Raw genomic sequence first — 42,546 nt, 5'->3', positions numbered from 1 at the left:
TTAAGTTGCAAACCATCCTTGAGGGTTACGACATTGCCAGGTCTCTGGAGGCTGACTTGTGATCAAGAGACAGCCCACCGGGGTGGCTTTTTCATTCTACGCGTGCACGGTGTTTATCGGTGTATCGATACAGTGGTAGGTTCAATGACTATCGCCCTGCCCTGTCACCGCCTCTGTGTGCAGTTATTTACAATTACTAACGATTACCCGCGATCGAGTACTCGCAAATCCCGAACGGCGATGGCAGACTGATTGCCTTATACCGTTTCATTGACAGGAAGTTCTGGTTTTTATGACTACATGGGGTCTGATTCGCAAAGTGATGCTGAAATACTTTGCCGAGTCGCGATGGTACACCATTATCGGTGTGACATTGTTTTATGCGCTAAGCAGTTGGATGATGCTATGGGCTGCCGGAGAAGACGCATTAACCGCGCAAATTGACTATATCTACTGGCTGGCCGTAACTGCATCCACAGTGGGGTACGGCGATCTCTCGCCTGTCACTCAGGCAGGAAAACTGATTGTCGCGCTGTATGTCATTCCACTTGGACTCAGTATTTTTGCAATGGTAGTAGGCCGTATCGCGGCATGGGTGAGTGACAGATGGCAGAAGGGATTAATGGGCATGAATCAACTTGACGTAAAAGACCATATTCTTGTTATTGGCTGGAATGAGCATCGTACTTTGTTGCTACTGGACCTGCTGCTGCAGGAGCGTGAGGCCGTTCCCGGGCGCCCGGACATTGTACTATGTGTAAAAGCAGACATTGCCAACCCAATGCCCGGACAGGTTGAGTTTGTGCATGTTGAGTCGTTTAATAAAGACGAGGATATGGATAAAGCCTGCGTAGCGAAAGCCAGCACCATTCTTATCGATAATCCCCAAGACGATGTAACCATGACAACCGCGCTGTACTGCAGCAAACGCAATCCCGAGGCCCATCAGGTAGCCTACTTCACCGATGACTCGCTGGTTGGCCTGCTCCAGCAGCACTGTCCAAAGGTCGAGTGCACGCCGTCAGTGGCGGTAGAGATGCTGGCGAAAGCGGCTTTTGATCCCGGTTCCAGTATGCTTCACCACGATTTGCTGAGCGTAGACGAAGGACAGGCGCAGTTCTCTGTGCAGGTACCAGAGTCAGCCACACCGTTTCGCGTGGAAACGCTGTTTATCAATTTAAAGCGACATCATGATGCAATCTTTATTGGCTACGCCCCTGGCGGCTCCTATAAGGACATGGTAGTGAATCCGGACGTGTCGGCGGTGGTGAACCCCGGCGACAAGCTTTTCTATATCGCTGACAGGCGTATCAGCGATATTAACTGGCAGGCGATGGGAGAATAAACATGTTCAGTAAACTTTTCGGGAAGAAAGCGCCGGAAAAACCCAAAGCCCCCGAAATGATGGGCTTATACCTGGGCGGCTCATTCGAACTCGATGATCTGAAGCTGTCTTTGCTGGAGAAAGAACTGACCATCGACGGCGCAGCTCGCTCCCAGCTTATTCAGGCTGTAGGCAAAGCCCCGCTGGACAGCGGTGGTGAACTGCTGCGCTTCTACACCGACGATGATGCTTTTTTACAAGTGGTGCTGGACGGCGGCAATACCGAAAATCATATTTCCGATGTAAAACTCTGGCATTTTTATGATACCCGGACCATCGGTTCTGACGCACAGTGGCGCGACTGTCTGGACAATCAGATTTCTCAACCCACCTATTCGCTCAACGGGCACACTTACACGCGTGTCTGGGATGCTGTTGGAGAGGTGTCTCCTCCGGTAGCAGTGACAGAAACAACCTACGAGGAAGACGGCGACGTTAGCACGACAGATCAGTTTATGATGCTGTACGAGCGCCCACTGGAGAACGACCGCACCGAATCATTACTGATTGTCGGTGAAGAAAAAATTATTGGTAACAACGCCGATCGCTGTCTGGTAATCAGCACCGGCTTTGACATTCAACCTGCGGATATCCGCATCAACGGATAGAGGATAACAATACAATGGAAACCATTATGAACTCACTGGCCGGACTGGATAACTTCGCGGTCTACTTCGGTATCTCAATTGTCTTTTTGTTTGTTTTCAAAATCATCTATGCGCTGGTGACACCGCATGATGAATGGAAACTGGTGAAAGAAGAAAAGAACGTTGCCGCCGCTGTTGGCTTTGGCGGGGCTCTTGTCGGCTTTGCCATTGCATTGGGCGGCGCCGCCTCTAATTCAATCGCGCTGATTGATTTTGCCATCTGGGGCTTCGTCGCCATTATTGCCCAGTCTCTGGCATTTGCGCTGCTGCGCTTTACCTTCATGCCAAAAATTGCCGAGCGGATAAACAATAACGAAGTCTCTGCAGGCGTCATGCTTGCGAGCATGTCCATTGCCGTCGGTCTTCTGAACGCAGCTTGCATGACCTACTAAGGAGGACAGCATGACGCAACAGAAACGCACGAAACATATTAACCTTCGCCAGATGCGCAAAGCGTTCGCGCTGAAGCCACTGGCTGTAGGTATCGCCGGGGTATTTGCAACAGCCTGCGCTGATGATCGTCAGGATGCCCGTGTTTATACGTCGCTGGATGAATGTAGTCGCGATTTCCCGGACGCCATCGCGCGCTGTGAAGCAGCATATGAAACTGCCGTTGAAGAGGCCGCACGTACATCACCGCGGTTTGGCAGCGAATATGACTGTGAATACGAGTTTGGACCAAACCAGTGTCGTCGGGTCGAAACAAACAATGGCAGCTTCTTTATGCCCTTCATGGCTGGCTTCATGGTAAGTCAGCTACTCTCACCCAACCGCTATTATTCACAGCCTTTGTATACCTCTTATTCGCCCTATTCGTCATTCCGCTCACGGTGGGTCACTGCCGACGGCTATGTGTTCGACGGCGATATTCGTAAGCGTAATTATCGAGTCAGGCCTGATGTGTATAAGCCCAAGCCAACGGTCACCCGCACCATGAGTCGCGGTGGCTTTGGCAGCAGCGTACGCGCCAAGTCGAGCTGGGGCAGCAGCTCCCGCTCGGGTGGCTGGGGCGGCTAACGGTGTTTCGCACACGCTGTCAGCCTCGCCCGGGCTGGCAGCAACTGGCTGCCGAGTTCGGGTTTCATTTTCACACCATGTATGGCGAACCCTATTGGGATGAATCCGCCTACTATCAGTTTACCCTGCGGCAAATCGAAGATGATCTTGAAGATCCTACCGGAGAGCTTCACCAGATGTGTCTTCACGTTGTCGATAAGGTAGTACAGGACGACGCGTTGATGCGTCGGTTCGCCATTCCCGAAAGGCACTGGGATAAAGTCAGACGCAGCTGGATGCAGCGCGATCCGTCATTATATTCACGACTGGATTTAGTGTACGGCGGTAACGGGCCAGCCAAGCTGCTTGAAAACAATGCAGATACGCCAACAAGCTTGTACGAGTCAGGGTTCTGGCAATGGCTTTGGCTGGAAAATCTGGTTGATAACAGTATGTTGCCGCGTCAGGCTGACCAGTTTAACAGCCTGCAGGAGAAACTGATAAACCGGTTTGGCGATATCGCAGCACACTATCAGATCCAGCAGATGCATTTTGCCTGCTGTAAAGACACCGATGAGGATCGCGGCACCGTGCAGTATTTGCAGGATTGCGCGCAGTCTGCCGGTGTACAGTCTGATTTTGTGTTTATTGAAGATATCGGCTTATCCGACAATGGCTTTTTTACCGACCTGGAGAATCGTCCCATTACCGACTGCTTTAAACTTTATCCATGGGAGTTTATGTTGCGTGAAGAGTTTGCTGATGCATTGGATGGCGCTGAGGCAAACTGGGTAGAGCCACTGTGGAAATCGATAGTATCGAACAAAGCGTTACTGCCGCTGTTGTGGCAGTACTTTCCTGAACACCCCAATTTACTGCCGTCTTATTTTGCTGATGATAAACCGTCATCACTGGACGGAAAATGGATAAAGAAACCCCTTTTCTCCCGTGAAGGCGCTAATATTTCGCTGCTGGAAAACGGCAATGAAACCATGTTGAGTGAAGGGCCGTATGGAGAAGAAGGTTTTATTATTCAGGCATGGCATCCGCTGCCAAAGTTCGAAGACAACTACACTCTGATAGGAAGCTGGCTGGTAGATGATCAGCCTGCCGGCATCTCGGTCAGAGAAGATACCTCATCGGTTACTCAGGATTTATCGCGGTACCTCCCGCACATTATTGTATGAGCCAAATTCCACTGCTTAAAAAACAGCTTCGCTTTCTGGCCATTGTCGCCGCATTACTTATTATTCTTGAAGCCATTAACGTTGTTACCGCAAACAGCCTGAACCAGTTCGGGCTGGTTCCCCGCTCTTTGCCTCATCTGGGTTACATTTTTACGGCGCCCTTCCTCCATGGCAGCCCGACGCACCTGATGACGAATCTGATCCCATTGCTGTTGTTTATGTGGCTTTCTTTGCAGTGGGGCACAAGAACATTCACGCTTACCACACTGACCATCTTTGTGCTTGCGGGTATTGCTGTATGGCTGTTCGGCCGGCAGGCTTATCACATCGGTGCCAGTGGCATCGTTTATGGCTATTTTGGTTTCTTGGTACTGGGCGGATTTATCAGCAAGAAAATTCCCTACATTATCATTTCAGTGCTGGTTGCCATCCTGTACGGTGGCATGCTGGTTGGCGTATTGCCGTCGAAAAGCTTTATTTCTTTTGAATACCATTTATTTGGCTTTATAAGCGGTTTAATTGCGGCGTGGGCTTGGGCGCGTTAACGCGATCCCTTATACTGAGGTCTCATTACAAGAGAAGTATACTTATGACCGAATCCACCCGACAACAACCGCAAAACCAGGGCTTCTTCGGAAACCTGGCCTTCAATATCATCATCCCAGTTGTCATCATGAGTTATGCCAGTTCAGAAGATTATCTGGGCCCTGCATGGAGTATAGTTGCGGCGTTGAGCTTCCCTATCGGCTACGGCCTGTGGGACTTGAAAGAAAGCGGCAAAGTGAATGGTTTTTCTATTCTGGGGATCGTCTCAGTGCTGCTTACCGGGGGGATCAGCCTGCTGAAGCTTCCTGCCGAATATATCGCGATTAAAGAGGCTGCTATCCCGGCGCTCATTGGTATTGCCGTGTTAGTGACTCAGTTTACCGAAAAGCCGTTAGTTAAGATGCTGATCCTGAACGATCAAATCATTAACTGGCCACATCTTAACGACGTGCTGGATAAGCAGAACAAGCGCAAGTTGTTTGATAAAAAGGTAGCGGTGAGCTCTTACATTGTAGCCAGCTCTTTCTTTTTGTCTTCCGCATTAAACTATATCCTCGCGAAAGTCATACTGGTCAGTGAACCTGGTACCACTGCATACACAGAAGAATTAGGCCGGATGACGGCGCTAAGTTACCCGGTCATCGTTATTCCCAGCATGATCCTGCTGGTTGGCGCACTGTGGTACCTGTTTGCACAAATTAAGAAGATAACCGGCGAAGAACTGGATAACTTTATTAATCAGTAACAGCTGAATTTGTCTTTGTAGCGCGAATTTTTTACAGCCTAAGCGCATGTTGAGCACACTCTGATAATTGTGATTTAGTATGCCTACATGAGCCACGAGCGGCGCAAATGCGCGTATTCGCAACATCCCTGAAGCCAGGATTAAAACGAAGAGAAATCATGCTATCCCTTACCCATGTATCCCGGCAATTCGAGCGTGCGTCATCACCTGTCATCGATGATTTATCGCTAAACATTACAAACGGCGCCAGCGTCAGTGTTCGCGGGGCATCAGGATGCGGAAAATCCACCTTGCTTGCGCTTATGGCGGGTCTGGACGCGCCTGACAGCGGCGACATTACTGTTGGCAACGCTACCCTTACCCGTCTTCCCCCCACTGCGCTGGATGATTTCCGTAAAAATCAGCTTGGCATGATTTATCAGCAATTTAACCTGCTCGACTGCTTTAATGTGTGGGACAACATAGCCTTTACCGCCCGCCTGAAAGGCAATTATGTCAGTTCGCGACAGCAATCACTCATGCGTAAGATGGGTATCGAGCATCTCGCCGATGCGCCGTTAGGACAGCTCTCCGGCGGCGAACAGCAACGCGTTGCGATATGCCGGGCGCTGAATCACGAGCCTGCACTCGTACTGGCTGACGAGCCAACCGGAAATCTGGATGAGGCCACCAGTGATAAGGTTGCCAGCGCCCTCTTTGACATCTGCCAGAACACCAGCACAACACTGGTTGTTGTAACCCACAGCGCCGACGTCGCCCGACTGGCTGATGCAGAATATCAGCTGCACAACGGCAAACTGCACCCAGTACAGGATGATGGTCAGTAATGACGGCTCGCACGCTGTGGCTTAGCACGCAGGCACTGCTGGCGATGGCCGGCAAACGGCCGTGGGAGCCGCTACTGGTAGCGCTTTCCATTATGCTGGCTGCAGGCGGATTAACCGCAGTTACGCTAATCAATGAAGGTGCGCTTCAGGGCGAACTGGCTCAGGCTGATTCACGGCTGTCAGCCACAGACACGATTGTTGCCGTCACAGACAAGGCTCCTCCAACGCAGAGCGATTATGCCAGGTTACGACGCCTCGGGTTCACCGGTATCATCGCGTCAGCCACGCATCCCATGACGGTGCAATGTGCGTCGGCCAACAGTAAAAATACAGTGTTTGTGACCGCCGTTGACTCTATCCCATTACTCGGACACGAAACGTCGAAAACGCCATCTCCCGTCAATAATACCGCTGCAACATTTGGTGCCGCTCTGGCACAGGCGACCCCGGCGACAATCGCCAAACTCAATTGTCCGGATAATCGCGTCACGCTAGTAGATACCACCAGCACGTTTCAATTACATGCCACGTCAGCAGCGCCCAAAAACCGTATTGTCATCGATATAGCTGCCTTTTATCGGGCACCGGTCACTCCCGAAACCCATCCGCTGACAGCCTTGCTACTCACTTCTGCGCTGACCTCTTTTGAACGTAACCGCCTTGAACAGCAATTACCGGCGCACCTGAAACTACAAACCACGCAACAATCGACTGACGTTGGCACACTCTCAGCCAGTTTCAGACTCAACCTGTGGGCAATGGGGATGTTGATGGCGGTAGTTTGCGCGTTTGTTATCGTTAATGCGCTTCATCTGATGTACCGGGCCCGGCTTGCAAACCTTATCAGGCTTCGCCAGCTGGGCGTGGGCTTGTCTGCTCTGTCACTGGCTCTGATGACAGAAATGCTGATTTACGGCGCTGTCGCCAGTACCGCCGGGGTACTGGGAGGTGCCTGGTTAACCCGTGAATTAACCCCGACACTGGCAGTGACGTTTTCGTCGCTGTTTAACTTAAATTACAGCAGCCTTGATCCCCAGCTCTGGTCACTTCTGGCTACCAGTAATCTAATCACTTTCGGCGGAATTTTGCTTACTATGGCGGCGCCGCTCTGGCGACTTCGTTCACAATTGCAGATAAAACCGGCTGACAGCGCGCCACTCTCCCTCGCAGCCAAGCTACTAATCACACTCGCTATTGTCCTGGCTTGTATGCTGGCGATTTACGTGACAGCAACTCAGACACAGGCGCTGATTGCCGTGGTTATCATTTTGCTCGGAGGCTGTGGCGTGGTACTGCTCTGGTTGCCACCTCTGCTTTACAGCCTGCGAAAACTGCTACCAGCGTCGCTGGCGCTTACGCAGTGGAGCATCGCCAGTGCCTGCCAGCTGTCCGGACGGACCAGGCTGGCGGTGTGTGCCTTTTTCATTGCGCTGACGGCGAATACCGGCATGAACGTTATGGTAGACAGCTTTCGACTGGCAACGGAAAGCTGGATCTCCCAGCGGCTGACCGCGTCTTACTATATTTATTCAGGCGATACCATTGATGCCATGAGCGCACCGGACGATGTTCAGCTTTTTCCGGGCCGCCAGCAAGACACCATGGTGAACGGGCAGCCAGTCAGCGCAAGAGTATATTACCCACGCTCACCGTTTACTGACGCGTTACAATTTGATGTGCTTGCTGACAATGCCTGGCAGCGCTATGAGTCGGGCACCGGCGTATTCATTAATCAGCAGCTTGCCTTTCGTCAGTCACTGCAGGTAGAAGATGCACTGACGCTGGATAACAGCAACCTCAATGCGCCCTCCTCCCTTACCGTTGTTGGGATTTATCCCGATTATGGTAATCCGGACAGCCAGCTTTTTTTGCCACCCGCCGCGTTCACACCGCAGCAGTTCGCTAATGTGTATGCGGTGCTTAGTACTCAGAGCCTTCCTGTAATACGAGACTGGCTTAGCCAGCAAGCCCCGGATGCACAGATTTACGCCAGAGACGCGTTGATAACCGGCTCGATGGAGACCTTTGACAATACCTTTATTGTGACCGATGCGCTTAACCTGGCAACCTTACTTGTGGCCGGGATATCGTTTTTGTTGTCGGTAAGCCTGGTTGTGCTGGATATGCGTCAGTCGCTGTCACTGCTTCGTAGTCTTGGTGTGAAAACACCTAAGCTCAAATTTTCGCTTGCATGTCAGTACTTACTGCTGTGTGCCGGTACGGTGGTACTGGCGTTGCCATTTGGCGTGCTGCTGGCGTGGGTATTCGTTAATCAGGTAAATCGCTTCGCGTTTTCCTGGGTATATCCGCTGCAGATTAACCCGGAGGTGTTGCTGGGAAGCGCGCTGGCGAGCATGTTTGTCGTCTCCCTCTTTTTGCTAATTCCCATTGGCAAAGTGCAGGCCCGGCTGGATTTACGCAACGAGGTGGCGCTGTGAAAAAGTGGCTGGCAGTAATGGTGCTATTGTTAGTCGGGTGCGTGGATAATACGCCCATCGCGCCCACGCAAAGTCTGTTTGCGAACAACGACAGTGAGGGCGCCGCAGTAACAAAAGGGATGGCGTTGCAGTTTCCACAAGACCATGGTGCGCACGAGGCGTGTCAACTTGAGTGGTGGTACCTGACCTTTGTGCTGGAGGATGAGAACAATACGCCCTACGCCGCACAGTTTACGCTGTTTCGTTTTTTAGATAGTGGCGACCCCTCAACCTGGTCATCCGCGCAGCTTTATATGGCCCATGGTGCATTACACTCTCAAGATCACCATGCTTTCTCCGAGCGTTTTGCCAGAGGCGAAGTGGGCAATGCAGGTGTCACCATGTCACCATTTTCCGCCTTTTTAGACGACTGGGTCTGGCAAAGTCAAAGCGCGGAGTTGTTTCCATCTACCTTAACGATGAAGCTGAATAACACCGCGTCGCTGTCGCTTAGTATGGAGAGCAACGGGCCTCTGATCCGCCATGGCGATAGTGGCTACAGCGTAAAATCGGCAGACGGACGGTTTCGCTCTTATTATTACAGCCAGCCTTTTATCCGCGTCACCGGTGAACTTACCTTGAATAACAAACGCCTGACCGTATCGGGTAACGGCTGGTTTGATCATGAGTGGACGAGTGAACTGGCCAATGACAGTGCGCTAGGTTGGGACTGGTTTTCGCTTCATCTGGATAACGGCGATAAAGTGATGGCATTTCGGATGCACGTCGATGACCAGCCCCCCCACATTACCGGCACCTATATCTCAAAGGAAGGAAAATCCCGAACCCTTCCTGCCAGTGCCTTTACGCTGGCGCCAGTGTCATCAACACAACTGGGTGACAAAACGCTGCCGCTGCACTGGCGTATGACCATACCGGAAGAAGGCATCGATATATTGCTACGCCCTTTTAAAACCGACCAGTTAAACCGGGGCCGCTTTACCTATTACGAGGGCCGGATCGAAATAAGTGGCAGCCATTCCGGCGCAGGGTTTATGGAACTTACAGGTTACTGATAAAAGCGCATATTCACTGATTTCAAAGGCGTTTTATCTGAGCCAAAGCCCCAACGGTAATTACCGCCAATCACGCCAGTGCAATAGTTGAGGAACTCATCGATCACTGAGGAAACCGCGTATTCATTTTTACGAGAGACGTTAGCACGTGAATGAAGGCCACAGAAAAAAATACCGGCAGACACCAGTGCAGTGTATATGTAACTTACAGTTTTACTAAGCTAACACCGAATACAGGGGCTGGCTTTTCGTTAATTCTCTCGTTCAGAAAAAAGCTGTTAAGACTGCATTTTCCCGGCTTCGGCAAGGCAATACGTCTCTCAGTATACTGACCAGTTAATGTGACGTGTAAGGGATTCAAGCGCGGCAACCCCGGCCAGCGAATTGCCCATTTTGTTAAGCGCCGGAGACCACACACAAAGCGAAAAGCGACCGGGCACGACAGCGATGATGCCACCACCAACCCCACTTTTGCCGGGAAGACCAACCCTGAGTGCGAAACTGCCAGCCTCATCGTAAAGGCCGCTTGTCGCCAGAATGGCATTGAACTGCCGTGTATGATCCTGGCTAAGCACCGCCTCTTTAGTCAGGGAACAAAAGCCTCTGTTAGCCAGAAATTGTGTCGACCTGGCCAGATCGACACAACTCATTTCCAGCGCACAGTTATGAAAATAGTTGTGCAACACCTCTTCAACGTCGTTCTGAAAATTGCCAAAAGCTTTCATCAGGTAAGCCATCGCGGCGTTACGTGCACGGTGCTCGAACTCTGACTCTGCAACATCAATATTCGCAAGCACATTATCATTGCCTGAGAGTTTACGTACCAGGTCACGCATGGCCACATGAGGCGAAATCAGTCTCGATTGCACCATATCGCTTATTACCAGCGCACCAGCATTAATAAAGGGATTTCTCGGGATCCCGTTCTCATACTCCAGCTGCACCAGAGAATTAAACGGTAAGCCGGAAGGCTCACAGCCCACGCGTTGCCAGAGCGACTCACCGTAATATGTGACAGCGAGCACCAGGTTAAATACTTTAGAAATACTCTGAATAGAAAACGGCGTGGTAGCCTGACCCGCTGTCGTCACCTTACCGTCGGTGTCGCACACCGCAATACCAAACTGATTAGGATCGACCTTTGCCAATGCCGGTATATAGTTCGCCACCTGCCCCTGACCGATTAGCGGCTGTACTTCCGTCAATATGTCATTCAGCAATGACTGCATAGGTTCTCCTGATATGGCTGTAATTACCGCCTGGCTTTATGTTCTTTGGTCTCATTGATTTTCGACTATGAGCAGTGGTCAGCGTCGCTTTCAGTGTTAATTGCACAAACTCAGGTCATGTCATAGCGACGAAAAAAGCGCCCGCAGCTTGGCTGAAGGCGCTTTTATGTATATTCGAGCTGCGACAATCAGATCACATACAGCGCCAGTCTTCTTTAAAGTCACAACCTTCACCGTCGGTGCCGATATTCGACTCGTCACGCTTTTCATCAGCGTCAACCGGCGAGGTCGCAAGCGAGGCCGGGCGCTTTTCCACAAAGGCCATCAACCGCTTCGCGATATCAGTGTTATCCAGTTGACCACGCAGCGCATCAGCGCCAGAACCAAACGCAAATACTTCTACGTCAACGCCGGTGTGGCCGCTGGTTGTCCAGCCGGTATTGGTTTTTCCGTCAAGAAACGCTTTTAATGCCTTCACACGCTCTGCATCATCTAACGTAGCAACGTCATCAAAATGTGCAACTTCATCGTCTGCCAGCGAAAAGCCCAGTTGGTCGGCCACAAATGCACCCGGCGCATCTTCTTCTGTCATCGCCATCGCAATGGCTGACACTGACGCTTTCATATTTTTCAGAAATTCAGGACTCCAGCGATAATCCCCTTTCGCGCCAATAGTTAAACCGCCGGTGCTGTGATCCGCAGTCAGTACGACTAACGTGTCAGGGTTCGCCTTCACATACGACTTGAGGTAGTCCATGGTTAGTGCCAGATCATGCATTTCCGCCATTGCTGAGGCGATATCGTTTGAATGCCCCGCCCAGTCTACCTGACTGGCCTCTACCAGAAGAAAAAAGCCATTGTCATTTTCCAGGTGCTTAATAGCATGCTCGGTAAGATACGCCAGACGGTTCTTGCGTTTGTCATCCAGTGCTGGCGGCAACCCTACCGGTGCGAACAAACCTAACACCTGCTCGCCTCTGGGAACCGCTGCCAGGCTATTATAGCTATCGGCATACTGGAATCCGGCGTCAATAAATTCGGCAACGATATCTCTGTCTTCCCGCTCAAAATATTTCGTGCCGCCACCTAACATGACGTCGACAACAAAGCCGTTGTTTATCCTGTCATCAAAAAAGCTTTCAGCCAGAGCGTCATAGTTTTTACGGCTTTCGTTATGCGCCACATAGGACGCTGGTGTGGCATGAACGATTTGAGAGGTTACTGCCAGTCCGGTTCGCATGCCCCGTTCTTTTGCAAGATGCAGTACAGACTTTACCGGCTGCCTGTTACTGTCCACGCCAATAGCGCCGTTGTAAGATTTTACGCCGCTGGCCAGAGCGGTAGCCGACGCCGCGGAATCGGTCACATAGCCAGACTCCTGCGCCGGATAGGTAGACGCATTGCCGACTAAAATATCGTCAAACACCACGGGCTCGACCATGGCCGTGTCCGGATTATCCTGATAATTCCGGTAGGCCGTGGTGTAAGCCGGGCCCATACCATCGGCAACCACCATAATGATATTTTTAGGTGCGGTTGGTGAAGTCGCTTCTGTCGAACTCGTCGTGGACGATACCTGGGCACAGCCGCCCAATAAGGCTGCGCTCAGGATGGCGAATAAGGTAGATTGTCGAAACATGTCAGCTTCCCTGATTAAAATACGGTGGTAGTGTATCGGCTTCTTTTCCCATGCTCAAAATGCTTTTGGGCGAGCCGTGCTTTTTCAAAGACTAAATGAAAAATGTTACCTACGGAAGTTGCAGATAAGTCTGTGCTCGCTCACACAGAAAGCTGACCTGACAGCCTTGCGTGCAGAACAGCTATGCCGAAACAAAACGCTGACCAATCTTCAACTCGATACCGCTTCGGTAAGAGTTCAACCATTATGCTTGCGGCTTTTCGGCCAGATATTCGCGCATTCGCTGTTGAACAACATCCACCAGCATGTCGGGCTGAAATTTTGAGATAAACCGGTTGCAGCCAACTTTATCTACCATCGCCTGATTGAAGCTGCCGCTTAACGAGGTATTTAACGCAATAAATAAGTTGCTCATGCGTGGATCATTGCGTACTTCTGCTGTTAACCGGTATCCGTCCATCTCCGGCATTTCCGCATCGGTGAACATAAGCAGGATCTTATCTTCCGGCCGCTCACCATTGTCAGCCCAGGATTTCAATAGTAACAGCGCCTCTGCCCCGTTATTTCGCTCGATGATAGACAGGCCCAGTTGAGAGAGTGTGTCACGAATCTGTTTTCTGGCAGTACCGGAATCATCCACAACCAGTACGTGATGTGATGAGAAATGCGGTAACAGATCACTGTCGAGTACCTCTTCAGAGATAGCAGCATCATATTCCACAATCTCTGCCAACACTTTTTCCACATCAATGATTTCCACCAGGCGCGTTTCACCGTGAATATCAATCTGCGTGATGGCGGTAATATAGTTTGATTTACCAATTGAGCGTGGCGGCGGCTGAATGGTGTCCCATGACGTGTTCACAATGTTCAGCACATCGCCAATGAGAAAGCCCTGAACACTGCGGTTATATTCGGTAATTATTACGTTTTTAGCGGCGGTATCCCCGGCCCCTCCACGCGCCTTTATGGCTTGTCTCAGGTCAATAATAGGCACAGTCTGGCCCCGGTACTGAGTGACGCCCTTCAGGTTACCGTGCGAGCCAGGCATCTGGTTGAGCCTGGGAACGTGGATCACCTCTTTGACTTTAAATACATTAATAGCGAACACATGACGTGTTCCTAACTGGAACATCAACAGCTCCAGTCGATTTTCACCAACCAGCTGCGTTCGCTGATCCACAGAGGCTAATATACCGCTCATTACATGGTCCCGGTTTATGCCATTCTGCATACAGCAAGACTGCTACAGAACGTCAAAATAAATTAGTACAGCAGGTTAACCGCGCAAAAAAGCCATCGCGGCATGGTTTAGGACAGATGCGTTTAAGTCTGCGGTCGCTGAGCGACTATAAGCTTATACACATCCTCCCTAATTTCTTATTTCCAGTTAACACTGTGCCAATGTGCACATCCGCGAGGCGCTACGTCAACAAACCTTTACCCACTCGCCTCGCATACTGTTTCGTTGAGTATAGTAATTAATTTCTTTTCCACTGTCTTTTACATCTGACTGAGTACAAATCGGGCACCATAATTCACAAAAAGAATGACCGGAATGCAAATTATATATTTCTGTTATTACGCCACACCGCCTAGGATGAAATGGAATCAGACGAAAACGCCGCAACGCGTTATCGACACATAATTGCATTATAGATAAATTCGGGAGAGACGCTCATGTCGCAATATCAGCAAGACATTGACTCAGTAGCAACGCTTAAAGCGGCACAGAACGGTACCTGGGACGGAATTGACCCAGAATATGCAGCGCGTATGAAAGCACAGAACCGGTTTAAGACCGGACTGGATATCGCCAAATACACTGCTGGCATCATGCGCCGTGACATGGAAGAGTACGATGCAGATTCTTCTAAATATACCCAGTCACTGGGCTGCTGGCACGGTTTTGTCGGTCAGCAAAAAATGCTGTCGGTGAAAAAACATCAGGGTACCACCAGCAAGAGCTATCTGTATCTGTCAGGCTGGATGGTAGCGGCACTGCGTTCAGAGTTTGGTCCACTACCTGACCAGTCTATGCACGAGAAGACCTCGGTGCCTATGCTAATTGAAGAGCTTTACACCTTCCTGCGCCAGGCTGATGCCCGCGAACTGGGTGATCTGTTCAAGCAACTGGATGCAGCAAAGCAAAACGGCGGTGACGTCGCGGCTATCCAGTCTCAGATTGATAACTTCGAAACGCACATTGTGCCGATCATTGCCGATATCGATGCCGGTTTCGGTAACGAAGAAGCCACTTACCTGCTGGCCAAGAAAATGATTGAAGCAGGTGCGTGCTGTATTCAGATTGAGAACCAGGTGTCTGACGCCAAGCAGTGTGGTCACCAGGACGGTAAAGTGACAGTACCTCATGAAGATTTCCTGGCAAAAATTAACGCGGTTCGCTACGCCTTCCTTGAACTGGGTGTCGACGACGGCGTCATTGTTGCCCGTACCGACTCTCTGGGTGCTGGTCTGACGCAGAAAATTCCGGTATCGACCTCAGAAGGCGACCTGGCAGCGCAGTACAATGCATTTTTGGAAACCACGCCGGTTAATTCAGTAGACGATGTCGTCAATGGCGACCTGGTTCTTAAACAGGACGGTAAGCTGGTGAAGCCAGTTCGTCTGCCTAATGGTTTGTTTAAGTTCAAAGCAGATACAGGTGTAGAGCGTGTCGTACTGGACTGTGTGACTTCACTACAACACGGTGCTGACCTGCTGTGGATTGAAACTGAGAAGCCTCACGTTCGTCAAATCGGTGACATGGTGGATGAAATCCGTAAACAGGTTCCTAACGCGAAGCTGGTTTACAACAACTCTCCGTCGTTCAACTGGACGCTTAACTTCCGTCAGCAAATCTTTGATGCCTGGGAAGAAGCCGGTAAAGATGTGTCTGGTTACGACCGTGCGAAGCTGATGTCTGTTGATTATGACGACAGCGAACTGGCAGCGGAAGCTGATCAGAAGATCAAGAGCTTCCAGGCTGACGCCGCTCGCGAAGCGGGTATCTTCCACCACCTGATTACACTGCCGACTTACCACACCGCCGCCTTGTCTACTGATAATCTGGCGAAAGGCTACTTCGGTGAAGACGGTATGCTTGCCTACGTTCGCGGTGTACAGCGTAAAGAAATCCGTGAAGGTCTGGCATGTGTTAAGCACCAGGCGATGGCAGGTTCTGACCTTGGCGATACGCACAAAGAGTACTTCTCTGGTGAAGCTGCACTGAAAGCGTCGGGTAAAGACAACACCATGAACCAGTTCGACGTATAAAGGAAAGCTCCCAACCTTTCCTGCAAGTCTGACAAGGCTCCTTCGGGAGCCTTTTTTTATTGTGATTTGAGGTTCCCTGTGCGCGCAACTGCGATAACCAGCACCCTCCTGCTTTTTTGCAGCTTACTACAGGGCTCGCAGAGTAATTATCGATTTATTTCGCACCTTTGAAGACTCGCATTCGCCTCGCTATCCAGCGATACCGGTTCCGGCTTTCTTAATTTCATTTCCTCCCTTGCGTGACTGGCCCATTGTTCTCCCATCGGCCCCTCGAGCAGATCCCCGACACAGTGCTATTCATCCTATTTATTACTCTGTTTAGCGTGCTCCGGAATTTCATTTATCAGACAATTCCCCCTATTAATTAAAAGCTTATAATTTTCAAAGCATTAATACAGGCTGCACCGAAGTGCATAAGACTAATGGCCTATCTGACAACCCATAAAAAAGCCTTTATAATTGTCTGAGTTAATTGTAGTAATACAGGGCATTAGGATTATGAATATTGCTAAAGTAGACCTGAATTTGTTGGTCTATCTGGACGTGCTGCTGCGCGAGGGAAGCGTGACCAAAGCCGCGAACCAACTCAGCATCACCCAGCCAGCGATGAGCAACGGATTGAAAAGACTACGAGATTTGTTTAAAGATCCGCTGCTGGTTCGCACCAGTGAAGGTATGACGCCGACTAAGCGCGCACTTGAGCTGCAGCCGGTGATCAGAGACGTTTTAAGTAAGCTGGAAAACTCTATCCAGCCAGAAACGGATTTTGACCCAGCCACCAGCACCCGCACATTCCGTATCATGACCAGTGATTATGCAGAGAGCACCTTGCTGCTGGAACTAGTCGGTCGCCTTGCAGAACTTGCTCCCAATATTACGCTGGACTTGATCACGCCATCGGACGTTACTTTCCACGACGTGGAACAAGGCAAAGTGGACATGGCGGTTAACCGGTTTGAAGAATTGCCGCTGTCTTTCCATCAGAAAGTCATCTGGTACGATACGTTCAGCTGTGTCATGAGCAAAGACCATCCGCTTAACGAAAAATTCGATCTGGAAAGCTACCTGAAAGCCCAGCATATCTGGGTAAGTAAAACCGGCTTTGGTGTGGGCGTAGGTATCGATCCGAACGAAGTACAGAAACTGGGCTGGGTTGATGCTGAGCTGACCAAAATCGGCAAGCAGCGTTCTATTCGCGTATTTACCCGCCACTATCATGCCGCACTACAAATTGCGAAAACGCAGAACTTAATAGCCACCTTGCCCAGCAAAGCGGCGAAACTGTTTACAGACGATCCCAGTGTGGTGTTAAAAGCGCCGCCTTTTGACATTCCTCCCATTGCGCTGAAGATGGCGTGGAGCGCTCTGCTGCACCATGATGCCGGTCATATCTGGCTGCGCAGATTGATCGGTGATGTCGCTGCTGAAATGAATGCAGGCAACGACATTCATTAAAACAATGGCAAGGATAGGAACCATAAATTAAAAAACTGGGTATAGAATCTCTACACTGGTGCAACGCAACGAGTACAGAGGTAACTATGCAAGGATACACACAAAGAGGCCGTCTGCAGGTAGCAGACGAGCTCGATACCTTCATCAATGAGCAGGCGCTGCCGGGCACAGGCATCAACAAGGATGCCTTCTGGCAGGGAACAGAAGCGATTTTTGCTGATTTAATCAGCGAAAACCAGGCGCTGCTCGCCAAGCGTGACACGCTGCAAAAAGCTATCGACGACTATCACAAGAACAAAAAGCCAGCTTTCGGCGAGTCTTACACGCAATTTCTTAAAGATATCGATTACCTTGTAGATCAACCCGACGCAGTCGAAGTCGATACCTCAAATGTCGATGCCGAAATCGCGACTATGGCTGGCCCGCAACTGGTTGTCCCAATAAATAATGCGCGCTACGCGCTGAACGCCGTTAACGCCCGCTGGGGCAGCCTTTATGATGCTCTCTATGGCACTGACGTTATCAGCGAAGAAGACGGCGCTGAGGCTGGCTCACAATATAATCCGGTTCGCGGCCAGAAAGTGATAACCGCAGCGCGCGAGTATCTGAATACCTTATTGCCGCTTGCAACAGGGAGCCACGTCGAGGTGACCCGTTATGCTATTGATTCAGGCAAACTCGCAATTACCCTGGCAAACGGCGATATTACGACACTGGCGGATACCGAACAGTGGCAGGGCTATCAGGGCGACATCGACACCCCCACGGCACTGCTGTTTGTTCACAACGGCCTGCACTTTGAAATCCAGATAGATCCCACACACCCTATTGGCAAAACCGACCCTGCGGGCGTAAAAGACATTCTTATTGAAGCCGCTATCACCACCATCATGGATTGCGAAGACTCCGTTGCCGCGGTGGATGCTGAAGATAAAACGCTGGTGTACAGCAACTGGCTGGGACTGATGAAAGGCACGCTCAGCATTGAGATGCAAAAAGGTGGCAAAACCATTACCCGTGCCATGCATGAAGACCGGGTTTATACTCCGTCGAAACATGCAATGACCACCGAAGAAGTTCGTTTGTCAGGCCGCAGCCTGATGTTTGTGCGCAATGTCGGGCACCTGATGACCAACGATGCCATGCTGTTTGACGGTGAGCCGGTACCAGAGGGGATCATGGACGGTATTGTCACCTCCCTGATTGGCAAGCACGACATACTGGGGAACAGCAAATTCGCGAACAGTCGCGAAGGCAGTATTTATATTGTTAAACCCAAAATGCATGGGCCTGAAGAAGTGGCCTTTTCAGAGAAGCTGTTCTCGCGTATTGAGAGCGTGATTGATGTGCCTGTAAATACCCTGAAAATGGGCATTATGGACGAAGAACGCCGCACCAGCGTGAACCTCAAAGCCTGTATTGCGGCGGCAAAGTCCCGCGTGGTGTTTATCAACACCGGCTTTTTAGACAGAACCGGTGATGAAATTCACACCTCCATGCTGGCTGGTCCTTTTGCTGATAAAGCCACCCTTAAAACCATGCCGTGGATCCAGGCGTATGAAACCGCTAACGTCGCTACGGGCATCGACTGCGGACTGTCTGGCAAGGCGCAAATTGGTAAGGGAATGTGGCCTATCCCAGATCAGATGGCTAACATGATGGAAGCGAAAATCGGCCATCCGAAATCAGGTGCTAATACCGCCTGGGTGCCATCCCCGACTGCAGCAACACTGCATGCACTTCATTACCATAAGGTGAACGTGTTTGATGTACAGAAAGGCCTGGATAAAGACTTTGACGGACTGTCAGATATTTTAACAATCCCGCTTTTAGACGATACCGCATCACTGAGCGAAGAGAAAATCCAACGCGAAGTGGATAACAACGTACAGGGTATTTTGGGCTACGTAGTGCGTTGGGTGCATCAGGGCGTCGGCTGTTCAAAGGTCCCGGACATCAACGATGTCGGCCTGATGGAAGACCGCGCAACGTTACGTATTTCCTCCCAGCACCTGGCTAACTGGCTGGAGCACGGCATTATCACCGCCGAACAGGTTGACGAGTCGCTTGCGCGCATGGCCAAACTGGTAGATGAGCAGAATGCGTCTGATCCGGACTATATTGCCATGACGCCGGACACTGACAGCTCCATTGGCTATCAGGCTGCCAGAGACCTGATTTTCTTAGGCAAAGAACAGCCAAGTGGCTACACCGAGCCGCTTCTGCACGCCCGTCGCCGGGAAATGAAAAAGAAGCTGGCTTCGTAAAGTTGTCCCAGCGCTGAAGCCGGGGGAGAAGGAATAGCTGTTTGTCGTTCACTCACCTCAGCGTCAGGGGGAGTCCTTAAGACGCTTATCGACTTCTGGAAAGAACAGACAGAGATCCTCAACTTGCCGCCTTCGGGCGGCTTTTTTCTGAAAGCTCCACTATGCTTGTAAAGTCTGCAGTGGGAATTCTTCTATGTCCGAAAGTGCTTATCACGTTAAACAAATTGTTCCTATTTTTTCAGGAGGCGGAACCCGGCTGCCCGCACACATTGGCATATTAAAGGCTCTGGAAGAGTTGCAGCTAGAATTCAAGACTATCGTCGGCGTGTCAGGTGGGTCTATTATTGCCGCGCTTCACAGCACAGGCTACAGCATTGATGATATGTTGAAGCTTGCTCTAACCACGGACTTCAAGCAATTTACGGAGTTTTCACTGTGGCGGTTAGTCAGAGAAGGCGGGCTGTCTTCCGGCGACTATTTTGAACAGTGGATGGATGATTTACTGAAAAGCGTTACGTTTGCTGATGTCGACTTTTCACTGCATATTCTCGCCACCGACGTGAATGGCGGTGGGCCTGTACTATTTAACCGTGAACGCACGCCCGACGTCAAAGTGTCACAGGCGATTCGCTTTTCTATGTCTATCCCGCTCATTTTTTCCTTCAAGGAGTTTGACGAACAATTACTGGTAGACGGTGCCATTCTCTCTGAAGATGCCTTGTTCGAAGACTGGCAGAAAGACGGTACGCCTTCAGTATGTTTTCGCCTGAAAAGCGAACCGAAGAAAAAGCCTATATCTAAAAAGAAAGGCTTTCTGTTACCCCAGTACATCAGCTTACTCATCCGCACTTTTATGACGGCTGTATCACGCGAATACGTGCATGCGCAGTATTGGCATAACACGCTGGTGATCAACACCGGCATACTTTCAGCTGTGGATTTTTCGATGTCTGACCAGGATAAACTGACGCTGTTTGATACGGGTTACAAAACCACGCTGGATTTCCTGCCCCAGAAGTTAGCGCGGAGCAGACCAGAACGAATAACAGCGTGATTAGCTAAGCAAAATGATAACGAACAGTAACGCGCTGTCTTTTATGAATGTGCGTAAAGCGAAAAAGGAGCCTCGGCTCCTTTTCACATAGTAGTCAGTGTACCCAGCATTCTGCTTGAGAACATGCAGCGCCTTCGTGACACATGGTTACTGCTGATAAAAGTCCCGATACCACTTCACAAACTCCCCTACCCCGTCTTTCATCGTAGTGGTTGGACGATATCCGGTATCTCTTACCAATGCTTCCACGTCGGCATACGTATCGGGCACATCACCGGGCTGCATTGGCAACAATTCTTTCTTCGCTTCTATGCCCAGGGCTTCTTCCAGCGTCTCGATAAACTTAAGCAAGTGTACCGGCGTTTGCGCACCAATATTGTACACTTTCCAAGGCGCTTTACTGCTCGCTGGATCCGGGGTTTTACCGCTCCATTCCTCATTGGGTTGCGCTATACGATCCAGCGAGCGAACCACACCTTCTACAATATCGTCGATGTAAGTAAAGTCACGGTGGTGATTCCCGTAGTTGAACACCTTGATGGTCTCACCTTCCAGAATGGCTTTGGTAAATTTAAACAACGCCATATCAGGTCGGCCCCATGGTCCATACACCGTGAAGAAACGAAGTCCTGTGGTTGGCAACTCATACAGATGACTGTAGGTATGCGCCATCAGTTCGTTCGCCTTCTTAGACGCGGCGTAAAGACTTACCGGGTGGTCGACATTGTGCTGCTCAGAAAACGGCATGGTTTCATTTGCGCCATATACCGAACTGGAAGACGCATATACCAGATGCTCAACCTTGTTATGGCGACATCCTTCCAGGATATTCATGAAACCGACCAGGTTGGCATCGACATACGCATGGGGATTTTCAATGGAGTAGCGCACACCGGCCTGAGCAGCCAGGTGTACCACACGATCAAACTTCTGCTCGTCAAAAAGCGCTGCCATCGCCTCGCGCTCTTCAACCCCCATCTGGATAAACGAAAATTTGTCAGAGGCGTCGCTATCCTGCAACGTTTTCAGGCGAGCGTGTTTTAAATTCACATCGTAATAGTCGTTGATATTGTCGATACCAACCACTGTGTCACCACGGTTAATGAGGTATTGCGACACCGCCGCGCCGATAAAGCCGGCTGCGCCGGTTACGAGAATTTTCATGAATAATCCTTGAAAATGCTATTTCAGTAACGCGAGCTATTTTTCCAGTAAGTCAGCTCGCTTTTTTTGTCCTGTGATCAAATACTTAAAAGAACTAAATCCCTTATACATGACATGATAAGCGAGAACTCCCAAAGACATCTTTTTCATATGTCCTCTCACGAACCCAAGAAAATAAGCAATTTCCGTACCTCTGAGACGCACGCTTTTATGCTTAGGTCGGAGAATTCTCAAAAACATCCAATCACAAATTTTTGATGATAAATAACCAGTTCCGCTACTATTAAATAATACCTTGGACTCTTTCACTGGCACCCACCCCATTATTAGCGTTAGAAAATGAAGTGCCAGATATACCTCTCTCTCGAATCCGAGCTTCGTTGAAAGCGCTTTTAGTTCACGCCAAAATTCATCGTCATGCTGATTTTCAGTTACAAGTAAATATATATCACTGAGATCTCTGAAACCGAAAACAAACTCTTCTTTAAAAAAGAGGTGTACGGCGCTATGCAATACCATGCCAGCAGGCGACAATACCGAAAAGTTTCCCTCTTTCATTACTTTAGAAGATATCAACGTTTCCATATTTGGTGTCTTACCACTAACAGGAGGAATTATATTATGGTGAACGTCAAGAACGGTTTTTCGTTGGACATGCATCAAGGGAGGAATTTCATGTGACCACTTACGGTAATAATTCTGATCGTAGTCTGTTCCTTTCATCGATACCCAGCCAACCAGATTCAGTCTCCTTTCCACAACTGACAGGCTTGGCTTATCTACAAGGATATCAATGTCAGAGAAAATCCTGCCGTTGGCTGCCTGGCTATCAGATATTACGTAAGCCGCCCCCTTGAGAAAAGTCAGATGACCAAACTCAATGCCTTGAGTGTCTTTCTGTAACTTAGTGTACTCGTACTTCACCTGATTATGGAAAAGTTGAGTGTGACGATTGTAGCTGAAACATGTAGCTTTAACTTTGTCCGAAAGCTTATCTACAAAGTCACTATTTAAAACAGTGTGGGATAGGCGATGAACAACGTCAGCTGACCTTGCCACTCTAATCACATCACGCCAATGTAACTCATCAAAGTTAGTCGGCTTATTGCCTGTAAGGGCAAGAATAAGTGTCTCTAAGACATCGTTTCGCACGTTGCCTCCTGTAACCTGTCGGTTAAAAAGAGATCGACGTCTTGAACATTGGCGTATTCAGCGTCCGCAATTAGCGAAGCGTCATCCATAAGCTTTATTAGAGAACGAAATCCATCAGCGCCAAGTACTTCATTGTTAAAGGCGTTTTCCAATAACTTAGGTAAGGCCTCAGCATGATTTAATTCACGGATATCAGTACGTTCAGCATCACGAGAGTATGAAGGAAATAATATAGTGTGAACACGAGGTCTTACATTTGTATTTTGTATAGCGTTTATCGGTGGCCTGATATGAGCCACACTCCCTTTCTGTGTATCTTTCGCTGTGGGAGTGAGTACCGCGTCAGGAAACCATCTTTTTACGATGTCTATTGCATCATTTTTAACACAGATTGGACGCAAAAAAGGGCTTATTTCACCAGTAACTAAATCAATAACGGCCATTTCGTCCGATAACAGCCGCCAACCAGAATACGCCAGATATGTGCACAAAGTGCTTTTTCCAGAACCAGGCGGCGCGGGTAAAATAACAGCTTTCCCTGACTTCTCCAGCACAGCGGCGTGTAAAATCAAATACGTATGATAGTGACTGGCAACACACCAATTCATTCCCCACTCGAGAAGTGGGTAACTATGCGCTTTCGGAAGCGGTAAGAATGGGGGGATTCCATCAAGTTTAAACAGCGCCTGCGGTCTGAATAGACGCCGGAGATTCGGTGGACTTTCTACTGATATAGTGAAATCAAACCAGGTGTCCTGTAAGCAGACCATGTGGTTTGAGTACATGTCGTAAAAGCTTCTAGCAACGCTGCGATTTGGCGTTCTGATATGAAAACTTGCAAGTCCAGTATCAACAGTGATGCCTTTTTTTCTTAACGCTTTTGATACTTCATCAAATTCAAGTTCCGACAGCCTGACTTGCGCCATTTTCAATGATAAACCCATTTACTTCCAATGTGTTCACAGCATACTTGATTTCATCGGCACAAAACAATTCTTCCAGGTCGTTATCAGACTCTTTGTGAGAAATAGTACCTTTTAATAATTGTAAGAGCTGAAAATACTCAGGTGGAAAAATAATATGGCTCCCGATCTGAGTATGAAAGCATACGACCCCCGAGTGATCAGACAAAGGAACGACTTCTACCTGAGGGTCCAGCGATTTGAATGTAAGCGTCAAGGTAAGTTATCCACTACGAGTTTAAAGTAGCGCTTAATCCTGAGTCTGAGTGCTCACTATTGCACTTTCCATCTGAGCCTGAGTGTAAACTCCGGTGGATACCAAGTCGTAAAGGCCTTGAACGTAGGTTTGTGCAGTCTCGCCAGGAGCCAGCGGATATTCTCCTACCACTGCGTTCAGGTAAGCTGCAGCGAGTTGGGTGTCGATCCCGCTGTTGAGACGATCGCTTTTCGGCTTAAAATGATGGAAATACTGCCGAATCATGCTCTCAGAAGAATCACCTCCGAAGGGAGGACGGCCTATACCAAAAACATCTTCCCAAGTGGTATCCCACGAGCCACCAGCTAAATTTGTTGGCAGGTAAGCGCTGAAAGAGTGATAGTCACTGTGTCCAACTTTGTTGAAAACTCGTCCCCAGGTACCTGGAGAGTAACCAGAAACGGTCTCAATTTGCTCATCACACGGACGTGATAACGAGCCGGATAACGTACCTGAAACTGTGCATCCGGCGGTTTGAGCCCAGCTAACTTTTGCAGGAACAACAGTGATAAGCGATACTGCCGCAGCACGTTTTACAAAACGTCTGCGAGAATTGTTATCTCCACTAACATCCTTGCCATTATGGCTTTTGTCATCAATATTCATGCATACCTCTGGAGGAACTTAAACTAGCTAGATTTATATCTTATACCGAAATACAGCAATAATCGAACCACAAGTTCAACCCATTGATCCGTAAAAATTTTTTCAGAAACCAATATTTGCGTTGTAAAAAAAGCCGACAACACAATCTAACGGATTAATTTCTGAATATACTTAACCGGCACAGCATAGGATATCCCACTTGGAGACGAAAGTGCACTCTCTTTTGTATCTCTCACGATAACCTTATTTATAATGGCCACCACGTCTCCTGTAACAGGATCATATACCGGACTTCCGCTATTTCCTGGATAAGCTGTCGCATCCAGTTGATAAATCAAATTCTTATGCGCAAGACGCTTCATCATTTCCAGCGTTAACTGATCTGATTGCATAGCCGGAATCGCATCAGGTGTAACAGCCGATATATAGCCTCTGTGCGTGGCAGGGTACAAACCAAGAACTGCGCCAATCGGAAAACCTGTAAAAGCGATGCTGCTGCCAGGCTTTAGCAAGCCCTCAGCAGACATTGTTAACGGAGTAAATTTTTTCGGCAGTTTCAGCAACGCAATATCATGTGCGGGGTCAATCTTTTCCACGGTTCCCTTAACCATTTCTACCTGACTGCCCTGCCCCACCAGAATCACATAATCTTCAACGATAGTCGGGTCGAGTGGCTCAGATACCACATGGTAATTTGTCACGGCCCATGAGCCGTCGCCGATAATAAAGCCTGTACCCTTAATTTGAGGAGCCGCACTTTTTATTGGAGCATTAACGGCTATTGCAACGACGCTTTGTGTATTTTTCTCAACAACCTCAACAAATTCTGTCGCGACCGTTTTTGAAGATAATAGGATACTCAATACACATGCCCAGAAGTAACCGTACTTAATCACTTTCATACCTGACTCCTTTCTGATAATTTGTTGTTTTGCATAAATAAAAACTCAAAGGCTTAACATGGAAGCGCTCAAAAGTATTGTCTTGGTGCTCAGCTCGCCGCTGGCCATTTCAATTCTGATACTCATAGTCGCAGCTTTTTTTTATTTACGCCATCAAACAAAACGAGCGGCATTTCTTATTTCCTGTGGAACAGGAATTTTGCTTGTCTTTTCTCAGCCCTGGATAGCCAGTCTTCTGTTATATCCGCTAGAGTACCCAAAGGAATACCCGAGTACCGACGAATTTGAAAAATCGGAAGTCATTTACACGCCAGCTTGCTATTACAGCACAAAAGGTGAAATGCCGGAAACTGCAAGGTGGGCAGACTGCTCTTTACAGCGCTTACTACACAGTGCTTCACTTTCAAAAAAATTCAATATTCCAGTAGTGGTGTCTGGAGGAAAATTTCTGAGAGACAATACGGTTGTTTATGCCCAGAAGGCTCGTGACTTTTTACTTAGCGTCGGCCTTTCGTCTGACAGCATAATAGTAGTAGGAGAAGGCGAGAACACGTTTTCAGAGATACAGGCCGCGCGGGTTCATCTTGAAGATAAATATGTACTCGCGGTAACCAGTGCAACGCATGCCACAAGAGTAGAGAACATGCTCATTGATCTTGATATCGCGGTGCAATCATCGCCTGTGGACTATCAAAGCAGTGACGATTTGGACTTTTTCCTTGCCAGCCCTTCTGCAGTTTCCCTTGAAAAGTCTCGAAAGGCGATATATGAATACTTAGCATTACTTAAATATCAGTTAGAAAGCGCGTTTAACTAAAACAATTATCGAATTTTTTGCAGGCCTTCTGCTACACTTATTTCCATGTAATTAAGAGTTTGCACAACGGCGAAGGAAAGCAGTGAAAAGCCATTCAGTGTTGGACAGGCTAACAAAAGCTGTCGGAAAAAAAAGTAAGCTTGGAAAATTGCTCACCGGGTATCAACAACTGCGTGAAGCAAACTATATTTCCCAGCATTTTTCGTCATACCTGGAGCCAGTGGTGGCTACCAGTCAGTCGCTTTGTGAGGAATCGTTTAAAATTCGACACAACGTGTATTGCGATGAACTCAGCTTCGAGCCAGTCAGAGAAAACGGCATGGAGACGGATGAATTTGATGCATTTTCCCGTCACTGCCTAATCCATCATAAATCTTCTGATCACTTTGCCGGCACCGTTAGAGTTGTAAGACCTTTAAAACAGGGTGAACAACTTCCTATTGAAAAATACTGTCTTAACTCAATTACCAACGACAAGCTTAATCCGGCGTTTTTTGAGCGACACGAAGTTTGCGAAATATCACGATTAGCCGTCCCTAAAGATTTTCGTCGCCGACAAATGGATAAGTTTCAGGGTGCTGCGACCGGTGTTATTAACCAGTCGACTTATTCGGAAACTGAGCTTCGATGCTTCCCCTTTATTGCCGTAGGCTTGTACTTTTCTGCCGCCGCGATGGTCATTCACAACGAAATAAAACACGCCTATGTCATGATGGAGCCGCGTTTAGCCAGAAGTATGGGATTTGTGGGTATAAAGTTTGAGCAAATCGGCCCAGTGATTGAATATCACGGTAAACGCGCTCCTTACTATATTAATCAGGATCTTCTCTACAAAACATTAACCCCTGGCTTTAAAATCATGCTTAAACACATACAGCAGACGGTAAATAAAAGCCCGAAAAGTTAATTTCACATTCAGGTGCGCCATGTTCGATTATCAGTCGGCTTTCTCCAGAAATATTGGCTGGGTAACGGAAGCGGAACAATCTCTTCTTAAAACAAAAAAGGTCGCCATAGCCGGAATGGGCGGCGTAGGGGCTGAACACCTCGTTACCCTCCTCCGCCTTGGTCTTACCCGTTTTTCTATCTCCGATTTTGATGAATATGAAGTTCACAACTTCAATCGCCAGGCCGGTGCCTATATGTCAACGGTCGGCAAACCGAAGTGTGAGGTTATGGCGGACGTAGCCCGCGATATTAATCCAGATTGCGAGTTAACAACGTTTGACGACGGCATTAACGAAAACAACGTAGATGAATTTCTTGATAACGTAGATATTTACGTCGACAGCCTGGACTTTTTTGCATTAGATGCCAGAAAGCTTTTATTTGGTAAATGCGAAGAAAAAGGGATCCCCGTCGTTACCGCCGCGCCGCTGGGAATGGGAACGGCGCTACTATGCTTTTTACCAGGGCACATGTCATATGAAGAATACTTCCGATTCAATGATGCGGAAACGGAAGAAGAACAATACATAAAATTTCTTATAGGTCTCTCTCCGGCCATGCTTCAGAGAAGTTATCTGGTCGATCCTACCAAAGCAGATTTTAAAGCTCGCAAAGGGCCATCTACAATTATGGCCGTCAAGCTATGTGCCGGCGCCGCTGCTACTTTTACGCTCAAGATTTTGTTAAATCGCGGCAATGTGCCCGCAGCGCCTCACGGTCTGCATTTTGATGCATACACAAATAAGTTAAGAAAGACCTGGCGCCCTAATGGCAACAGAAACCCGATTCAGAAAATTGCATTTAAGATCGCCAAAAAAATTGTTCTCAAGGACAAACCGCCTGTAGTAGAGGAACCGCTATCAGAAACACCTATTGAACAGGTTCTTCACATCGCTCGCTGGGCACCCAGCGGAGATAACACACAGGTATGGCGCTTTGAAATACTGGATGACAATCGATGTATTGTACATGGTACCGATACCAGTGACTGGGTGGTGTATGACCTGCAAGGCAACGCCAGTAAGCTAGCTCTTGGCTGCCTCATTGAAAACATCGATCTTGCCGCCTCAGCGCTTGGGTTTACGGCAGATATCTCGTTTAAAAAAGAAGACTCGTCACCTGCTAGTGACGGCGAGCCTGGCCACTACTTGTTTGAGGTTTCCCTGAAGGAAGCTCACGAACAAACACAATCGACGTTTGACCAGAAGCTTTACAGCTACATTCCTATTCGTACAGTGCAACGTAAGCCCATGGGCACAGCTCCTTTAACACCGCGTGAGAAAGCTTCACTGGAGGAGTCTCTTCCACCAGGCTTTAGCGTGATTTGGAAAGAATCCAAAGAAGAGCGCCTGGCGATGGCTAAATTACTTTATGGCAACGGTAAAACCCGGCTGTCTATGAAAGAAGGCTTTAATGTTCATAGCAATATTATTGAATTCACACCACGGTCTGAAGACGCCAGTACAAATAAGAATGAAAATGATGAAATAAGCCAAAGCAAGCTTCCTGCGAAGTCGCTCGGAGTGGACCCATTAACGGTAGCCCTAACAAAGTGGTCACTAAGAAGCTGGCCGCGACTGGAGTTTATGGGGAAATATCTGGGCGGCACTGTCGTACCGAGGTTCCTGATGGACTTTGTACCTGCGGTGAAATCTTCAGCGCTGTTTGCGATTGTCGCAGATGAAGAAGCCGTGACTGATGAGGATTATTTTACAGCGGGCCGAGCAGTACAACGCTTTTGGTTACAGTCCGCAGTATTGAATCTTGGTTTCCAGCCTTGCCAGACACCCGTTATCTTTTCAGAGTACCAGAGACGAGGTGTTAAATTTACTGACAATACCGATACGATAAAGAACGCACAGAAAATGGAAGCACGCTTTCAGCAGATTTTTGGTGCGGAGAATACGTCTAAAATCGTATTTATGGGTCGGTTAGGCAGAACTGAAATCCCTAAGTATCGCTCTGTCAGACTTCCTCTGAGTGAGTTGAAGATAACGAAGTAGACCGCCTATCTATTGAGCCTCCGATCGCTTTTACTCTGCGAACCTTTCTATTTCAGGATTCGCAGAGTAACGATAGACTTTCTCGCATTGCAGTCCATTATCGTCGCTGACCTTCACCCACAAAAAAACCCGGCAAAAGCCGGGTTTTTCAATGCTTGCTAGCTGTAATTATTTAGCAGCTTTGCGACGGCGCAGACCTAAGCCCATCAGGCCAAGACCCAGAACACCAAGAGTCGCTGGCTCTGGAACAACACTGATTTGGTCAAGAACGAAACCGGCGTTGTCACCATCACTGGTTACTAAAGCTGATGCACTGACGATGTCAAACAAATTTACACCTACGAAAGATGATAGATTGACTGAAAACGTTCCAGGCATATCGTCAGAACCTGGGATGGTAACTACAACTGTTGAACACGCTGCAGTGCTATCACAAAGAGTAATTTCTGCATCCAGATCTTCATCGATGTCCAGGTAATCAAACTTGATGGCAGTACCAAAGTTAGCAAATGGAATTGGCGCTACTGATGAATAAGTAAGTGTCAGTTCACCTTGACGGTTGGTACCTTCACTGAATACCAGTACGTCTAAATCAGGTGCTGTATCAACAGAAGTTGTTACCATTGAACCCAAGTTACCATCGGTTAAAGCGTTTAACTGATAAAATGCTTCAGCTGGAACTGGGCCAACGCCAGGTACATTGATGACTAAGTTACCAGTACCGTCAACTGATGTTCCGTCGCCTGACGTATCAAACAGTTGCAGATCATACTGGTCAAAACCATCTAGCATCAAGTCTGCATGAGCTGGCATAGTTGAAGCGGCCAGTAACGCTGTAGCACCGATTGCTTTAATAAAAGATTTCATTTCAATTTTCCTCTTTTCGAAAAAGCGTCCATTTATGCAAGCCTGAGCATGTATGGTTTGCTTAATTGCTCTAAATTAACTTCACAAACAACAAAGCAGTTGTCGTGCCAATAATTAAAAAAACTTAAAAAACAACGACTTAACAGCATCTCCAGCTTCCCAAAATATATCAGTGTTAAAGATCCTGACACCTTATTAGTTCACCGTTCCCTGTATAGCATTTGCTTTCTCGGTTTCACCAACAGCTCTTAATGCTTCGCTGTATTTTTGAATCAGCTTCTTGTCTGTCGGGCGTTCACTGTAAAGCTCGTCAAATATCTCGATAGCTTCCTGAGCTCTACCAACTTCAACCAATACTGATGCATGTGTATCCCGGACATTCGCATTTTTCGGCTCAAGTTCCATGGCTTTATCTGAGTACTTTAACGCCTCATCTGCCCGTCCAGCTTCGAAGAGTAAATACGCTAGATTGTTCAACACTTTAATATTGTCTGGTTCAACGGTTACTAACTCAATATAGTTGTCAATTGCTTCTGGCCGTTTTCCAGTTCGAATAGCAAGTTCTGCAAGGTGAGAAAGTTGCAAGCTATCAGGTTTTTTATTCTTCAGATAATCGGAGTACACAGCGTACGCCTCATCGCCTTTCCCCTGAGCAACGAGTGACTTAGCATAAAGCCACGTAAGCTTGTCATCAGGGCTGTCTTTGTAAAGTGTTTTAAAAGTACGTTCCGCTTCTGCGAAATTTCCTTCGGACATTTTTATCTGAGCAAGAATCTTCTCGCCAGTTGCGGAATTTTTAATTTCCGATGATAGCTTTGAAAACGTAGACTTTGCTAAGTTGGAGTCATCAGAGCTAAGTGATAGCGCGATAAGAATTAATTTGAACTCTTCTACTTTCGGATGGCTACTTACAGCTTTGACAGCTTCTCTTTTAGCCTCAGCCGAATTTCCATCGAGTTGCAATGACGAAATTAGCTGAAAGTGAGCAAGCGTATTTTTTGGCTCACTCTGAAGCCATTCTCTGGCCACGGAAACCGCCGCAGAACGGTTTTTTTCATAAAAATGACTATTAGCCAGCACCAACCATTCTTTATCTGAAAACGTGGCTCTATCAACAGATTCAAGATGCTCAATTACCATATTATAACGGCCGCTGGAATATAGCGTATTAACATAAAGAGATTGCATATTGCCGTCTACGTCGGCTTCTAGTGCGTTCCGGATCGCTGCAAGGCCCTTCTCTTCATTTCCAGATTCTTTCAGGAGCTGATAATTTAGAACTAACGCTGGTACATTAGATGGATGCTCTTCCAGCACATTGTTTAAATGTTCCATTGCTTGATCAGCTTTATTTTCACCTATGTATTTTCTGGCAAAGTACATATTCGCGGTCGTGTGTGACTTATCAATCTCAAGCGCTCTCGTGAAAAAAGCATGAGCTTCGTCAACTTCACCTTTCTTTTCACTGATGATTCCAAGCAATGCTGGCCCGTCTGCTGAATCGGGATTGCGTTCCAGCCATGTGTTCGCGAGTTCCTTTGCTTTTTCCCATTTGCCTGCATCTATATAAGCTTGTGCCAAAGATACATTTGCTAATGCAGAATCAGGCTCTAACCTGATGGCCGCTTCAAGATCAGTGATCCCCTGAACATCATCAAGTGTTAGTCTTAACGCTCCTCTGGATAGCATCGCAGCTGATGAGTTGACATCAGCCTTTTTCAACCTTTCAGAAATTTCTCTGGCCTGGCGAACTTCGCCTGATTTAAAAAGCTGTGTTGTTAAAGATGATAAGACCAGGACATCCTGCTCGGAAATCACATCTTTGTTATCAAGATATGCAACCGCATCAGCTTCATAACCAAGATCTAATGCCAGAGAATTTAGTAATGGCAGGACTGTGCTGTCTGGTCCAAGCTCGTCTTTCACAGTATTCAGGTGGTTGTAGGCCTGCTCTTTCCTATCTAGTCTTAGCGCACTTATACCAGCTATGACGCGAGCGCTTCGATCGTTATATCCATTCTGTATTGCTTTGTCAGCATGAATACTCGCAGATTCAAAATCTCCAGCCTCGAATCTCGCGGTGGCTTTCATAAAATTCAGGAATGGTTGTTCGCTACTCACATCTAGTAAGCGATCTACAATCTCTTCCGCTTCTTCAAACTCTTTATTTCGAAGTAATGCATTGGAATAGAAAATTGCTCCCCGATAGTCTTTCGGACGTGCTTCTACATAATGCTGAAAAGCCGCTACCGCCTCTTCGGTGTTTTCCCGGTAAGATGCTATCTGGCCTTTGAACAAGTACACTTCAGGCAACGAGACGTCACTCTCAATTATTGTGTCCAATGTATTATCTGCGCTATCAATATTGCCGGCTGCAATATCCTGTAGTGCGCTACTTAATTTGGAGAATTCGCTTTCTGGTGCTTCATTCTTTGCTTCCTCGACCATTACCTGCGCTTCATCAATAACTCCCAATTCAAAGAGAGTCATTGCGGTAAAGGCAAAAACTGCTGCTTTTGAAGTGGTAGAGAGCCCGGTTCCTATTTCAGATAAGGACTCTAGCTGTTGAAGGTTGCTTTGAGAGTAGTAACTAAGGGCAAGCAAAGGCGCCACTGCGTTGATGTCAAACCCGTATTTTTTCGCTTCTTCCAATTCTTTCGCGGCAGCAGCCCATGCGCCCTGCTCGGTATAAACCTTACCAAGCAAAAAGCGAGCTTGCGCATTTTGCGGTGCCTCCTGCAGAGCATTCTTCAACTCAATCACCGCTGCAGCTTCATCACCTTGTTGAATATTTTGTTGTGCTGACTGAATTAATTCCTGCGGATCCTTGCCACCACAACCGGTCAACGATATCCCTACTGCTACTGACAAAGCTAACAACGACTTTTTCATTTTCTCACTCCTAGACTGAAAAACGCTTTTTGTGCCATCATAGCCCCATATTAATAACATTACTAACGAATTGGTAACCTCCAGGGGTTTCAGTTGCGGTGAGCAGTAAGTCCTTACAATGATTACGGTACAACAGGTTTCTCTTCGCAATTCTCAACACTTTCAATCACTCCTGAAAGATTTCTGGAACGACTACCAAAGCGGCACTTTTTTTATGAGTCGTGCGTGGCTGGAAGCCTGGCTTCAAAGCCTTCCATCTCCTCCTCTTCTGATAACTTTCTGCAAAAATAATGTACTGGTTGGCTTTGTATTGCTGCAAAGCCGGCCTGTTCATCGCGCACTGCCTTTTTTCAAAACACAGTGTTGTAATCAGGCGGGCGTGCAGAAATATGACCAGGCATGGATTGAGTTCAACCGAATTTACTGCCAACCGGAATATCATGAGTCTTGTGTTGATGCCTTATTAAGCGGCTTTCCTGACATGCCATCCACTGTGCAGTTGTATATCAGTATGGCAGACGACAAACACGATTGGCTAAAGGCGGCGACGTCGAGAGCTCAGCCCACATTGGTTGAAGAAGTAACCGGATATAAGCGGTCGTTGAGAGCGACAACGACGGTCGACAGTATTATTCAGTCGTTATCGAAAAACAGCAGGTCGCAGATCCGCCGCTCCCTGAAAAAGGCAGAATCTGTATGGGGACCGATAACGGTTGTCTCATCTGCAGGGAGTGAGAAAGCAAAAGATTTTATGGCGCTGGGCAAGCTTCATAAAACACGATGGCAACATACCGCAGAGGGCAGTGGCTTTTCAAATGACGCTTTCCTGAACCATCATCACTTTATTATTAAGCACTTTCCACACCTTGTTGATGTTGTAACGGTAAAAGCAGGAACGCATTTACTGGGTATGTGCTACAACTTTCTGTGGGAAAAACGTGTCGAGTTTTATTGCTGCGGAATTAACGACACGGTGCCAGATAAACACATCAAGCCAGGGTATTTAGTTCATCTTTACTGCATGGCGTATTACGCTGAGCGCGGATACACTGAATATGACTTTCTGGGCGGCGATGCACAGTACAAAAAGACCCTTGCCGACACCCTCTACCACTTTTATAACATCACCGTATGGGCAAATTCTTTCACTGCAAAAATGGTAAGACAAATAGCAAAACTTAAGTCTCTGGTTGGCCGCGCGACTTAATCACTTTCGCCGGATTACCCGCTGCGATAACCCCTTCAGGAATATCTTTGGTCACTACTGACCCTGCCGCAATCACGCTTCCTTTACCAATATTCGCCATAATCATGGCGCCGTTACCAAGCCAGCAGTTTTCTCCAATCTCGACCTTATTAAACACCCCGCCCTGATCTTTGATCGGCGTGTCGGGGTCGTCAAAATTGTGTTGGCCTTTTCCGCTCATTACGTGGACACCACTTCCCAGCAATGTATTTTTTCCAATTTTGCACTTACCAATATTGCATTGCGGGCCCAGATACACTCCCGATCCAATTTCGGTATCCTGCTGCGAAAACAATACCATAAATGAAATAACCGCATCGGGAGAGCAGGCTGTAAAAGCAAAGCGATAAAACCCCGCCCGCAATATTGCGCCAGTTTTACCAGGAATCAGCGACAGAAGCTGACTGTAACCGGCCAGCAAACTATCTTTATTCAGCGCCAGAGCCAACAGTGAGTAACTCACCGTAAAAGGCAGCATAATGACTGCTGCCAGCGTAAACAGTACTTGCTTGAAAACACTTCTCATAGTGCGCCCAATGCCTCTTCCAGCGGCTTTAATTGCTGTTCCCAGCTGTAGGCGCTTTTGATTTCATCAAGCCCTTTCTGCGCCTTTGCTTCAGCGGTGTCAGGTTCTTTTACACAGCATATACAGGCGTCAGTAAAGCCCTGCGTGTCATTTTCAATAAACATTGTCTGTTCCGACGCGAAGTGAATGCCTTCAGCTCCCATAGAGGTAGTAATCACGGGTAACTTACACGCCGCTGCCTGCAATACTTTATTCTGCACACCGCGGGCAATACGGAAAGGCGCAACAAACGCCGTGGCGCTATGAAAATACGGTAAAATATCGTCAACGAAGCCTGTCACATCGATACCATTTTTACCGTTCAGGCTCTGGATCTCTGTTGAAGGGTTCATGCCAGCAATCGTAAATACGGCATCTGGCAGTGCCCTTCTGATATCCGGCCAGCAAGATTTGACAAACCACATCACCGCATCAATATTCGGTTTATAATCCATGACCCCCGTAAACAGGAAATGTCCACTGGTTGCATCCGACGATTTATTTTCAGCAGGATAGAACGCGGAAAAATCCAGTCCATTGCCCATCACGTTAACAGGCTTTGCATCACTGACTTCCCGACGAAACAGCGCAACTTCTTCTTCCGCAATCAGGAATGTTTTTTCAAACTGCGCGTTCGCCTTTTGCTCGAGCTTTCTTATCCCCTTCGCTTCTCTTATATAGACAGCTCTCATTGGCCAGCTACTGCTGTTGGCATACTGATGCCATTTGTCCGAGTCCACATCCATAAAATCCATCATGACCTTACATGCTGAATCAGAAAAATGGGATGACGAGAATACATATTGGCCCAGGCTGGATGCTGTGAGATACAACACGTCAACACTCTCGTTCTTCAGAATATCATCGATACGCTTTGCCACGTCGCCTTGATAGAAGGCGCCTACGCTTACCGGCTGCTGCTTTATCAATGCCGAAGCGTAGCGGGTGAGCTTACTGCCTAATGGAAAAGTACTTACGTTGATCTGTAAGTGATTCTGAAGCGCCAGTGCATCGTTGGTATCCTGCTCACTCTCACTGAAAGAAATAACGTCTACGTCGTGACCAAGCTGAACCATACGCTCAATTTGATGGAAAGTTCTGAGTTTCTCCCCCTTATTAGGTGGGTAAGGCACTCGCTGTGCTACAACACAAATTTTCAAAACGTCTCCATACTCGGTTTAAGGAAAAGTGCCGGCTAAGTCTATGGTCGCGCTGGCTTACAGGCAAGTCGCTACAGACTTTTTCGCACTTTCCCCAAGTCTACTTCTTTTTCAGCATGGTACGACGCCAGCAAATTTTCGTCAAAGTCATATAATCAGCTGTTTTCACACCGGTGCAATTGGCAGAGATACAAAACTCAAGTACAGTAAGGGATTGTTGTCGCGGTTCACGGAAGAAGTCATAGTTAAGCCAATGTTGTCACCTGCTTTCAGTCTTAATAATACCGGCTCGACGCCGGTTACTCATGCCTTCTTTAAAACAGGCCTCCCCTGCCGCAAAGGGCAGTGGCGTGCGACGGACCAGATTCAGTTACAAACGGCGTCAGGGAATATTAGCAGCAGTGTCTGCACTCCTCATGTATTGTGGGACGATGGCTCCGTTCGCTGGTTTCTTGCTGAAGGACTCTGTTCATTAGATGCAGGTCAAACCGAAACAGTCTCCCTTCAACTCTCTCCCGCGGCTAACAAGCACCTGATAAACCCTGTTAAGGACTCTGACTCGACGTTAACTATCCATTGTCACAACGGCAATATAATAACGGTATCGACTGATAACGAACTACAGTTCGCGATAGACGGCTGCCAATACGGACTCCGGCTGAAAAGCGGCAGTAACGTTGTTACCCCGTCAATCACTTCGCAGCACTACACGGTGAAGTACAGTGCAGCGTCAGCTTTTTCTGTAGATATCGCGCTGGAAGCGACGATTACCACTGCACAAGACAATGTTCTGCATCTCTTCCTTAATATCACAGTGTTGCTGGACAATGGGGATTGTCATCTGCAAACGACGTTACGTAATCCCGTCGCTGCAACCCATCCTGCCGGACAGTGGGATCTCGGCGATCCAAACTCAGTTTATATTGACGAATGTTATCTTGAAGCTTGCGCTCCCACGAAAAGTCTCAGCATTTCAGCACGCGAAGATTCCGTTAAACCTGAAGGCAAAAGCTATCATCTTCATCAGGCATCCAGCGGCCATGCTAACTGGAATAGTCCTGTTCATGTAGATAACAGCGGTGAAGTAAATCTGCCGTTTAAAGGCTATCGGTTTACCCTGAATAATGAACTGCAAAAAGAAGGCTCGCAGGCCTCGGCAGTAGTGGAAATCCAGAGCCAATCCGGCACTCGCTATGTGGAAGTCGACGGTTTCTGGCAAAACTTTCCATCGTCCGTTAACGGAGACAATACACTGACCCGGGTAAGCTTACTCGGTGCAGACGCTGGCCCCACCACAGAGTTGCAACCGGGCGAACAAAAAACACGGTGTTTGCATATCACCGGTTCTCCGTTCCGAAAACTACAGGTAGTGCTCTCGCCTGACTATATTGCCTCTACGAAGTGCTTGCCCTTTTTCCGAACAGGCATCCCCTCTGACGCCATTCAACAGCTAATTCAGAAGGGGATCACCGGTGACAACCACTTTTTCGCGAAACGTGAAGCTATTGATGAGTTTGGCTGGCGACATTTCGGCGAGTTGTACGCGGATCACGAAAAGGCACTAACTCCGGATATCACGCACTTTGTTTCGCACTACAATAACCAGTACGATCCCATCAATGGTTGCCTGAACCAGTGGCTGAATACTTCTGATGAACGCTGGTTCACTCTGGCTGATGATTTAGCAGGTCATGTGGCTGATATCGACGTATATCACACCTGTGACGATAAACCAGAATATTCCGGCGGACTATTCTGGCACACCGATCACTACGTGCAGGCTTATACTGCCACGCACCGCACCTATTCCAAACGCCAGCCTACAGACGTCTACGATGATCACGCCGGTGGGGGTGGGCCTGGTGGGCAGCACTGTTATACCAATGGTTTGCTACTGCATTATTTGCTTACCGGCGATCCGGTCTCTAAAGATGCACTTCTGAGCATTTGTCAGTGGATTGAGACTTACTATGATGGTGATGACACGGGTGTCGGCTTTTTACTGTCTCTGAAGAACAGCAATACCCCGGGCGTCAAAAATATTCGCACAGGCCAGTATCCCCTTGACCGGGGAACCGGCAATTACCTGCAGGCAATGATGGACAGGTACACGCTGCTGGGTCGCGCTGAAGATATCAATAAATGTGCGCATATCATTTATAACACCGTTAGTCCGGAAGAAGACCTTGCCGGGCGCAACCTGGAGAACGTAGAGCTAACCTGGTTTTATACGGTTTTCTTACAGGCGGTATGCCGGTTTATTCAGACAAAAGAGTCGCTGGGCCAAAACGATGCCGCCTACGCGTATGCGGTGCGCTCTCTGGTGCACTATGCGACATGGATGACGAAGAATGAATATGCGTATCTGGACAAACCCGATATTCTGGAGTTTCCAAATCAAACCTGGACGGGTCAGGACTTAAGGAAACTGTGTGTGCTCCATTTCGCAAAGCATTATATGAATAACGACGACGCGACAGCCGCCAAACGTAAAGCCGACGAGCTGTTGTCAGTAATCGAGTCCCGACTGGCAGACTCGGATGAATCTGAAACTACCCGGCTGCTCTGCCTGATGATGCAAAATGCCAATTTCGATGCCTACAGTGATGCGGCCAACCCTATGCCGTTAAAAACAAGCTATTCGACGCAGCATTCACTGAACACAACATCGTTACCCAAAGCGGTATTCAATGCGTTAGGAGCGTTTTCGCTTAAGCGGGAAAGACGTCAGGCGGCGAAGCGCTTCCCTTCCCTCCAGAAATGGCTGGGGAAACCATGAGCGAAACTATCAGCTTTGTGATTCCGCACAAGGGCCGTGAGGGTATGTTGCTGGAAACCCTGCAATCTATTATTTCGCAGGATTACCCCACTGACGCTCTGGAAGTGATTGTTGTTAGTCAGAATGACACTGCGTCCGAAACATTGTCGGCACTTCGCAGTGAAGTGAAACTTACCGTTATTTTCAACCAGCCGGACAAGACTATTTCCCACTCGCGCAACCTGGGTGCTGCCCATGCCAGTGGTAGCTATCTTGCCTTCCTGGATGCTGATATTGCGCTTTCGGATAACTGGGTGAGTACCATGCTGAGCACGCTGAAATCTCAGCCTGACACCAGACTGGTGAGCGCTATGCAAATAAACAGTAACGATGCACCACCGCTTGAAAGAATTCGCACGGCACTCAGCAACGCTGAATTAGATACTTTCGTGGCGTTTTTACCAGGAAGAAATTTATTTCTGCACAATGACACCTTTAACGACGTTGGTGGGTTCCCCGAACATTTGCTTACCTGCGAAGACTATTACTTTACAGATCAGGTAAATAAGCTAGGCAATTTATTCTATACCTCTGAAGCAAACTACGTGCATTTAGGTGAAGACAAAGAATACATACCCATGTTTAAAAAAGAGATTTGGCGGGGCCAGTCGAATCTGGCATCGTTAAATGGCCGAAGTATTCCATTGCGCGAGTGGCCAAGTTTCCTGGTACCTTTTGCGGTTGTGGGTGGAATACTGCTCGGGTTATTGATGCTTATTCTGACGCATTTTGATCTGTCAGCATTATTCTTCGCAATCGGACTTTTACCTTTAGCCGCTTACACGGTACGATTGAAGAAACTGACTAAAAATGAGACAGGGTGGATGCCATGTCTGTTATTTTATGTCATGTATTTTCCCGCCAGAGCGATTGGCACATTGCTGGGCATCGGCGGGACAGTAAGAACCAGTTCACATAAGTAGAAAAATGAAAATATTGCAGTTTATTTGTTCAACCGGCTTTTACGGTGCAGAGCGCTGGGTTCTGGCGTTATCCAAGCACCTCCCGGAAGACACAACCAGCGAACTGGTAGTGACATTAGAACCAGGCACAGAAGATCTTGAACTCGTAAAGCAGTTTTCGCCTATCGGGACAACGCATGCTTTACCCATGAAAAACCGTTTTGATCTGGGTGTAGTAAAAAAGCTGGCCGCGCTTATTAAAGAACGTAACATTGATGTCATTCACACCCACGGCTATAAGTCAGATATTCTTGGTGTGATGGCAGCCAGAAAAGCCGGTATTCCCTGCGTTGTGACTCCTCACGGATTCGAAAACGCAGCAGATATTAAACTGCGCACTTTCATCTGGCTGGGTTGCCAGGCCATGAAATACGCCACTAAAGTAGTGCCGCTGTCTCGACAACTCATGGCCGATGTCAAAAAATTTAACATCCCGGAAAATAAACTGGAATATATCCAGAATGGCGTCGATTTATCTGAAGTCGAAGCGGTAAGACTTACCAAACACGAACGAAAAGCCTCTGAAATAAAAACCATAGGCTTCGTTGGCCAGATGATAAGCAGAAAGAATATTCGCGCAATCCTGGACAGTTTCGATACGCTTTATAAACATCGTCAGGATATACGCCTGGTATTACTGGGAGACGGCGACGCGCGCCCAGAGTTGGAAGCTTACACCGCATCTTTGTCCTCAAAAGCGTCTATCGAATTCTTAGGGTTTCGAAACGATCGCCTCACGCTGCTTCGGGATTTCGATTTATTTGTCATGACCTCCACACTGGAGGGTATTCCGCGATGCCTAATGGAAGCATGTGCAATGGAAATACCTGTCTCAGCGTACGATATAGCCGGTATTGATCAGCTTATCACTCACAAAGAATCCGGCCTGCTGGCAACGCTTCACGACAATAAGCAGCTAATGCAGGACTGGGAAAAGCTATTAGACGATACTGACTACGCAAAACAACTTGCTGCGAACGCCAGACAGTTTGTACAGGAGCATTTTTCTGCCCAGCGAATGGCAGATGAATATTATGCATTGTTCAGGGACGTAACCAGCGAGGCGGCGCATGCACAAGCCTGAGGTATTGTTCGTACTCACCATTGATACCGAGGAAGAATGGCTCTGGGACGAAGAGTTCCCGGAAGAGGAGTGTTCAGTAAAAAACGTTGAACGCTTGCCCGATTTTCAGCAAGCCTGCCAGGACATGGGAATTCGCCCCACCTACTTCGTCGATTATGCTGTCGCCAGAGACAAGCAGGCCTGTGAGACGCTGAAGTCTTTTCATCAGAACAATCACGCAGAGATTGGTGCGCATCTGCACCCATGGTGCAATCCGCCCTTTTTCGGTAAAACAACAGAAGCCGAATCCCATGTGATTAATCTGCCCGATGAGCAGGTAGAACAGAAGCTGGATACCCTTACTGAAATAATATGTAAGAACATCGGTGCGTCGCCGCAGTCTTTTCGCAGCGGCCGATGGGGAATCAATGGCAAAACACTGCAACTGCTTGCCTCACGTGGCTACAAAGTCGACTCCAGCGTATATCCGTTTTACAAAAATGACTTCTTCAGCTGTGAAGGGGCACCAACGTATCCGTACTGGCCTAAAGTAAACAATGCCCTCAAGCCAGGCGCACAACGACAAATTATGGAAATACCGGTAAGTGCAGGCTTCAACGTAAACAATTTCCGCTTGGGCGAAAAAGTGCACAATTTGCTCGCATCACCTGGGATCTCCTGGACAAAGTCTGTTGGCGTATTATGGCACAGTCATTTGCTTCGCAAGATTTATCTGAGCCCGGAGCTTACCGATGCCAGCAATATGAACGCCCTCATTGACAGATGTATTAAAAATGCCCATCCGGTAATTCATATGTATTTGCACAGCTCCAGCCTGATAGACGGCGCGACGGGACTTCTGGATGTAGACAACGCCTTTGAGCGGATCATCACCAGGATACGGGCAAGCGTAAATCATCTGGAAGATAAAGCGAATGTGCGTTTTTGTACCATTTCAGAAGCCGCTCAACTGCTTAAGCAAGCCCATAACAGCGATGTGATCCGCTGGCAGGAGGCAGGCTGATGTCTGATGTAGCAGAAGTCTCTGTCTCTAAAGTATCCATTGCTGACAAAGCCCGGTGGGACGAGTATGTGGCGCGTCATGAGCTGGCAACGCCCTACCACAGATTTGCCTGGCAGCAGGCAGTAAAGTCAGCCTACCGACATGATATTGCCGGTGCCATAGCCACAGATCCGCAAACAGATAAGGTGGTAGGCGTGTTCCCCGCAGTGCTCATGCGCATTCCTTTTTCCGGAAAGCAGGTTTGTGCCCTGCCCTATTGCGACCTGGGATTCGGACTGGCAGATTCGCCTGAGGTCCTCAACCGGATGCAACACCACCTTCGTAATGTGGGGCAAAAGGCAGGAAGTCGCTATCTCGAGGTTCGTGGACTGACTCAGACACCAGAAGACACATC

34 protein-coding genes and 1 pseudogene are annotated in these 42,546 nt (G+C 48.2%); 23 read left to right on the top strand and 12 right to left on the bottom strand.

Annotated elements, in window-relative coordinates; all coding sequences use genetic code 11:
* Positions 1-292 precede the first annotated feature (292 nt).
* The 10 genes from JKP77_RS19820 to JKP77_RS19775 all read left to right on the top strand — a co-directional run bounded on the left by JKP77_RS19820 (position 293) and on the right by JKP77_RS19775 (position 9,825).
* Positions 293-1,345 carry a potassium channel family protein gene (locus tag JKP77_RS19820; RefSeq protein WP_218312912.1) on the top strand — a complete coding sequence of 351 codons (1,053 nt, stop codon included), beginning with the start codon at positions 293-295 and terminating at the stop codon, positions 1,343-1,345.
* A 2-nt stretch (positions 1,346-1,347) separates the two neighbouring features.
* Positions 1,348-1,992 (top strand): YjfK family protein, encoded by a 645-nt coding sequence (locus JKP77_RS19815; protein WP_218312911.1) that lies wholly within the window; start codon positions 1,348-1,350, stop codon positions 1,990-1,992.
* Between the two features lie 14 nt (positions 1,993-2,006).
* A complete protein-coding gene (locus tag JKP77_RS19810; RefSeq protein WP_218312910.1) occupies positions 2,007-2,423 on the top strand; it encodes a DUF350 domain-containing protein in 417 nt (138 codons plus the stop codon).
* A 10-nt stretch (positions 2,424-2,433) separates the two neighbouring features.
* Entirely contained in the window at positions 2,434-3,048 is a 615-nt protein-coding gene (locus tag JKP77_RS19805; protein ID WP_218312909.1) for a DUF1190 family protein, read from the top strand.
* Between the two features lie 2 nt (positions 3,049-3,050).
* A complete protein-coding gene (locus JKP77_RS19800; RefSeq protein ID WP_218312908.1) occupies positions 3,051-4,214 on the top strand; it encodes a glutathionylspermidine synthase family protein in 1,164 nt (387 codons plus the stop codon).
* A 5-nt stretch (positions 4,215-4,219) separates the two neighbouring features.
* On the top strand, positions 4,220-4,759 hold the full coding sequence (locus JKP77_RS19795; RefSeq protein ID WP_420840081.1) for a rhomboid family intramembrane serine protease: 540 nt from the start codon (positions 4,220-4,222) through the stop codon (positions 4,757-4,759).
* Between the two features lie 44 nt (positions 4,760-4,803).
* Positions 4,804-5,505, top strand: coding sequence for a VC0807 family protein (locus JKP77_RS19790; protein ID WP_218312906.1), 702 nt, complete (start codon positions 4,804-4,806; stop codon positions 5,503-5,505).
* A gap of 158 nt (positions 5,506-5,663) precedes the next feature.
* Positions 5,664-6,332 carry an ABC transporter ATP-binding protein gene (locus tag JKP77_RS19785; RefSeq protein ID WP_218312905.1) on the top strand — a complete coding sequence of 223 codons (669 nt, stop codon included), beginning with the start codon at positions 5,664-5,666 and terminating at the stop codon, positions 6,330-6,332.
* A complete protein-coding gene (locus JKP77_RS19780; RefSeq protein ID WP_218312904.1) occupies positions 6,332-8,770 on the top strand; it encodes an FtsX-like permease family protein in 2,439 nt (812 codons plus the stop codon). The genes JKP77_RS19785 and JKP77_RS19780 overlap by 1 nt, the downstream gene beginning before the upstream one ends.
* On the top strand, positions 8,767-9,825 hold the full coding sequence (locus JKP77_RS19775) for a lipocalin-like domain-containing protein (RefSeq protein WP_218312903.1): 1,059 nt from the start codon (positions 8,767-8,769) through the stop codon (positions 9,823-9,825). The genes JKP77_RS19780 and JKP77_RS19775 overlap by 4 nt, the downstream gene beginning before the upstream one ends.
* Before the next feature lie 320 nt (positions 9,826-10,145).
* On the opposite strand, the gene glsB is transcribed toward JKP77_RS19775, so the two are convergent.
* The 3 genes from glsB to JKP77_RS19760 form a co-directional block, all read right to left on the bottom strand.
* Positions 10,146-11,054 carry a glutaminase B gene (gene glsB, locus JKP77_RS19770; protein ID WP_218312902.1) on the bottom strand — a complete coding sequence of 303 codons (909 nt, stop codon included), beginning with the start codon at positions 11,052-11,054 and terminating at the stop codon, positions 10,146-10,148.
* A gap of 193 nt (positions 11,055-11,247) precedes the next feature.
* Positions 11,248-12,693, bottom strand: coding sequence for an alkaline phosphatase (locus JKP77_RS19765; RefSeq protein ID WP_218312901.1), 1,446 nt, complete (start codon positions 12,691-12,693; stop codon positions 11,248-11,250).
* 244 nt (positions 12,694-12,937) lie between these two features.
* Positions 12,938-13,897 carry a chemotaxis protein CheV gene (locus JKP77_RS19760; protein WP_218312900.1) on the bottom strand — a complete coding sequence of 320 codons (960 nt, stop codon included), beginning with the start codon at positions 13,895-13,897 and terminating at the stop codon, positions 12,938-12,940.
* Positions 13,898-14,373: 476 nt separating this feature from the next.
* Between JKP77_RS19760 and JKP77_RS19755 the strand changes: the two genes are divergently transcribed.
* The 4 genes from JKP77_RS19755 to JKP77_RS19740 all read left to right on the top strand — a co-directional run bounded on the left by JKP77_RS19755 (position 14,374) and on the right by JKP77_RS19740 (position 20,745).
* Positions 14,374-15,969 carry an isocitrate lyase gene (locus JKP77_RS19755; RefSeq protein WP_218312899.1) on the top strand — a complete coding sequence of 532 codons (1,596 nt, stop codon included), beginning with the start codon at positions 14,374-14,376 and terminating at the stop codon, positions 15,967-15,969.
* A gap of 498 nt (positions 15,970-16,467) precedes the next feature.
* The gene (locus JKP77_RS19750; RefSeq protein ID WP_218312898.1) at positions 16,468-17,424 is read left to right on the top strand and encodes a LysR family transcriptional regulator; all 957 of its coding nucleotides are present in this window, start codon (positions 16,468-16,470) and stop codon (positions 17,422-17,424) included.
* A gap of 86 nt (positions 17,425-17,510) precedes the next feature.
* The gene (locus JKP77_RS19745) at positions 17,511-19,691 is read left to right on the top strand and encodes a malate synthase G (protein WP_218312897.1); all 2,181 of its coding nucleotides are present in this window, start codon (positions 17,511-17,513) and stop codon (positions 19,689-19,691) included.
* Between the two features lie 193 nt (positions 19,692-19,884).
* Positions 19,885-20,745, top strand: a complete 861-nt coding sequence (locus JKP77_RS19740) for a patatin-like phospholipase family protein (protein WP_218312896.1) — start codon at positions 19,885-19,887, stop codon at positions 20,743-20,745.
* A gap of 147 nt (positions 20,746-20,892) precedes the next feature.
* Here the strand turns inward: JKP77_RS19740 and JKP77_RS19735 are convergent, their stop codons facing one another.
* From JKP77_RS19735 to JKP77_RS19715, 5 genes are all read right to left on the bottom strand, one after another.
* Positions 20,893-21,909 (bottom strand): NAD-dependent epimerase, encoded by a 1,017-nt coding sequence (locus JKP77_RS19735; RefSeq protein WP_218312895.1) that lies wholly within the window; start codon positions 21,907-21,909, stop codon positions 20,893-20,895.
* A gap of 36 nt (positions 21,910-21,945) precedes the next feature.
* On the bottom strand, positions 21,946-23,061 hold the full coding sequence (locus JKP77_RS19730; RefSeq protein ID WP_218312894.1) for a nucleotidyltransferase family protein: 1,116 nt from the start codon (positions 23,059-23,061) through the stop codon (positions 21,946-21,948).
* Positions 23,043-24,005: an HprK-related kinase A gene (locus tag JKP77_RS19725; protein WP_218312893.1), complete on the bottom strand. Its 963-nt coding sequence runs from the start codon at positions 24,003-24,005 to the stop codon at positions 23,043-23,045. The genes JKP77_RS19730 and JKP77_RS19725 overlap by 19 nt, the downstream gene beginning before the upstream one ends.
* 268 nt (positions 24,006-24,273) lie before the next feature.
* Positions 24,274-24,885 (bottom strand): hypothetical protein, encoded by a 612-nt coding sequence (locus JKP77_RS19720; protein ID WP_218312892.1) that lies wholly within the window; start codon positions 24,883-24,885, stop codon positions 24,274-24,276.
* A 146-nt stretch (positions 24,886-25,031) separates the two neighbouring features.
* Positions 25,032-25,787, bottom strand: coding sequence for a S1 family peptidase (locus tag JKP77_RS19715; protein ID WP_218312891.1), 756 nt, complete (start codon positions 25,785-25,787; stop codon positions 25,032-25,034).
* Positions 25,788-25,845: 58 nt separating this feature from the next.
* Between JKP77_RS19715 and JKP77_RS19710 the strand changes: the two genes are divergently transcribed.
* The 3 genes from JKP77_RS19710 to JKP77_RS22715 all read left to right on the top strand — a co-directional run bounded on the left by JKP77_RS19710 (position 25,846) and on the right by JKP77_RS22715 (position 29,555).
* Positions 25,846-26,604 (top strand): YdcF family protein, encoded by a 759-nt coding sequence (locus JKP77_RS19710; protein WP_218312890.1) that lies wholly within the window; start codon positions 25,846-25,848, stop codon positions 26,602-26,604.
* An 82-nt stretch (positions 26,605-26,686) separates the two neighbouring features.
* The gene (locus JKP77_RS19705; RefSeq protein WP_218312889.1) at positions 26,687-27,511 is read left to right on the top strand and encodes a PEP-CTERM/exosortase system-associated acyltransferase; all 825 of its coding nucleotides are present in this window, start codon (positions 26,687-26,689) and stop codon (positions 27,509-27,511) included.
* A gap of 19 nt (positions 27,512-27,530) precedes the next feature.
* Positions 27,531-29,555 carry a ThiF family adenylyltransferase gene (locus JKP77_RS22715; protein ID WP_218312888.1) on the top strand — a complete coding sequence of 675 codons (2,025 nt, stop codon included), beginning with the start codon at positions 27,531-27,533 and terminating at the stop codon, positions 29,553-29,555.
* A 168-nt stretch (positions 29,556-29,723) separates the two neighbouring features.
* On the opposite strand, the gene JKP77_RS19695 is transcribed toward JKP77_RS22715, so the two are convergent.
* On the bottom strand, positions 29,724-30,422 hold the full coding sequence (locus JKP77_RS19695) for a PEP-CTERM sorting domain-containing protein (RefSeq protein WP_218312887.1): 699 nt from the start codon (positions 30,420-30,422) through the stop codon (positions 29,724-29,726).
* Between the two features lie 195 nt (positions 30,423-30,617).
* Positions 30,618-33,314 carry an XrtA/PEP-CTERM system TPR-repeat protein PrsT gene (gene prsT, locus JKP77_RS19690; protein WP_218312886.1) on the bottom strand — a complete coding sequence of 899 codons (2,697 nt, stop codon included), beginning with the start codon at positions 33,312-33,314 and terminating at the stop codon, positions 30,618-30,620.
* A 214-nt stretch (positions 33,315-33,528) separates the two neighbouring features.
* On the opposite strand from prsT, the gene JKP77_RS19685 reads away from it, so the two are divergent.
* Positions 33,529-34,521, top strand: a complete 993-nt coding sequence (locus JKP77_RS19685; protein WP_218312885.1) for a GNAT family N-acetyltransferase — start codon at positions 33,529-33,531, stop codon at positions 34,519-34,521.
* On the opposite strand, the gene JKP77_RS19680 is transcribed toward JKP77_RS19685, so the two are convergent.
* Positions 34,493-35,086, bottom strand: a complete 594-nt coding sequence (locus JKP77_RS19680; RefSeq protein WP_218312884.1) for an acyltransferase — start codon at positions 35,084-35,086, stop codon at positions 34,493-34,495. The genes JKP77_RS19685 and JKP77_RS19680 overlap by 29 nt on opposite strands.
* Positions 35,083-36,285, bottom strand: a complete 1,203-nt coding sequence (locus JKP77_RS19675; RefSeq protein ID WP_218312883.1) for a TIGR03087 family PEP-CTERM/XrtA system glycosyltransferase — start codon at positions 36,283-36,285, stop codon at positions 35,083-35,085. Before JKP77_RS19675 ends, JKP77_RS19680 begins: the two co-directional genes overlap by 4 nt.
* 253 nt (positions 36,286-36,538) lie before the next feature.
* Between JKP77_RS19675 and JKP77_RS19670 the strand changes: the two genes are divergently transcribed.
* The 5 genes and pseudogenes from JKP77_RS19670 to JKP77_RS19650 all read left to right on the top strand — a co-directional run.
* Positions 36,539-39,064 carry a hypothetical protein gene (locus JKP77_RS19670; protein WP_218312882.1) on the top strand — a complete coding sequence of 842 codons (2,526 nt, stop codon included), beginning with the start codon at positions 36,539-36,541 and terminating at the stop codon, positions 39,062-39,064.
* Positions 39,061-40,026 carry a glycosyltransferase family 2 protein gene (locus JKP77_RS19665; RefSeq protein ID WP_218312881.1) on the top strand — a complete coding sequence of 322 codons (966 nt, stop codon included), beginning with the start codon at positions 39,061-39,063 and terminating at the stop codon, positions 40,024-40,026. The genes JKP77_RS19670 and JKP77_RS19665 overlap by 4 nt, the downstream gene beginning before the upstream one ends.
* A gap of 4 nt (positions 40,027-40,030) precedes the next feature.
* Positions 40,031-41,149: a glycosyltransferase gene (locus tag JKP77_RS19660; protein ID WP_218312880.1), complete on the top strand. Its 1,119-nt coding sequence runs from the start codon at positions 40,031-40,033 to the stop codon at positions 41,147-41,149.
* Positions 41,136-42,152 carry a polysaccharide deacetylase family protein gene (locus JKP77_RS19655; RefSeq protein ID WP_218312879.1) on the top strand — a complete coding sequence of 339 codons (1,017 nt, stop codon included), beginning with the start codon at positions 41,136-41,138 and terminating at the stop codon, positions 42,150-42,152. Before JKP77_RS19660 ends, JKP77_RS19655 begins: the two co-directional genes overlap by 14 nt.
* Positions 42,152-42,546: pseudogene (locus tag JKP77_RS19650) on the top strand (GNAT family N-acetyltransferase); the annotation flags it as partial. The gene JKP77_RS19655 and the pseudogene JKP77_RS19650, both read left to right, overlap by 1 nt.

This window comes from Alteromonas antoniana, assembly GCF_019249295.1.
Classification (GTDB): domain Bacteria; phylum Pseudomonadota; class Gammaproteobacteria; order Enterobacterales; family Alteromonadaceae; genus Alteromonas; species Alteromonas antoniana.
The sequence above is the reverse complement of the archived record's forward strand: the minus strand, read 5'-3'. Positions and strand labels throughout refer to the sequence as shown.

Coding starts and splice junctions, on each gene's coding strand:
- JKP77_RS19665 (WP_218312881.1), top strand. CDS start 39,061: ATGAGCGAAACTATCAGCTTTGTGATTCCGCACAAGGGCCGTGAGGGT.
- JKP77_RS19720 (WP_218312892.1), bottom strand. CDS start 24,885: ATGAATATTGATGACAAAAGCCATAATGGCAAGGATGTTAGTGGAGAT.
- prsT (WP_218312886.1), bottom strand. CDS start 33,314: ATGAAAAAGTCGTTGTTAGCTTTGTCAGTAGCAGTAGGGATATCGTTG.
- JKP77_RS19790 (WP_218312906.1), top strand. CDS start 4,804: ATGACCGAATCCACCCGACAACAACCGCAAAACCAGGGCTTCTTCGGA.
- JKP77_RS19785 (WP_218312905.1), top strand. CDS start 5,664: ATGCTATCCCTTACCCATGTATCCCGGCAATTCGAGCGTGCGTCATCA.
- JKP77_RS19735 (WP_218312895.1), bottom strand. CDS start 21,909: ATGAAAATTCTCGTAACCGGCGCAGCCGGCTTTATCGGCGCGGCGGTG.
- JKP77_RS19710 (WP_218312890.1), top strand. CDS start 25,846: ATGGAAGCGCTCAAAAGTATTGTCTTGGTGCTCAGCTCGCCGCTGGCC.
- JKP77_RS19715 (WP_218312891.1), bottom strand. CDS start 25,787: ATGAAAGTGATTAAGTACGGTTACTTCTGGGCATGTGTATTGAGTATC.
- JKP77_RS19655 (WP_218312879.1), top strand. CDS start 41,136: ATGCACAAGCCTGAGGTATTGTTCGTACTCACCATTGATACCGAGGAA.
- JKP77_RS19695 (WP_218312887.1), bottom strand. CDS start 30,422: ATGAAATCTTTTATTAAAGCAATCGGTGCTACAGCGTTACTGGCCGCT.
- JKP77_RS19660 (WP_218312880.1), top strand. CDS start 40,031: ATGAAAATATTGCAGTTTATTTGTTCAACCGGCTTTTACGGTGCAGAG.
- JKP77_RS22715 (WP_218312888.1), top strand. CDS start 27,531: ATGTTCGATTATCAGTCGGCTTTCTCCAGAAATATTGGCTGGGTAACG.
- glsB (WP_218312902.1), bottom strand. CDS start 11,054: ATGCAGTCATTGCTGAATGACATATTGACGGAAGTACAGCCGCTAATC.
- JKP77_RS19780 (WP_218312904.1), top strand. CDS start 6,332: ATGACGGCTCGCACGCTGTGGCTTAGCACGCAGGCACTGCTGGCGATG.
- JKP77_RS19750 (WP_218312898.1), top strand. CDS start 16,468: ATGAATATTGCTAAAGTAGACCTGAATTTGTTGGTCTATCTGGACGTG.
- JKP77_RS19680 (WP_218312884.1), bottom strand. CDS start 35,086: ATGAGAAGTGTTTTCAAGCAAGTACTGTTTACGCTGGCAGCAGTCATT.
- JKP77_RS19810 (WP_218312910.1), top strand. CDS start 2,007: ATGGAAACCATTATGAACTCACTGGCCGGACTGGATAACTTCGCGGTC.
- JKP77_RS19760 (WP_218312900.1), bottom strand. CDS start 13,897: ATGAGCGGTATATTAGCCTCTGTGGATCAGCGAACGCAGCTGGTTGGT.
- JKP77_RS19765 (WP_218312901.1), bottom strand. CDS start 12,693: ATGTTTCGACAATCTACCTTATTCGCCATCCTGAGCGCAGCCTTATTG.
- JKP77_RS19745 (WP_218312897.1), top strand. CDS start 17,511: ATGCAAGGATACACACAAAGAGGCCGTCTGCAGGTAGCAGACGAGCTC.
- JKP77_RS19670 (WP_218312882.1), top strand. CDS start 36,539: ATGTTGTCACCTGCTTTCAGTCTTAATAATACCGGCTCGACGCCGGTT.
- JKP77_RS19725 (WP_218312893.1), bottom strand. CDS start 24,005: ATGGGTTTATCATTGAAAATGGCGCAAGTCAGGCTGTCGGAACTTGAA.
- JKP77_RS19755 (WP_218312899.1), top strand. CDS start 14,374: ATGTCGCAATATCAGCAAGACATTGACTCAGTAGCAACGCTTAAAGCG.
- JKP77_RS19685 (WP_218312885.1), top strand. CDS start 33,529: ATGAGTCGTGCGTGGCTGGAAGCCTGGCTTCAAAGCCTTCCATCTCCT.
- JKP77_RS19805 (WP_218312909.1), top strand. CDS start 2,434: ATGACGCAACAGAAACGCACGAAACATATTAACCTTCGCCAGATGCGC.
- JKP77_RS19740 (WP_218312896.1), top strand. CDS start 19,885: ATGTCCGAAAGTGCTTATCACGTTAAACAAATTGTTCCTATTTTTTCA.
- JKP77_RS19820 (WP_218312912.1), top strand. CDS start 293: ATGACTACATGGGGTCTGATTCGCAAAGTGATGCTGAAATACTTTGCC.
- JKP77_RS19815 (WP_218312911.1), top strand. CDS start 1,348: ATGTTCAGTAAACTTTTCGGGAAGAAAGCGCCGGAAAAACCCAAAGCC.